Genomic DNA, 55156 nt, shown 5'->3' on the forward strand with positions numbered 1-55156 from the left:
TGCCCGATGACCCGCGAACCACCGCGATCGTTTTGGAACGCGCGGACTCAATCGGAGATGGGCTCGATGACGCCGACGGGCTCGCGCTTCTCCGCCTGGAAGCGATCCTCGGTGCGTCCGAACGCCCAGTAGCCCGAGAGCGACAGCTGCGTGCGCGTGACGCCGCGTTCCTTGAAGACATCGCGGAGCTGCTTCATGGCTCCGCGCTCCCCGTGGGCGAAGACCTGTACGCGACCCTCGGCCCAGTCGTGATCGGCGACGGCGTCGGCGAGCAGGGTCGTCTCCCCCGCGTGCGCGTCGCGGCGCAGCAGCCAGCGCACCTCGACGCCCTCGGGTGCTCGCAGTTCGATGGCGTCCGCCTCGGTGTAGGTCTCGACGAACGCGACACCGCGCGCGGTCGCGGGAAGGGCATCCAGAGCCGACGCGATGGCGGGGAGCGCCGACTCGTCGCCCGCGAACAGGTGCCAGTCGGCCGTGGGATCGGGAGCGTATCCCCCGCCGGGGCCGGAGACGCTGGCCACGTCGCCGGGCTTCGCGGCGGCCGCCCAGGGTCCAGCGAGGCCCTCGTCTCCGTGCACGACGAAGTCGATCGAGATCGTCTTGTCGACCTCGTTCACTTCTCGCACGGTGTAGGTGCGGGTGACCTGGTGACCGTCGACATCGGTGAACAGCATCTTCACGTACTTGTCGGTCTTGTCGTTGCTCACGAACTCGTCGAAGCCAGAGCCTCCGAGAACCACGCGGACGAGATGGGGAGCGAGCCGGTGCGTGCGAACGACCGAGAACGTGATCTGGGTACGCGGCTTTCGGGCTCCGGCGGGGGCGGTGAGGGACATGGCACGACCTAACTTCGAGACGAACTTAGGTAAGCCTAACAAGTACGACAGGCGAGGATGCCCTTCGACAGGCTCAGGGAACGACGGGCTCAGGGAACGACATCCGACCCCTGAGCCCATCGACCCCCTTCGACAGGCTCAGGGAACGGGACCGCTTAGCGCTCGATCTTGTCGAGGTGCAGCATCTTCGCGAGGTTCTTGTCGAGCTCCTCGTCGCTGAAGACCTTCTTCCAGTCCTCCTTGATGATGGCGCCGCGGCCGTAGTCCATGGCGATCAGGCAGGCATCCGAGAAGGGGTTGTCACCCTTGAGCGTGTTCGCCAGGGCGACCTGCGTGTGGCCGAGCAGGATGGCGCGCGCGGCGGGCTCGGGAACGCCCATCGTGTTCACGGCCTCGTCGAGCGACTCCTTGAGCAGCGCGCCGATCATGCAGGCGATCGTCTCCACCAGGGTGGGCTCGAGCTGGGCGAGCTGCTTCACGGTCGTCCAGTGCACGTCCTGCACCGGGGCGAAGATCGCGCGCACGACCTGCTCGACCTGGGCCTTCTTCGACTCGTCGTCGCTCTCGATCGCGGCGATCGCGTCCTGCAGGGCTGCGATTCCGCCGAAGGTGTCGGCGTACTCCTCGGGCGTGTGGCGCTCGACGAAGATCGACGGGTGGCACGGGTGCGTCACGGCCTCGATCACGTCGTCGCGACGGGTCAGCAGACCCGCGTAGGCGGCGGCGGGGTCGAGGGTGAGCACCACGGCGCCGCTCTTCATCTGCGGAACCACGTCGGCCGAGACGGCCTTCAGTGCGAGGTCGGGAACGGCGAGCACGACGACATCGGCGTCCGCAACGGCGGTGGGGGTGTCGGTGAGCACGCGTCCGGTCGCGGTGACGCGCTCCTGCCCTGCGGGCGAGACCTCGCTGTAGTACACGGTGTAGTCGGTCTTGACGAGGTTGTTGGACACGCGCATGCCCATCTTGCCGCCGGCGCCGATGACGGCGATGGTGAGGTTGTCAGTAGACATTCTTGCTCCTTAGATATGCGAGGTTGTGGTCGTTCCAGTCGTTCTCCAGCTGCACCGTCTCGTCGATGGTGTCGGCGAGGGGAAGCCAGTGTTCGATCACCTGGTTGATGCCGCGTTCGTTCGGGCGAACGGTCTCGAGCAGGTAGTCGTAGTCGAGGAGGCCCGTGCCGAGCAGGGCCCCCTCGAGAGTGAAGCCCACCCAGCCGCCGCGCCGGGTGAAGGCGAAGTCCTTCACGTGGATGTTCTTGACGTAGGGCGCGGTGCGGGCGATCACGTCGCGCGGGTTCTCGAGAGCAGCCACGCTGTTCGCCGGATCGAGGCATATGCCGAGCCGGGAATGCGCCACCTGCTCGACGAGCCCGACGAGGTCGGTCGACGAGACCTGCTCGTAGGTCTCGAGGGCCAGGTCGACGCCGGCGTCGTCGTAGGCACCGAGAACCTGTCGCAGCTGCGACTCGGCCTCGGTGAGGGTGGGTCGCGACGTGGGCGAGTAGAGCATGCTGCGCACGGTGGATGCGCCGAGCGCGTTCGCGAGGTCGAGATACTTCTCGAGGTGGTCGGGCGTCACGCCCTTCGTGCCGAGCTCGAGCGTGATCCCCAGCTCGTGGGCCAGATCGGACAGGCGCGCGAGCTCGTCGCGCGTCAGGTCTTCGATGGGTGCGTAGTCGCAGAACTGGAACAGCTCGGCGTTCAGTTCCGCTGTGCGGCGCAGCATGTCGAAGGCGTCGAGTCGGCGCGGCGCGAGCTCGGAATGCTGCCAGAAGAACGCGTAGGAGCCGAGGCCGATCATCGCCGGGCCCCCGCTTCGTCGAGAACGCGCCCCAACGCATCCGTGTCGTGGGCGAACCGACCGAGGAAGATGCCGTCGACCTCGTCGCCGAGCTCGGCCAGCAGGCCGGGGCCGGCGCTGCCGCCGTAGATCACGGCGCTGTCGGGCCGATCTGCCACGGCTGCGTGGAGCAGGGCGCAGACGGCCCGCACATACGCGGGTTCCGCGGGCACCGCCGCACCGATCGCCCAGACGGGCTCGTAGGCCACGATCACGCGACCCGCGGGCGCGCCGTCGAGCGCCGAGTCGAGCTGGCGCAGGCACTCCGCGGCGGCGTCCTTGGCAGAGGTGCGCGTCTTCTCGCCGACGCAGAGCACGGGGGCGAGGCCGTTGCGCAGCGCCGCCGACGTCTTCGCGGCCACGATCTCGTCGGTCTCGCCGAACAGGGCGCGACGCTCCGCGTGGCCCACCTCGACGACCCGTGCGCCGACCTCGGCGAGCTCGACGCCGCTGACCTCGCCGGTGAACGCTCCCGCGTCCTCCGTCGCCAGGTCCTGGGCGCCGACGAGCACGGGGGTGCCCTCGAGAACGCCGACGCTCTGAGCGAGCGACACGAAGCCGGGAATCACGAAGACCTCGACCGAGCCGTTCTGCACCGCGGGGTGGCGGCGCGCGAGGTCGCCGACCTTCGAGATCCAGTCGAGCGTCTGCGCGTGCCCGAAATACATCTTCAGGCTCACGCCGACGAGGGTGGGGGTGGTCATCAGCAGGAGCCCGTGGCCTCGTACTCCGAGAGCACGGCGACCTTCTCGGCGCTGGCACTGGACTCGTCGAAGCGGTACGTCAGCCACTCGCGCACGAGGCGGCGGGCGAGCTCGATGCCGATGACGCGCTGACCCATGGTGAGCACCTGCGCGTTGTTGCTGAGAATCAGTCGCTCGACCGAGAAGCTGTCATGGGCGACGGATGCGCGGATTCCCGCGACCTTGCCGGCGGCCATGGCGACACCGATTCCCGTGCCGCAGAAGAGGAGCGCGCGGTCGGCCTCGCCGGAAGCGACGAGCTCGCCGGCCGCGACGCCGATCTTCGGGTAGGCGGTGTGCCCGTCGGCGTCGACACCGATGTCGGTGACGCTCTCTACGAGGTCGCTCGCCTCGAGGTCCTTCTTCAGGATCTCCTTGTAGTCGAATCCCGCGTCATCGCAGCCGATGACGATACGGAGCTTGTCAGTCATTTCTCTCCTTCAGAGGTGCCGGCCAGGACGGCGGCGATGGATTGCACGATGAGGCCGAACGAGTACGCTCCGGCGTCGGGGGTTCCGAGGCTCTTCTCCGCGTGCGGACGGGCGCGGCCCATGCGGGGCAGCAGATCGGCCGTGGCGGTCGCGGCAGCCGAGGCGGCGTCGGCCGCGCTCTGCCAGGCGACGGCAAGCGAGGCTCCGCCGTCGATTCCGCTCTGGAGGGTGTCGCGGAAGGGCACGAGGGCGTCGACCATCGTCTTGTCGCCCACCTCGGCCTTGCCGAACGACATGATGCCGCCGACCGCGGCCGCGACTCCGGCAGACACGGACTCGGCCGTCGGCCTGCCCTCGTCGCCCAGCGCGTCGCCGACCGCCGACAGGGCGACGCCCCACAGCGCTCCCGACGTTCCGCCGGCCTTGTTGGCCCAGGCGTTCGCCGACAGCTCGAGCAGGGTCTTCGCGCCGGCACCCAGGGCGAGCGCCTCGGATGCCGCAGCCGATGCCGCCCGCGCGCCCCGTTGCATCCCGATGCCGTGGTCGCCGTCGCCGGCGACCGCGTCGATGCGGCCCAGCTCGTCGGCGTTGGCGTCGACGACGCTGGCGATCGCCTCGATCGCCTCAACGACGACAGCCGCCGCCTGTCTCGAATCAACGTCGGCCTCGGGGATCACGACGGCCTGCGCGGCCTCGATCTCGCTGGGATCGAGCTGCTGCACGGCCGCCACCGAACCCTTGCGGTAGGCCGGGGTGTCGGCCGGTGCACGCCAGAAGCGTTCGAGTTCGTCGTCGAGCCAGAACAGCGTGAGGGAGGCCCCCGCCATGTCGAAGCTGGTGACGAGCTCGCCCACCTCGGGGTCGACGACCTCGAGGCCGGCCTCCGCCAGCAGCGCGGCGATGCGTCGGTACACGACGAAGAGCTCCTCGTACTTCACCGAGCCGAGGCCGTTGAGGATCACGCCGACCCGCTGGCCCCGGGCCGACGAGATGCCCTCGGGCAGCTCCGCGAGCAGCGACTCGACGAACAGCTCCGCGAGACCGTCGGCCGTGGGCACGTCGGTCTCGTCGATTCCCGGCTCGCCGTGGATGCCCATTCCCACGGCCATGCGACCGTCGGGAACCGTGAAGAGGGGCGCGTCGGCACCGGGAAGGGTGCAGCCCGAGAAGGCGACGCCGAAGGAACGGGTGCGCTCGTTCGCCAGCTCGGCGACACGAACCACCTCGTCGAGCGAATAGCCCTCCTCGGCCGCGGCCGCGGCCGACTTGAACACCGTGAGGTCGCCCGCGATGCCGCGGCGCTTGTGCTTCTCGGCCGCTGGAGCAGACGAGATGTCGTCGGTCACCGCAACGTGGCGCGTCTGGATGCCTGCGGCGTTCAGCTTCTGCTCGGCCTGGGTGAAGTGCAGCACGTCTCCGGCGTAGTTTCCGAAGCTGAGCAGCACTCCCCCTCCGCGGTTGGCGGCGAGCGCCACAGATTCGACCTGCTGAGCCGAGGGCGACGCGAACAGGTTGCCCATAGCGGCGCCGTGGGCGAGGCCCTGGCCGACTATGCCGCCGAATGCCGGGTAGTGGCCCGAACCGCCGCCGACGACGAGTGCGACGGTTCCTTCGGGTGTGCGGGTGCTGCGCACCACGCCGCCCGCGACCCGGCGCACCTGGTTCGCGTTCGCGGCCACGAAGCCGTCGATCATCTCGTCGGCGAACTCGGTCGGATCATTGAAAAGGCGAGTCATCTGAGATCTCCTGGGGTGTCGAAAGTCGTATCGGCGGTCAGTGGACGATCGCCGGCGCCTTCGCGTCGGGGTTGAAGGAACCGTCCTTCTTGCCCCGGTACGAGAGCACGACCATCAGCACGGCGGAGAGCAGCAGGAAGAAGCCCACGATCGCCATCGGCACGAAGTACTGCGGTTCTCCCGACGAGTCCTTGGTGAGGTCGGCGACGGCGCCCGTGATGTACGGGGCGCCGAATCCGGCAAGGTTTCCGACGGTGTTGATCAGGGCGACACCCGCTGCGGCGGCGACGCCGGTGAGGAACTGGGTGGGCAGCGTCCAGAAGTTCGGCAGCACGGCGAAGATGGCCATGGCGGTGATCGCGATGACGGCGATCGTGGCCACGGGCGACCCGGCGAACAGGGCCAGGGGAATCGTGAGGGCGCCGACGACCGCCGGGCCTGCGATGTGCCACGTCTTCAGTCCGCGCTTCGAGACGTCCTTGGTCCACAGCCAGAGCGCGATGGCGGCCGGGATGTAGGGGACGGCCGTGATGAGACCCTTCTCGAAGACGTTGTACTCGGTACCGTAGAGCTCCTGGAAGCCGTTGATGATCGTCGGCAGGAAGAACGCCAGGGTGTAGAGACCGTAGATGAAGCCGAAGTAGATGAAAGCGAGAATCCAGACGCGACCGCTCGTGAAGGCCTGCATGAAACCGCCGCGCTGCTTGCCCGCGGTGACGGCCTGCATCGATTCGGTCTTGGTCTTCTCGGCGGCGAGCTCCTCGGTGAGCCAGACCTGCTCCTCCTTGGTGAGCCACTTGGCATCGCTGGGCTTGTCCTTGAGGTAGAACCAGGCGACGACGCCGATGATGATGGCCGGCAGTCCGACTCCGAGGAACATGACGCGCCAGCCCTCGAGGCCGAAGAGTCCGTGGGCGCCGATGAGCAGGCCGGCCAGCGGGGCTCCGATGACGGTCGTCAGGGGCTGGGCCAAGTAGAAGAGCGCGAGGATCTTGCCTCGGTGACGCGCGGGCACCCACAGGCTGAGGAACAGGATGGCGCCGGGGAAGAATCCGGCCTCGGCCACACCGAGAACGAAACGCAGGATGGCGAGCTGCTCGAAGTTGCCGACCCAGGTGAAGAGAACCGCGACGATTCCCCACGTGACCATGATGCGCGAGAGCCAGCGGCGCGCACCGAAGCGGGCGAGCGCCAGGTTCGATGGGACCTCGAGCAGGATGTACCCGATGAAGAAGACGCCCGAGGCGAATCCGACCTGGGTGACGGTCAGGGCCAGGTCGTCGTTCATTCCGTTCGGCGCGGCGAAACCGATGGCGGATCGATCGAGGTAGTTGATGAAGAACATAAAGGCCACGAACGGAACGAGCCGCCACGCGACCTTCTTGATGGTCGACTTCTCGATTGCCGAGACGTGCGTCTCGGCGCGGGAGGTTGTCATGGATAACTCCTTTGTCACGTCAACTCCGACTGCGCTCCTGCCCCGGCGGACAGCGAACCCCTAACAACCGGTTGACCAATTTAGAAACCATAACGCCTGCTCGGCATTCGGCGCAAGCCGCTAGGTTATGTGGTGCACCGTTTCGCGGTGGTCACGAGTGGGATCGTCGGGGGCTGTTTCTGTGGTGGAGCTGATCTGCGTCTGGTGCGGCGAGAACGGCACTCGAATCCGTCGGAGCGCCAGGTACTGCTCCATGTCGTGCAAGTGGCAGGCGAAGGAGATGCGGCGCCGAGCGCGCAGTCATCGGGTCAACGGCGAATTCTCTCGTGCCGAGCTCATCCGCCTGTGGAGCGAATTCGGCAGACGGTGCGCCTACTGTTCGACAGCGACGTCGCGCACGGAGATCCAACCCGATCACGTCTATTCGATCAGTCGCGGCGGCCGGAACGACTACGGAAACCTTCTGCCGGCGTGTGGGGAGTGCAACGCCGACAAGCGCGACCTCTCGCTGGAGGAGTGGGCCGCCGATCGTGAACGACGAGGCCTTCCTCCTCGCCGGACCACGCGCTTTCGTGGAGCGAAGTACGGGCACCTCATCCTGCCGCTGGAAGGCACGAGAACGGATCAGTCCGACGACGCCTGACGAGAGAAGTCGACGAGGTAGGCCGCGGCTGCCGTCAGCACCTCGTGATCGTCCTGGAGGAATCCCAGTCCGACGTTGCAGCCGTTGCAGAGGAGCCCGCGCACACGTCCGGTGCGATGGTCGTGGTCGACCACGAGACTCGATTCGGAGCTGTCCTCCTTGCGGCAGATCGCACAGCGGCCCGCCTGGGTTTCCCGGAGTTCGTCGAACTCCTCCGTCGTGAGCTTGTACCGCTCTCTCAAGCGGCGGCGGCGCAATTGCTCATCGCGATTGCCGGCACCGAACTTGTTCGCGTTCCGCACCGTCATGCATTCGGAGCGCCCGTTCTCGCGATACCGGATGCGCGTCTCGCCGCATACCGAGCAGACCGCTTTGCGGTTTTCGGCGTCGATATCCGTCAAGCGATGGCGGACGACCGGCATACTCTCCCCCACGTCTCAGACGATTCAGCCAACCATAACCGTTCTCCGAGGGCCGCCGAGGTTGCACTCAGTGCGTCGTTGCACGTAGTGTAATGACGTGACCACCAAGCCGATCCTTATGGATCGCCGAGCCGAGTTGAAGGCCCGGCACCGTGAAGCCATCCTCGACGCTGCGGACTCGCTGATCCTCGACAGAGGACAGGCCCGCTTCAGTGTCGATGAGCTCGCCGACCGCGCCGATATCGCCCGCCGCACCGTCTTCAACCATTTCTCGTCGCTCGACGACGTGATCATGACCAGTTGCACCCGCACCCTCAATCGTGCGATCGATGATTTTCTCGCCGTCGCGAGCGTCACCCCCTCGAGCCACGGCAGCCGCGCGGCCCTCTTCGCCGAGGTCACCACGGCGATCCAGCACATGGATCTGCCCAGTCTGGTCGCCTACTTCTTCGGGCTCCTCGACGGTGACGACGCCCGCACCCAGAATGCGGACAGCGTGTTCATGCGATCGACCGAGGGCCTCACGGTGGAGCTCGCCCGGCGCAGCGGCGTCGATGAGTTCGAGGTCGCGATCCTCGTGAGCACGCTGATGAACGGCATCTCCGTGGTCGCTCGGCACTGGATGATCGAATCCGGCGGCACGCTCGACGCCGCGTCTCGAAGCGTCTGGGACAGCCTTCTCGACCGCTTCATCGGAATCGTCCGCGACGGATACTCCGCACCGAGCTGAGTTCCGCCCACCCCACTCCCCTCTCTCTTCCCAACGATGCGACGTGAGACTCCTCCCCCGTCACCCGCTCATTTCAGAAAGAAGCTGAGGAACATGGCATCCCTCCTCTACCGCCTCGGTGTGTTTTCCGCGCGCCGCGCCTGGTTGGTCATCGTCGCCTGGATCGTGATCCTCGGCCTCACAGGAGGAGCGTTCGCGTTGTTCGGGGGCACGCTCACCTCCGCGGTGAGCATTCCGGGAACGGCGACCCAGAAGGTCAGCGATGAACTGGCCGAGAAGTTCCCGTCGGCCAGTGGCGGACGCGGAACCGTGGTGTTCACGACCACCGACGACACCGCCTTCACCGATGAGCAGAAGACGGCCATCGGCGCGCTGCTCGAGAAGACGACCGAGCTCGACGACGTGAAGTCGACGACCAACCCCTTCGACACTCAGGCCCAGATCGACGACTCCGCACAGAAGGTCGTCGACGGCCGGCAGCAGATCGCCGACGGCACGACGAAACTCGACGACGGCCAGGCACTGCTCGACAGCGCGAAGAGCCAGGCCGCCGCCGGTCAGCAGCAGCTCGACCAGGCACGCGCCCAGGCGGAAGCAGCGGGCCAGCTGGCCGCCGCCCAGCCTCAACTCGACGCCCAGCAGGCGCAGCTCGACGCGGGCAACGCCGAGCTGGCGACACAGCAGGCGACCATCGACTCCAGCCGCGCCGAGCTCGAGAAGCAGAGCGCCACCCTCGAAGAGGGAGCCAAACTCCTCGACCTGGCCTCGAACATCCGCCAGGTCTCGACAGACGACACGACCGCCGTCGGCACCGTGCAGTTCGACAAGTCCCTCAACCTCGTTCCGTCGGAGGCCAAGGAGGCCGTCGTCGAGGAGCTGAGCAACGCCAAGATCGACGGCGTCACCGCCGAGGTGTCCAACGACATCGCCGCGACCATACCCGAGGTTCTCGGCCCGGGAGAGATCGGCGGCGTGATCTTCGCCGCGATCGTGCTCTTCGTGATGCTCGGCACCCTCATCGGCGCCGCCCTGCCCCTCGTCAACGCGATCATCGGAGTGGGCGTGGGAGTGCTCGCCTCGCTGGCGCTGTCGGGAACCGTGACCATGCTCTCGGTCACGCCCGTGCTCGGCGTGATGCTCGGACTCGCGGTCGGAATCGACTACTCCCTGTTCATCCTCAACAGGCACCGAACCCAACTGCGCTCGGGTCTCGACCTCAAGGAGTCCATCGGCCTCGCCAACGGCACCTCGGGCAACGCCGTGGTCTTCGCCGGATCGACCGTGCTGATCGCCCTGCTCGCCCTCAACCTCACCGGAGTCCCGTTCCTCGGGCTCATGGGAACCGTGGGCGCCGTCTGTGTTTTCGTCGCCATCCTCATCGCGGTCACGCTGACGCCGGCCATGCTCCGCCTCGCCGGCATGCGCATCCTCACCAAGAAGGCCCGCGCCAAGGTCGGCCACACCGACCACCAGGCCCGGGTTCCGAACAAGCCCATGAACACGCTGCGCGCAGCGATCACCGTGGTGGCCGGAATCGCCGTGCTGCTCATCGTGGCCCTGCCCGCGCTCTCGATGCGACTCGGCCTGCCCGCCGGTTCCTCCGAGCCGGTCGACTCGAGCGCCTACAAGGCCTACAAGCTGATCGACGACAAGTTCGGCGCCGGCGTCAACGGCCCGCTGATCGTGGTCGCCGATCTCGACAAGGCGATCACCGACGACGAGCTCGTGAGCGAGCAGGTGCGCATCGGAACACTGCTGAAGGCCGAGAACGACGTCGTGGCCGTGGCCCCGATCGGTGCCAGCGACGATGACCTGCTGCTCGCCTTCCAGGTCGTGCCGAAGGAGGGCCCCACCAGCGAGTCGACCGAGCAGCTCGTGCGCGACCTGCGCGGCCTCGACATCGACGGCGTCGCAGAGCTCGGTGTCGCCGGCAACGCGTCGGGCAACATCGACGTCAGCGAGAAGCTCGCCGAAGCGCTCCCGCTCTACCTGACCGTCGTTGTGGGACTGTCTCTGATCATCCTGATTCTCGTCTTCAGGTCGATCCTCGTGCCGATCACGGCGACGGCCGGATTCGTGCTGTCTCTGTTCGCGGCCTTCGGTGGCATCACCGCGGTGTTCCAGTGGGGCTGGCTGGCCCCCGTCTTCGGAGTGCACGATCCCGGCCCCATCCTGAGCTTCCTTCCGATCCTGGTGGTCGGAGTGCTGTTCGGACTGGCGATGGACTACCAGTTGTTCCTGGTGAGCGGCATGCGCGAGTCGTACGCGCATGGATCGCCGGCCAGGCTCGCGGTTCAGCGCGGCGTCCACGCCGGGCGAACGGTGGTCATCGCCGCCGCACTGATCATGACGAGCGTTTTCGGCGGATTCATCTTCTCGAACTCCGTCATGATCCAGTCGATCGGTCTCGGTCTCGCTCTCGGAGTGCTGCTCGACGCGTTCGTCGTCAGGCTGCTGATCATCCCTGCGGTGATGCATCTGCTCGGCGCGTCGGCCTGGTGGCTGCCGAAGTGGCTCGACCGCATCCTGCCCGATGTCGACGTCGAGGGGGCCTCTCTGCAGCGCAACCACCCGACGGAGACCCACGATGCCGCCGGTCCGAAGCATGCCGAGGCGCACACCTCGTAGTGCTGCGCGAACTCGGCGCCGACACGTTGATAATCTGAGCCTGTGCCCGCATTCCCCGATCGACCCGCAACCGACGAGATCAGCGCGGCCCTGAGCTCCGTGGCCAGCGGCACGGCGGTGTCCGCCGTCGCGAAACGCCTGCTCGACCTCTTCATGGGCGGCGACATCGCGCCGGGCACCCGCCTGCCGCCGGAGCGACAGCTCGCAACGGCCCTCGGAATCGGTCGCTCGGCGGTGCGCGAGGCCCTCGCCGCACTCGAGATCCTGGGTATCGTCGACGTGCGTCCCGGCAGCGGCACGTACCTCCGCGGAACCGCCTCCGAGCTGCTTCCCGAGACACTGAGCTGGGGCCTGATGCTCGGCGAGCCGCGCACCCGCGAACTGATCGAGGTTCGCGGTGCGCTCGAGGTCTTCGCCACAGAGCTTGCAGCCAGCCGCATGTCCGACGACGCGATGAAGCGGCTCAACCAGCACCTCACGGCCATGAAGGAGGCGGGCGACAACCGCACCCGTTTCATCGAGGCCGACCTCAAGTTCCACCTCGAGATCGCACGCGGCGTCGACAACTCGGTTCTCGTCACGCTGCTGCAGAGCATTCGATCGCTGCTGCGCATCTGGGTCGAACGCGGCCTTCACGACACGTCCGACGCCGAGCAGGCCTACGACGAGCACGTTGCGGTGCACGAGGCCCTGCTGTCTCGCGATCCCCAAGCCGCTGCCGACGCGATGCGAGCGCACATGGTGACCGCCACCGAGCGGCTGCTCAGAACGCTTCCGGCCGCCTGATGGCCCGCACGACCTGGCGCTCGATCCTCAAGATCTTCCCGATCGTCATCCTGGTGGTCGACATCCTCATCCGCATCGGCGCGGTCGTCACCGTTCCCCGCAACCGCCGCCCCAGTTCCGCCATGGCCTGGCTGCTCGCCATCTTCATCTCCCCCATCCCCGGCAGCCTCCTCTACGCGCTGCTCGGCAGCTCCCGGCTGCCGAGAGACAGGCGCGACAAGCAACGCGAGGTCAACGCCTTCATCCTCGACGCTGCCGGACCGCTCGACGGCGCCGAGACCACCACGGCCGAACCCGCCTGGTTCGGCTCGGTCGTGCACCTCAACCGCACCCTCGGCGCCATGCCCCTCATCGCGGGCAATACCGCCACCCTGCTGCCCGACTACGAGGCGTCGATCCAGGCGATGACCGACGCCGTCGCATCCGCAACCCTGTACGTGCACGTCGAGTTCTACATCCTCGGCCGCGACGACACCACCCGCGCGTTCTTCGACGCGCTGAAGTCGGCCCACGAGCGGGGCGTCACCGTGCGCGTGCTCTACGACCACTGGGCCACCATGCGCAATCCGCGCGGTCGCTCGACACGCGCCTGGCTGCGGGAGAACGGCATCCGGTTCGAGGAGATGCTGCCGTTCCGTCCATGGCAGGGAAACTGGCGTCGGCCCGATCTGCGCAATCACCGCAAGATCGTCGTCGTCGACGGCCACATCGCGTTCACGGGGTCGCAGAACATGATCGACTCGAGCTACGACAAGCGGGGAAACATCCGCCGGGGCCTGAAGTGGAAAGACCTGATGGTGCGGCTCGAAGGCCCCGCCGCGCTCGGCCTCGATGCCCTCTTCGTCACCGACTGGTACAGCGAGACGGGCGACATCGTCGAGACCGACGACACGCGCGCCACCCCGTCGGACTCCCCCGACAGCATCGAATGCCAGGTCGTTCCGAGCGGTCCCGGGTTCGAGGGCGAGAACAACCTGCGCCTCTTCAACGCGCTGGTCTACGGGGCGCAGGAGCGCCTGATCATCGCCAGCCCGTACTTCGTGCCCGACGACTCCATGCTCTACGCCATCACCACGGCTGCGGAGCGGGGCGTCGACGTTCAGCTCTTCGCCTGCGCCGTGGCCGACCAATACGTGGTCTATCACGCCCAGCGCTCGTACTACGAGACGCTTCTACGCTCAGGCGTGCGCATCTTCCTCTACCAGGAGCCGACGGTGCTGCACTCGAAGCACTTCACGGTCGACGACGACGTGGCCGTCGTCGGGTCGAGCAACATGGATATGCGCTCCTTCAGCCTGAACTTCGAGGTGTCTCTCATGGTGCGCAGCGCCGACTTCGTCGAACGGTTGCGCGCGATCGAAGACGGCTACCGCGAGAAGTCGCGCGAGATCACGCTCGAGCAGTGGCTGGCCCGCCCCGCGGTAGCCCAGGCGCTCGATACCGTCGCGCGCCTCACCGCCGCCGTGCAGTAGCGCGGTCCGGGCCTCGACGGCTCAGTTCAGACCGCCCAGCCGCTCTGCCGCTGCGTCGCGCAGGGCTCCCCGCCGAACGAGGGATGCGACGGCCTCGATCTCGGGCGAGAGGAAGCGGTCGGGTCCCGGCCCGTCGATCTCGGCCCGTACCACCTCGAGCACGGCGCTCGATCCCGCGCCGGGCTCGAGCGGTGCGCGCAGGTCGAGCGCACGGGCGGCTGTCATCACCTCGATTGCGATGACCCTGGTCAGTCCGTCGATGGCGGTGCGGAGCTTGCGTGCGCCGGCCCACCCCATCGACACGTGGTCCTCCTGCATCGCCGACGAGGGAATCGAATCGACCGACGACGGAACGGCGAGCCGCTTGAGCTCGGATACGATCCCCGCAGCCGTGTACTGGGCGATCATGAGGCCGCTGTCGACTCCCGCGTCGTGCGCCAGGAAAGCCGGGAGCCCGTGGCTGCGCGCCGGGTCGAGCATGCGGTCGGTGCGGCGCTCCGACATGCTCGCGACATCGGCCGTCACGATGGCGAGGAAGTCGAGCACGTAGGCCACGGGCGCGCCGTGGAAGTTGCCGTTCGACTCGACGCGCCCGTCGATCGTCACGACGGGGTTGTCGACGGCCGAGGCCAGTTCTCGGCTCGCGACCAGGGCGGCGTGGTCGACGGTGTCTCGAGCAGCACCGTGCACCTGAGGAGCGCAGCGCAGCGAGTAGGCGTCCTGCACGACCGTGTGGCTCGAGGGCCGGTGACTGGCGACGATCGGTGACCCCGCGAGCATCGAACGCAGATTGGACGCGGAGAGGGCCTGCCCCTGCTGAGGCCGCAGCGCCTGCAGGTCGGCGGCGAACACGGCGTCGGTTCCGAGCAGGGCCTCGACGCTCATGCCGGCGGCGATTTCGGCGCTCGTCAGAAGCATCCGCAGGTCGTGAATGGCGAGGCTCAGCTGCCCGAGCATGCCGTCGGTGCCGTTGATCAGGGCAAGTCCCTCCTTCTCGGCCAGCACGACGGGATCGATGCCCGCCGCCGCGAGCGCCTCGGCGGCCGGCATCGCGACTCCCCGGGCGTCGCGCACCTCGCCCTCCCCCATCAGGGCGAGCGCGCAGTGGGCCAGCGGCGCCAGGTCGCCCGAGCAGCCGAGGGAGCCGTATTCGCGCACGATCGGCGTGATCCCCGCATTGAGCATGCCGGCGTAGCTTTCGACCGTCGACAGGCGGATTCCTGTGCGCCCGGTCAGCAGAGTCGAGATGCGCAGGAGCATGAGGCTGCGGACGACCTCGCGCTCGACCTCGGGGCCCGAGCCCGCAGCGTGGGATCGAAGCAGGCTCCGCTGCAGCTGCGTGCGCTGCTCGCTCGCGATAAAGGTCGAGGCGAGGGCCCCGAAGCCGGTGGAAATCCCGTAGTGGGGCGCCGGGTCTGCTGCGAGCGCGTCGACGACCGCCCGACTGGCCACGACTGCGGCACGGGCGTCGGCGTCGATCGCCACGCGTGCGTTGTGACGCGCTACGGCGACCACGTCGTCGAGATCGATCGGGCCGGTGCCGATCGGCACGGTGGTCGAGGAGCGAGGGAGGGTCGTTACGGTCTCGGTCATGACACCCATTCGACCGCAGGCGGGCGGATGCCGGTGGTCCGGATGCGACGAAACCGTCTCGTATGCGAGACAGTTGAGCATGACCATCGAATCGGGAGCGCCCGCCGCGAGCGCGGCGTTGCGCATTCTCAGCCACCTGGCCGGCCAGAGCCGGCCCGTGCCCGCCGCGACTCTGGCATCCGCCCTCTCGCTGCCCCGATCGTCGGTCTACAAACTGCTCGGCGTGCTCGTGGATGCGGGTTTCGTGCTGCACTTCGCCGAGATCAGGCGCTACGGCCTGGGAATCGCGGCGTTCGAGCTCGGTTCCGGATTCGCTCGACAGGAGCCGCTCTCCCGACTCGGCCACCCGGTGCTCGCACTGCTCGTCGACCGCATCGCCGAGAGCGCGCACCTCGCCGTGATGCACGGCCGCGACGTGCTGTATCTCATCGAGGAACGGGCTCCTCGCAGGCCGTCGCTCGTCAGCGATGTGGGCGTACGACTGCCCGCGCACCTCACGGCCAGCGGTATCGCCATGCTCGCCGCGATGCCCGCCGCCCAGGTGCGGGCACTGTTTCCCGACGCCTCGGCCTTCACCCGGCGCGGGGAGCAGACCGGACCGGAGACGTACGGGCGGCTCCGTCGTATCCTCACCGAGACGCGCACCCGCGGCTTCGCCGTCGAAGACCAGACGATCACTCCCGGGCTCGCCTCCATCGCGGTCGCGGTCATCGACCACGTGGGATGGCCGGCCGCGGCGATCGCGGTGACCTTCGAGCGCGACGCGCACGATGAGCAGAGCCGGTCCCGGCTCGCCGAGGAGACCACGCGGCATGCACACGAACTGTCGCGGCGCATCGGCGGAGTCACCTCGACGAGGTGACGGCCTACGACGAGGCGGTGCGCCGCATCCTGTCGAAGGTGTCGCGAAGCAGCGCGGCGAGAGGCTCGTCAGAGGGCGAGCCGAGCCAGCGACCGATCGAGACGCTGAACACGGTGGCCGTGAGGTGCGCCGCGAGCAGCGCGTCGATGGGGTCACTGCCGCGCTTCTCGAAACCCGTGCGCAGCGCCTCGACCAGGGCGGCAGGCATGCGCAGTTGCCTCTCGCGCAAGCCGTCATCGGACTCGATGATGCGGTGGCGGGCGATGTAGTAGCTCTTCTCCCGCGAGAACTGTGCCGCCGCGACGGCGTCGAATCCGTCGACGACGATCTGCAGCGGGCCGAGCGATGCGGGAGCCTCGGCGATGATGCGCGCCGCCTGCTCCGGAACCGCGTGCTCCTCGGCGAAGAGGGCGTCGCGCTTGTCGGCGAAATGCCGAAAGAAGGTGCGCGTCGACAGTCCCGCGCGTTCCGCGATCTGGGGAACCGTCGTGGCCGCGAATCCCTGCTCGACGAACAGTTCGAACGCCGCCCGCTCGAGCCGCCCTCGCGCATCGGGTTGCCAACGTGCCATACCTCCAGTCTAGTGATGACACAGCATGTCATCATGTGTATTCTGATGTCACGCAATGTCATCACTCAACGACCACGCAGAGGACGCCCGCCATGCCCACGAATTCAGCCGCCTACCTCACCGTCCCCTACGCCGATCTGGCCGTCGCCGAGGCTCCCTACACGTCGGCCGCGGCGGGTGAGCTGGTGATCCGTGCACGCGCCGTCGCCGTGAACCCCCTCGACGAGATCAAGCAGTCGACCGGAAACGTGATGTACGGCTGGCTGCCCAGCCCCGCGGTGCTCGGCGAGGATGTCGCCGGCGAGATCGTCGAGGTCGGTGCGGGTGTGTCGGGCTTCTCTGTGGGTGACCGCGTCATCGCCTATGCGGTGGGCATGGAGAAGAACCGCAACCATGCCGCCGAGGGCGCCTTCCAGCTGTTCACCGTCGTGCAGGCGCAGCTGACCGCGCGCATTCCTCTCGAGCTGTCGTTCGAGGACGCCGTCGTGCTGCCCCTCGCCATCTCGACGGCCGCCTCCGCCCTGTTCCAGAGCGACCAGCTCGGCCTCCGGCATCCCACGAGCGGCGCGACCGGTGCAGATGCCGACCCCACCGAGTGGGTGGTTGTCTGGGGAGGATCGACGAGCGTCGGCAGCAATGCCATCCAGCTCGCCGTCGCGGCCGGCTACTCCGTGATCACGACGGCGTCGCCGCACAATCACGACCGGATGCGGGCGCTCGGGGCCCGACACGTCGTCGACTACCGCAGCGGGTCGGCCGTGCACGACGTCGTCGCTCTCGTGGAGAAACGGCCGGTGGCCGGCGTGTTCGCCATCGGAACGGGATCAGCCGAACCGGCCCTGTCTATCGCCGTCGCAACGGGCGCCCGTCGAGTCAGCCTCGCCAGTCCGTCCGTCTCGATGAGCAGCCTCCCTCGCCGCCGAGCACCGCTGGCGCTCGCGGGATTCGGATTGAGGATGCTGTCGCGCACTGTGCCGCTGATGGTCCGCAGCCGCCTTCGGGGAATTCGCACCCGCTTCGTCTGGGGCAGCGCGTTGATGAACACCGAGGTCGGACCCATGCTGTGGGGAGGATTCCTGCCCGACGCGCTCGCCGCGGGCCGCTACGTGACCGCGCCGAGGTCGGAGGTCGTCGGCACCGGCCTCGAGAGCATCCAGCCAGCCCTCGACGCGCTCCGAGCCGGGGCGTCGGCCACGAAGTTCGTGGTCACGCTGTGACGCGGGATCGTCAGGCGTAGCTGTCGAGGGCCGCGAGCAGTCGGGTGACCGAACCGCCGAGGTTCCAGTCCTTCGAGAGCCTCTCGAGCTCGTCGCGTGCGTCGCCGTCGACTGGGGCGAGCCGCGCTCCGACCTCGGCCGGCGACGCCAGGTCGAGGTCGGGCACCACCGTCACGACCGTCGGCGCCACGTCGAGGTAGTCGCCGGCCGCCGCGATCTTCGACCGCACGGACGCGCTCAGGCCGCTGTCGGCATCCTGCGCAGCGCTGCGGATCGACTCGAGCGTGCCGTATTCGGCGAGGAGGGTCGCGGCCGTCTTCTCGCCGATGCCCGCGACCCCGGGCAGCCCGTCGGAGGCGTCGCCCCTGAGAGTGGCGTAGTCGACGTACTGGCTCGGCAGAACCCTGTACTTGCCCACGATCACCTCGTCGGTGACGAGTTCGAGGTTCTTCATGCCGCGAGCGGTGTAGATCACGCGCACCTCGTGCTCATCGTCGACGAGCTGGAACAGGTCGCGATCGCCGGTCACGACATCGACGGCGGATTTCGCGCGAGCGGCGTACGTGCCGATCACATCGTCGGCCTCGTGGTCCTCCGCACCCACGATCGCGACCCCGGCGAGGTCGAGCACCTGGCGGATGAGCGGAATCTGGGCGACCAGCCCCTCGGGCACCTCTTCGACGTCGGGCCCGTTCTTCACGGTCTCGGCGACGCGCTGCGCCTTGTAGCTCGGAAGCAGATCGACCCGCCACTGCGGGCGCCAGTTGTCGTCCCAGCAGGCGATCAGCTGAGTGGCCTCGAACTCCGTCGTGAGCCGCGCGATCATGTCGAGCAGGCCGCGCACCGCGTTGACGGGCGTGCCGTCGTCTCGCCTGATCGTGTCGGGCACACCGTAGAACGCGCGGAAGTAGAGCGAGGCGGTGTCGAGCAGCATCAATCGGTCGGCCATGATCGATCTTGACACGCTCGACCCCGTTCGTGGTGTCGAGACCTTGGATGCGATCAGGCCTTCGCCTGCGTATCTCGCCGTCGCGTGCAGACGACCACGAGCGAGAACGAGACGGCACCGAGAATCGTGCCGCCGAGCATCCCCAGAGAGGCGAGACCTGCGCGGTCGAGATCGCTGTAGGAGGGGACGACCGCGTTAACGATGACGACTCCCATCAGGAGCGGAGTGAGGATCGAGACGAGCGCGCCGATGCACACCGAGAAGGGCGCGGCACGTCGAGCCACCACGGCGGCGAGCACGCTCGCGATCAGGGCCACGACAGCACAGGCCAATTGCACGACAGCGAACACGTCGGTGTCGGTTTCGAGAGATGCGGCCCTTCCCCGTCCCCAGAGGTCGACGACGAACGTGCCTCCGATGGCGGGTGCCATGACGAATGCGAAGACGATGGCTCCGATCAATCCGACAACGGCCCACCCGACTGCGAGCACAGCGATCGCACGGGCGTCCAGGTCTTCGAGGGCCACGGTCCCCCTCGTCCTGCCGGAACGGCGACCCAGGCGCCCGTCGATACTGCGCGGCATTCGAGCCCCTCTCGCCCGCGGGCACAGCCCGACCGGAACCGCTCCGCCTCCAGGACTCGAACCTAGACCTAACAGCTCCAAAGGCTGTCGTGCTGCCATTACACCAAGGCGGATCGCGCACTCCGTGGAGCACGCATTCGCCAATTCTGCCAGACACGAACGGTGCCGACGGCCTCGGCCCCACATAATGGATGCGTGGCAGATGCGACTCCCCGGGATTCCGTCGACGGAATCGTCGACGCGTGGGAGCGCGAGCGACCCGATCTCGACTTCGCTCCGTTGAAGGTCCTCTCCCGGGTCTGGCGGCTGTCGCGGCACCTCGAGCGCACGCGACGAACAGCCTTCGCCACCAGTGAGCTCGAGTCGTGGGAGTTCGACGTGCTCTCGGCCCTGCGCCGCGCCGGCGAGCCGCACCAGCTCAGCCCGAAGGCCCTGCTCGAACAGACTCTCGTCTCATCGGGCACCATGACGAACCGCATCGATCGGATGTCGCGGCGCGGCCTGGTCGAGCGCCGCACCGACCCGCACGACGGCCGGGGAATCCTCGTGTCGATGACCGACGAGGGTCGCGACCGCGTCGACGGCGCGATCACGGCGCTCGTGACGGCCGAGGGCGAGCTGCTCGGCCGCCTCAGCAAGTCCGACCAGGAGCGCATCGCATCGCTCCTGCGCAAACTCAGCGTCGACTTCGACTAGGTGGAGCGTCTTATCCTCCGTCGTTTCGGCGTGCTCACGTCTGCCCTGCTGACCCTGCTGCTTCTGGCGACCGGCGTTCCGGCGAGCCCGGCCAGCGCTGCCGCCGATGCGCGGGCGGATGCCGCATCCATCGCCCCGACACCGGCCACGGTCTTCGCCGACACGGCCGCGCGACTGGTCGAGGCGGCGACTCCCCCGGCGTTCGACCCCGGATTCATCATCACCGACGAGCTCTTCTACGACGGTCACGCCCTCGACGCCGGCGAGGTGCAGGCCTTCCTCGACGAGCAGGTTGCCGCCTGCGCCCCGGGCATCGAGTGCCTCGCCGACTACACGCAGGAGACCGTCACGCGCGCGGCGGATGAGGTGTGCGGGGCCTACAGGGGCCGCGAGTCGGAGACCGGCGCCGAGATCATCGCCAAAGTCGGCCTCGCCTGCGGCATCAGCCAGAAGGCCCTGCTCGTTCTGCTGCAGAAGGAGCAGTCGCTGGTGCGCAACCCCGCCCCGACGGCCGGCGACTTCTCGTTCGCCACCGGCTACGCGTGCCCCGACACGGCGGCCTGCGACGTGGAGTACTCGGGCTTCTACAACCAGGTCTACTGGGCGGCGTGGCAGCTGAAGCGCTACGCGAACCCTCCGGGAACGAGCGAGTTCTTCACGAGCCGGCCCATCGGCGAGCCGAGCCCGATCGCCTACAACCCCGATGCATCCTGCGGCATCGCCGACGTGACCCTGAAGAACATCGCCACGGCCGCGCTGTACTACTACACGCCGTACCAGCCGAACCCGGCCACCGTCGCGGGCAGCCCCGACGACCCGTGCGGCGCCTACGGCAACCTCAACTTCTGGCGTTTCTACTCCGAATGGTTCGGTGATCCGACGCGTGGGTCGATCACCCAGGGTGCACTCGAGAACGTGTCGGTGGTGCGCGGACGCATCGTCGCCGAGGGCTGGGCGCTCGATCCCAGCTCGGTGCGCGCATCCACCGACGTGCGCATCACGGTGACGGATGCGGCCGGCCGCATCTCGACGACGACTCTGCGAGCCGGCGCGACATCCGACGGCGCGCTGTCGGTCAGCCGCTTGTCAGGACGCGACCACGGCTTCAGCGGGGGCACGGCGCTCGAGGCGCAGGGACTCGTCCGCGTGTGCGCGGTGTCTCTGCCCCTCGAGGGCACGTCGTCGAGCCTTCACCCGCTGGGCTGCGCAACGGTGTTCGCGCTCACACCGTGAAGCTAGTCGGTACCCGAGTCGAACGCCGCGCCCTCTGAGGCGAGGTCGGTGGCGCGATCCAGCGCCTCGCCGCCCTCGGACTCCTCGACCGCGTCGAAGATCTCTGCCGACTCGCCCTGTTCGAGCTGACCGACGAGCTCGGCTGTCGCGCCGCCGACAAGACCTGCCGCGGCGTACTGCTCGAGGCGTGCACGCGAATCGGCGATGTCGAGGTTGCGCATGGTGAGCTGGCCGATGCGGTCGTCGGGGCCGAAGGCGGCATCGCCGACGCGCTCCATCGAGAGCTTGTCGGGGTGGTAGCTGAGGCTGGGACCCGTGGTGTCGAGGATTGTGTAGTCGTCGCCGCGGCGCAGGCGAACCGTGACCTCGCCGGTGACGGCCGAGCCGACCCAGCGCACGATGGATTCGCGCAGCATGAGCGACTGCGGGTCGAGCCAGCGGCCCTCGTACATGAGACGGCCGAGGCGGCGGCCCTCGGAGTGGTAGTTCGCGATGGTGTCCTCGTTGTGCACCGCGTTGAGCAGCCGCTCGTAGGCGATGTGCAGCAGGGCCATGCCCGGCGCCTCGTAGATGCCGCGGCTCTTCGCCTCGATGATGCGGTTCTCGATCTGGTCGCTCATGCCGAGCCCGTGGCGACCGCCGATGGCGTTCGCCTCGAGGACGAGGGCGACCGCGTCGGAGTACTCGACGCCGTTGATGGCGACCGGGCGACCGGCCTCGAAGCGCACGGTCACGACCTCGGAGGCGATCTCGACGTCGTCGCGCCAGAAGGCGACGCCCATGATGGGCTCGACGATCTCGATGCCGGCGCTCAGCTCTTCGAGCTTCTTGGCCTCGTGGGTGGCGCCCCAGATGTTGGCGTCGGTGCTGTAGGCCTTCTCGACGGAGTCGCGGTAGGGGAAGCCGCGCGCGACGAGCCATTCGCTCATCTCTTTGCGGCCGCCGAGTTCACCGACGAACTGCGAGTCGAGCCACGGCTTGTAGATGCGCAGGCGCGGGTTGGCGAGCAGGCCGTAGCGGTAGAACCGCTCGATGTCGTTGCCCTTGTAGGTGGAGCCGTCGCCCCAGATGTCGACGCCGTCCTCCTTCATGGCGCGAACGAGCAGCGTGCCCGTGGCGACGCGACCGAGCGGCGTGGTGTTGAAGTAGGTCTTGCCGCCGGAGCGGATGTGGAACGCGCCGCACGCGAGGGCGACGAGGCCCTCCTCGACCAGGGCCGACTTCGCGTCGACGATGCGCGCGACCTCGGCGCCGTACTCGAGAGCCCGTGCAGGCACCTTCTCGATCTCGGGCTCGTCGTACTGCCCGATGTCGGCCGTATAGGTGCACGGAACGGCACCCTTCTCGCGCATCCACGCGACGGCCACGGAGGTATCGAGACCACCGGAGAATGCGATGCCGACTCGTTCGCCGACCGGAAGACTGCTCAAGACTTTAGACACGACGACAATCCTACGAGTGATCAGCCCTCGAGAAGTTCCGTCAGCTCGAGCCAGCGCAGTTCGACGGTGTCCATCTGGTCGCGAAGAGCCTGGACTTTCTGCTGCATCTCGCCCAGACCCGCGTAGTCGCTCTGGTCGTGCTTCGCAAAAGCCACGTCCATCTCGGCGATCTGCGTGCCGAGCTTCTCCATCTTGCGGCCCGCCGCGGCGAGCTCCTTCTGGGCGTTCCGCAGCTCGGCGCCCTGAAGTCCGGTCTTCTTGGCCGGGGCGTCGGCGGAGCCTCCTGCGGCGATGCGCGTCTGCTCCTTCTGGTGGGCGAGGCGCAGTTCGAGGTACTGCTCCACTCCACGCGGAAGGTGGGTGAATCCGCCGTTCATCACGGCGTACTGGTTGTCGGTCACGCGCTCCAGCAGGTACCGGTCGTGGCTCACGACGAGCAGCGTTCCGGCGTAGGAGTCGAGCAGGTCCTCGATGGCCGCGAGCATGTCGGTGTCGAGGTCGTTGGTGGGCTCGTCGAGGATCAGCACGTTCGGCTCATCGAGAATGATGAGCAGCAGCTGCAGTCGGCGCTTCTGTCCACCCGAGAGGTCTTTGACGGGGGTCGAGAGCTGGGCGCTGGTGAAGCCGACGCGCTCGAGCAGCTGCCCCGGCGTCATCTCTTTTCCGCCGGAGACGTACGAGCTCTTCTGCCGGCCGATGACCTCGCTGACCCGGTCGTTCCAGATGTCTTCGAGCTCGAACAGTTGCTGGGTGAGCGTGGCGACGCGAATGGTCTTGCCCCGCTTCACCTTGCCGGATGTCGGCAGCAGGGTTCCCGAGACCAGGCTGAGCAGGGTGCTCTTGCCGGCTCCGTTGACGCCCAGGATTCCGGTGCGCTCGCCGGGCGCGATGCGCCACGTCACGTCCTTCAGAACCTTCTTGCCGTTGTCGTACTCGACGGAGATGTTCTCGAGGTCGACCACGTCTTTGCCGAGGCGCTGCATGGCCATCGCCGCGAGCGTGACCTTGTCGCGCACGGGCGGCTCGTCCTCGATGAGGGCGTTGGCCGCGTCGATGCGGAACTTCGGCTTGGCCGTGCGCGCGGGGGCGCCGCGGCGCAGCCAGGCCAGCTCCTTCTTCATGAGGTTCTGGCGCTTGGCCTCGCTGGTGGCCGCCATGCGGTCGCGCTCGACGCGCTGCAGGATGTAGGCCGCGTAGCCGCCCTCGAAGGGCTCGATCAAGCGGTCGTGCACCTCCCATGTGGCGGTGCAGATCTCGTCGAGGAACCAACGGTCGTGTGTCACGACCATGAGCCCGCCGGAGTTCGTGGCCCAGCGCTTGCGAAGGTGCTGGGCGAGCCAGGCGATGCCCTCCACGTCGAGGTGGTTGGTGGGCTCGTCGAGGAAGATCACGTCGTGGTCGCCGATGAGCAGCTTCGCCAGCGCGATGCGTCGGCGCTGCCCACCCGACAGGCTCGAGACGAGCACGTCCCAGGGGATGTCCGAGGCCAGTCCCGAGATCACGTCGCGGATGATGGGATCGCCGGCCCAGACGTGCTCGTCGATGTCGCCGACGATCGTCTCCTTCACGGTGAGGTCGCCATCGAGGTCGTCCGACTGGTCGAGCATCGCGAGGGTCACCCCGTTGCGGCGCGTCACCCGGCCTCCGTCGGGCTCGATGCGGCCGGCGAGCAGACGCAGAAGGGTCGACTTGCCGTCTCCGTTGCGACCGACGATACCCACGCGATCGCCTTCGTTGAGACCGATGGTCACGGAGTCGAAGATGACACGCGTCGGATATTCGAGATGGAGCGATTCCGCTCCCAGTAGATGGGCCACCTGTCGAGGTTACCCGCCATCTGACGGCCGCCCCGCCGGTCAGCCCAGAAAGCGCCTGACGACGGAGTCGACCGCCCGGGCAGTGAGGGCGATCGATTCGAGGTCGATGTGCTCGTCGTTGCCGTGGATGAGGTGTCGGAACCGACCGTAGTCCCAGCGCTTCGACAGCACCGAGAACCCGTAGGCCCGTCGCCCCTTCGCGCGATAGAAGCGTGCGTCCGACCCGCCGGCCGCGATGATCGGCAGGGGCACGGCCCCGGGATACGCCTCGTCGATCACGGCGGTCAGCACCTCGAACAGCGGAGTGTCCATCGGCGAGACATTGGCGGGGCTGAACGACGCCCCTACGATGTCGACGATCTCGATGTGCCGCATCAGGTCGCCGAGGGCGCTCGTGACGTAGGCGTCGACCTCCTCGGGCGAGATTCCGGGCAGCTGCCTGATGTCGAGGTCGATGCTGGCCTCGCCCGGAATGACGTTGATGGCGTCGCCCGCGCGGATCACGTTGGGCGAGATGGTCGTGTGCGTCGTGGCGTGCGCGTAGCCGGCCAGTTCGCCCAGCTCCGGCAGCGCACCGATGATCTCGGCGACGGAGGTGAGCCGACGTGCGACCTCAGGGTCGAGGTCGAGCGCGTCGACGTAGCGCGGCCAATAGTCGCCGATGACGGCGCGCGGGGCGAAACGCGTCAACCGGGTGACGGCCTCGGCCGCGATGACACCCGCATTCGACGATCCCCAGGGCGCCGAGCCGTGTCCGGGTATTCCCCGGATCAGCAGGCGGCGACGGGCGAGCCCCTTCTCCCCCACCGTGACGGTCACCGAGTGCGGGGCGTCGGAGGATCCGCCCACGGGGATGCCGCCCGACTCCGTGAGCACGTAGTCGGCGTCGATGAGTTCGGGGTGATGCTGCATGAGCCACTCGATGCCGAGGCGGCTGCCGCCCTCCTCGTCGGCGACGGCCACGAAGACCAGGTCGCCCCTCAAGGCACGGCCCTCGGATGCGACGGCGCGGGTCGCGACGGCGTAGGCGGCCGTCAGATAGAGCATGTCGAGTGTTCCGCGTCCCCAGAGCTCGTCGCCGATGATGTCGGCGGCGAACGGGTCGTGGCTCCAGCCTCCGTGCATCACGGGCACCACGTCGGTGTGCCCGACGAGCGCGAGCGACGGGGCTGTCGGATCGGTGCCGGGGATGCGCACGACGAGGGTGGCCCGACCGGGCGCGGATTCGACGACCACGGGATCGACGTCGACGCCCTCGAAGAAGCGACGCAGAACGTCGGTGTTCCTTACCTCTTGGCCGGATGCGTAGGTTCCGTCGTTCACGCACGCGCTGCGGATGAGGTCGCGCAGCAGCGCCAGTGTCTCGTCGCCGAGAGAGGGAGAGTCGGTCATCACTCCAACTTATCGCGCCCGGGTCGCGCGTTTCGTCATGGGGCCGGTCCCGGCGCCGGTAGCGTGATTGCATGCCCGACGAAACAACAGCCGAACTCATCGACGCCCACCTGCTCACCGTGCAGGACTTCCCGAGCGAGGGGATCCTCTTCCGCGACGTCACGTCGGTCTACGCGAACGGTCGGGCATTCTCCTCGGTCGTCGACGCGTTCGCCTCGCACGACTGGGGCCAGGTGGATGCCGTGCTCGGCATCGAGGCGCGCGGGTTCGGCATCGCGGCGGCCATGGCCTACGCCCGCGGAGTGGGCATGGTCTCGGTTCGCAAGGCGGGCAAACTGCCCGGTGATCTGCTGAGCGAGGACTACGCGCTGGAGTACGGCACCGCGACGCTGCAGGTGCAGCCGGACGTGCTGCCGCAGGGTTCGCGCGTCGTGATCCTCGACGACCTTCTCGCTACCGGCGGCACCCTTGCGGCCGTCGTGAAACTCGCCGAACGCGCTGGCTGGATCGTTGCGGGAATCGGCGTGGTCATCGCCCTCGACGACCTCGGCGGTCGCGCCGCTCTGCCCGGTCACGAGGTGCTGGAACTCAGCACCTACCCCGCGTCGTAGCCTGCCCTTCGACAGGCTCAGGGGACGCCGCGCCCGACTGGCCCTTTATGCGACCCTGCGACCGACGGCGAGTTTACGAGCCGGCGTCTTCGTGCGTGCGATCGCCCAGCTGAGCGCGCCGGCTGCCAGAACAAGATGCAGCAGCAGGCCGACGAACCACGACGGCACCGTCTTCGCGTACGTCTCCTCCTGGCTCGGTCCCGGTTCGAACGTCGCCGAGTTGCAGTAGTCGAACTCCGGGCTCAGGTCGGGAGGCACCTGAACCGCGCGAACGAGAGATGCGACCCCGGTGAACAGATCGGTCGGGCTGCCGTACTCGCTGAACTGCGGCGGCGTGGCATCGGCCAGCACGACGTAGGGGTTCGCCGAGAGGATGGGCCAGAAGAGGTCGAATCGGGGCGCGGAGTAGGTGGAGACCGTCGGAGGACCGCAGGTGTAGGAATCGCTGCCGTCTTCGTAGACCGCCTGCACTGTGGTGGCCTTCACCTCCGACTGGATGGCGACCCCTCCCAGGCCGAAGGCGATCAACGTGCCGAGGCTCAACGCGGCCACGGCGAGGTAGCTGACGACGATCGAGAACAGGGGCCGGCCGAGTATTGCCGAGAGCCCGACGCCGATGGCGGCGATCACTCCGAGTTCGACGGCGAGGACCAGCAGCGAGACGAGGACGGTACCGACCGAGAGGCCTCCGAGTGCCGCGGCCACGACGAGGAAGGGCGAGGATGCCACCAGGAATGCCAGGGTTGCGATCCAGGCGGCGAGAAATTTGCCCAGCACGATCTGGGTCGCCGATACGAGGGTGACCTGAATGGTGGCCAGGGTGCCCGCCTCGCGTTCCCCGTTGATGGCGTTGCCGCTGAGCGCCGGGGCGATGAGGGTGCCGAGCATCAACACGAAGTAGATGATGAGCGAGTACAGCCAGCCGCCACTGTCCTCCCCGCCGAAGCTGGTCGTCGCCAATCCGACGAGCACCGTGACGATTCCGATGAGCACGACGAAGACACCCAGCAGCACGTACCATGCCACGCCGCGCACGCGCTGGCGCAGCTCGAGGCCCACGATCACGCCGATCCCCGCCCAGAGCTTCACAGTCGTATCCCGTCGCCGGGCTCGGCCGGTCTCGCTTGGAGGTCGAGGAAGGTGTGCTCGAGGTCGCCCGTCGCAGGGGCGAACGATGTGACGGCGACACCCGACTGCAGCAGCCCTGCCAGAACGACGGCGGCGTGCTCCTCACCGGTCACCGGCACGAGGATGCCCGTGGCGTCGGCGGTGATGGACTCCGCGGCGACTCCTGAGGCGACCAGGGCGGGGGCGATCGATCCGGGGTCGAGGGCTCGGATCCTCCAGGGGCGCGCACGGGTCGCGGCGCTCGCCACCCGCTCGGCGCTCACCGAGGCGCCCCCTTCGATGTAGACCGCGGCATCGGCGAGTTCGTCCAGTTCCGCCAGCACATGGCTCGAGACCAGTACCGTGCGACCTTCCTGGGCGAGACGCCGCACGAGAACGCGCAGCTCGACCCGGGCGGTCGGATCGAGTCCCGACGCAGGCTCGTCGAGCAGCAGCACCGACGGATCATGCACCAGTGCGCGGGCCAGACTCAGGCGCTGCTTCTGGCCTCGGGAGAGCACTCGGGTCGGCCGGTCGGCAAGGTCGTCGAGTCCGATGAGCCGCACGAGTTCGTCTGCGCGGGCTGCCGCGCGCGTGGCGCCCATGCCATACAGCCGCGCCGTGATCTGCAGTGTGGTGCGCACGGTGAGTGACGCCCAGGACCCGAGAACGTCGGGCATCCATCCGATCAGAGCCCGCACCGATACCGGATCTGTCACGGGGTCGTGCCCCGCGATGCGGATGCGGCCCGCGTCCGGCTCGATGAGCGTTGCGAGCATCAACAGCAGTGTGGTCTTGCCCGACCCGTTCGGACCGACGAGGGCCGTCACCGCACCCGGTCGCGCTTCGAAGGTCACGTTCTTGACGGCGTGCACGTCGCCGAACGAACGCCGTACGCCTGAGACGACGATGCCGGCGGTGTCGCTCATCAGTCGCCGACGACTCGGGCGCCGTGCACGGGACCGGTGACGCGCACGACCCGGTGCCGGGCCGCGCTCAGGGCTATCTGCAGCTCGAGCGCGGCGTCGAGGTTCTCGGCGAGGAACGCGACCGTCGGCCCGGAACCCGAGACCAGGCCGGCGAGGGCGCCGTTCGCCTCGCCGAGCTCGAGGATGCCCGTGAGCGCGGGGTTGAGATGCAGCGCCGGGGCCTGCAGGTCGTTGTAGAGGGCGTCGGCCAGCACGAGGGCGTCTCCCGAGCGCAGCGCCTGCAGCACGGCGGTGTCGACGGTGGGCTGCGTCTGCGCCGGAAAGATGTCCTGCGCGTGGCGGTCGCGGTGCCTGTCGAGTTCGCGATAGACCTCGGGAGTGCTCGATCCGAAGTCGGCGAGCACGAGCACCCAGTGAAACGATCCCTTGGCCAGCGCGGGGCTCAACTGGTCTCCGCGGCCGGTGCCGATCGCGGTTCCCCCGGTGAGGGCGAATGGCACATCGGCGCCGAGACGGGATGCCAGGGTGAGCAGCTCGTCGCGTCCGAGGTCGGTGCCCCACAGCGTGTCGCAGGCGACGAGCGTGGCCGCCGCGTCGGCGGAACCTCCGCCCATGCCTCCGGCGATCGGAACGTTCTTCTCGATCTCGAGGTGCACGCCTCCCCGGTAGCCCGCCTTGCGCGCCAGCATGCGCGCGGCCCGGATCGCCAGGTTGGTGCCGTCGACCTCGAGGCCCGAGCAGTCGATGCTGCCGCCGAAGGTCACGGAGAAGTCATCGGCGATGCTCGCCCGCACGTTCTCGTACAGCGAGACGGCCTGGTAAGCCGTGGCGACGTCGTGGTAGCCGTCATCCATGACCGCCCCGACCTTGAGGAAGACGTTGATCTTGCCCGGCGCCCGAACGTGCACTGTGGACAGCGCCCTCTGAGTGACCATGGAAACAACCTATATGCAACCGGAGGCGAGGTCCGACCGCCGCACTCCGAGCGACCGGCTACGCCCGGCCGAGGCCGGCCAGCACAGACACGAAGTCGGCGAGGAACGCCTGTCGGTCGACGTCGAGAACGACCTGCGTGTCGGGGGCGGGCGTCACCGGCCAGCTCACGGGAAGACCCTCATGCGTTCGCAGCAGGTGGGCGCGCGTCGCGAAGCCGTCGGTGGTGATATTGACCGGGCCGCTCAGCGACGACGTGATCCATTCGGGCTGCACGAGCAGCGCCGCGGCCAGTCCGTCGTGGGCCGGTGAGACCCGGCGTCCCCACGAGAACTGGTAGAAGTCCATGTAGGCCTCGAGGATCTCGGCCGAGAAGGTGCCCCACTCCGTGCCCGCGCGGTGCAGAGCCTGCACGGCGACCTCGTCGACGATGGTGCCGGCGGTCACGTTCACGCCCACCATCACGAGGTTCGTGCGCGGCGCGGCGAACACGCGCGCGGCGGCCTCGGCGTCGTTGTGGATGTTGGCATCCACCATCTGCACGGTGCCGAGCGGGGGGAACGGCCCCGAGCCGCCCATGATGACCGTCGAGCGGAACAGGGTCAGCAGCTCCGGCTCGATCTCGAGCGCGAGCCCGACGTTCGTGAGCGGACCGATCGGCAGCAGATCGTAGTAGCCGGGGCGCGAGCGCGCGAGCTCGACCAGCAACTCGGCCGACGACAGGGGGGACAGATTCTTCGGCGCCAGCTTCTCGCTGTACAGGTCGCCGAGGCCGTCGCCTCCGTGCACGTGGCCGGCGATGCGCGGCTCGCCATTGATCGGTCCCGCGGCTCCCCGCGCGACGAGCGTGTCTTCGAGTCCGGCGATCTTCAGCACACGGGCGATGTTCGCGACCGCGTCTTCGACCGGGGTGTTGCCGTAGACGCTCGTGATCGCCGAGATCTCGGCGTCATCGCGGCCCGCCAGGTAGAGCAGCGCGAGGGCGTCGTCGATTCCGGTGTCGGTGTCGACGATGATGTGGCGCACGTCGCTCGGCTCTGCTGCGGTCATACGAGGGTCTCCTTGGGGGTGAGGGCGTGCGTGCGTCGGCGCGTCACCACGACGCGCATGATCACGAGAACGACGAGGGTGATGGCGTAGGGCGCGGCATCGGTGAGCTGCTGCGGGGCGCCGATGCCCTGCAGCCGGAAGCCGAGGGCCTCGGCCGCGCCGAAGCCGAGGCAGGCGACGGGCAGCCAGAAGGCCTTGTTGGCGACGAGGATGACCGCGGCGACCGCGATCCATCCGCGCCCGGCGGTCATGTTCTCGGTGAACAGGGTCACGTTGCCGAGCGACAGCTGGGCTCCGGCCAGGCCGCAGAGTCCACCGCCGAGGATGGTGACCCACGTCTGGTACCGGGCGACGCCGATGCCCAGCGTGGCCGCGGCATCCGGATGCTCGCCCACGCCGCGCAGGCGCAGCCCGCCGGGCGTGAGCCGCAGCCACAGGCCCGCCGCCACGATGAGCACGAACGCCAGCGGCACCAGCACGGACTGCCCGGCGAACACGTCGCCGATCACGGGGATGCCCTTCAGGAAGGGCATGGTGCCGATGCCGTTGAGGCCCTGCGGCGCGAACGATCCGGAGGTGTCGAAGAGAACGCGCAGCAGAAAGCCGGTGAGTCCGAGCGAGAGCAGGTTCGTGCCGATCGCGATGATGATGGGGTCGGCCTTCCACCGCGCAGCCCCCACCGCGAGGATCACGGAGTAGATAGCGGTCGAGAGAACAGCGACGAGCACCCCGGCCCAGGCGTTTCCGGTGTAGTAGCTGCCCGCGACGGCGGCGAACGCGCCCCACAGCATCTGCCCCTCGAGGGCGATGTTGAACACGCCGGCCTGCGCGCACAGGGCGCCGGCCAGCGCGGCGAAGAGGATGGGCGTCGCGCTGGTGAGCACGGCCGCGACGAAGCTCCACTCGAAGATGCTCATCAGCTGTCCTTTCCGGCGCCGGCCCGCCGACGATCGAGAACCACGCGAAGCGCGAGGATCACGATGACCACGCCCTGCAGCACGTCGGAGAGCTGGCGGGGAACCTCGGCCGTGCGCTCCATGCTCGCTCCCCCGACCTGCAGGATGGTGAACAGGATGGCGGTGACGGGAACGAGGGCAGGTCGGCCCCCGGCGAGCAGCGCCGCAGCGAGACCGGCGAAGGTGTACCCGGGCGAGATGAGCGCCCCGTCGATGAAGCGGTAGGGCGATGAGAGCACGATGATCGCACCGACCAGCCCGGCCACGGCACCCGCCGACCCCATCGCGCCGAGCGCGAGTCGCCCGGGTTTGAGGCCCGCGTATTCGCCGAAGCGGCGGTTCGCTCCCGTGACGCGCAGCTCGAAGCCCACGGCCGAGCGCGAGTCGACGACATAGAAGATCACCATGACGGCGATGATGAGCAGCAGCCCGACCGTGGTGTAGCGCAGGTCGCCGAGGCTCCAGATGTGCGCGTCCTCCGGCAGCACGGGTGTCTGGGCGTTGCCCGACCCCTTCTCGGCCAGGGGGAAGCGCACGAGGTACGAGGCCACGGCCACGGCCACCGGCGACAGCAGCAGGGTCGAGATGATGATCGGGATTCCGAAGCGCGTGGCGAGCGGCGCCGAAACGGCCGCGAAGCCGCCGCTCACGAGCATCGCCGCGATCAAGGCGAAGGGCACCGCGACGATTCCGGGCAGACCGAGCTGGCTGGCCACGACGTAGGCGGTGATGCCTCCGAGCACGAGCTGCCCGTTACCGCCCAGGTTGAACTCGCCCATGCGCAACGGGATCGCGGCGACGAGTCCCATGCCGCAGATGAAGCCCCAGACCGAGAACGTGTAGTCGAGGTTGCGCACGTCGAGCGAGCCCTGCAGCACGGCCGCGTAGGCGTCGATCGGGTTGAGCCCGGCCAGCAGAATCACGACCGCGCCGATGAGGATCGCCAGCACGACGGCCCCAATGGGAACGACGGCGGGATGACGGGTGAGTCTCGCGATCATGCTGTCCACTCTTCCCCGGCCGCCGCGGCGGCTCCGGCCATGGCCGCACCGATGCGCTCGGCGCTCGCCTGCGACCGGTCGAACTCGGCCACGATCTCGCCGGCGAACATCACGAGCACCCGGTCTGCCAGGGCCAGCAGCTCCGAGATCTCGTGCGAGACGAGCAGGATGCCCCGGCCCGAGGCCCGATAGTCGAGCAGGCGCCCGTGGATGGCCTCGATGGCCCCCACGTCGACGCCCTGGGTGGGCTGCTCGGCTATCAGCAGCGGGGCGTCGAACGACAGCTCCCGGGCGATGACGACCTTCTGCGCGTTGCCGCCGGAGAGCGATCCGACCGGCTGCTTCTCGCCCGAGGTGCGGATGTCGTACGACGAGATCTGCTCGCTCGCGCGTGTGCGGGCGGCGACCAGAGACATCCAGCCCCTGCCGAAGCCTTTCGGCCGGCCGATCGGCGGCTGCCTGTGGTGGCCGAGCGAGAGGTTCTCTGTGATCGACATGGTGACCGCGCTGCCCTCGCCGCGCCTGTCTTCGGGAATCACCGCGAGGCCGGCGGCTCGACGGGCGGCGACGGTGGCGCCCGTCACGTCGTGGTCGCCGAGCCGGATGCGCCCGGCCGAGACGGGGGCCGTTCCGAGGATGGCGGCCACGAGGTCGTGCTGGCCGTTACCCGAGACGCCGGCGATGCCGACGATCTCGCCGCGGCGAACCGACAGCGAGACGTTCGAGACCCTCTCGACCCGGGCATCCGTAACTGACACGCCCTCGACCTCGAGCACCGCGTCGCCGAGCGTTCCCGTTCCGGGGTTGGCGACGATCTCGACTTCGCGGCCGGTCATGGCGCGCACGAGCTCGGCCGACGTCGTGTCGGCGGTGACGAATCGTCCGGAGACCCGCCCGTCGCGCAGCACGGTGACCTCGGTCGACACGTCGAGCACTTCCTGGATCTTGTGGGTGACGAGCACCACCGTGGTGCCGTCTTCGGCAGCCCGCCGGATCACCGTGAACAGCGAGGTGACCTCGGAGGGGGTGAGCACGGCGGTCGGCTCGTCGAGGATGAGGATGCGGGCGTCGCGGTGCAGGGCCTTGAGGATCTCGACGCGTTGCCGCGCTCCGGCCGACAGGTCTCCGACCCTGGCCTGCGGGTCGGTGTCGAGCCCGTAGCGGTCGGCGAGGCTGCGCACGCGCTCGGCTGCTGCGGCGCGATCGATGCGGCCGCCCCGAGTGGGCTCGGCGCCGAAGACCACGTTCTCGGCCACGGTCATCGAATCGAAGAGCCGGAAGTGCTGGTGCACCATGCCGAGTCCGGCAGCGATGGCATCGAGCGGACTCTGGAAGGAGCGCGTCTCTCCGTCGACCACGATCTCGCCCGAATCCGGGCGCACGAGACCGAACAGGATCGACATCAGGGTCGACTTTCCCGCACCGTTCTCGCCCATCACGGCGTGAACGGTTCCCCGGGCCAGCACGAGGTCGATGCCGTCGTTCGCCACGACGGCATCGAACCTCTTGCTGATCGCTCTCAGCTCTACTGCGGCGGTGCTCATCCGGCGGTGAGGGGATCCTCGACGGTGATCTCACCCGAGATGATCTGGTCGCGGACTTCCGCGACCTTCTCGATCACATCGGGGTGCTCGGCGATGAGGCACTTCGACGACGCGACGTCGTCTTCGAGGCCCGTGACGCCTACCCCGCCCTCGGCGAGGCCGTACGACTTGAAGCCGCCGCCGTTGCCCGCGAAGATGTCCTTCACCGCGTTCTCGACCGCGACGTCGACGCGCTTGATCGAGTTGTCCACGACGTTTCCGGGCGATTCGAGGCACTGGTTGGAGTCGACACCGAAGGCCTTGAAGCTGCCAGCGGCCGCGGCCTCGAACACGCCGAGGTTTCCGGCGGAGGCCGCCGCGTTCACGTAGTCGGCACCCGAGTCGGCGATGATCTGGGCCTGCGCCTTGGCACGGGCCTGGTCACCGAAGGGGTTGTCGCCGCCCACGTACTGCTGGGTCGTCTTGACCTCGGGGTTCACGCTCTTGGCCCCCGCGAAGAAGGGGTCGATCCAGCGGTGGATGAACGGGGTGTCGAGAGCGCCGATCGCACCGATGCTGTTCGTCTGCGTGAGCAGGCCGGCCTCGACGCCGATCAGGTAGTTCGACTCGTACTCCTTGAACACGGCGGCGGTGAGGTTGTCGGTGGGCTCCTCGGCCGAGGTGTCGATCAGCAGGAACTGCTGGTCGGGGTTGTCGGCAGCCGCGGCCGTGACCTGGTCGAGCACGCTGAACGAGACGCCGATGATCACGTCGGGCGCGGCACGCACGGCCTCGTCGATGTTCTGCTGGATCGACGCCGGGTCCTTGCTCTCGTAGATGTCGACCTTGGCGCCGTTCGCCTTGCCGGCGGCCTCTGCACCCTCGACGGCGAGCTTCAAGAAGTTGTTCGAGCCGACAGCGGTCGGCGTGATGAGGATGATCGACTTGTCGAGCGACGCATCGTCGGACGAGCCGGAATCCGACGACGAACAGGCGGAGACGCCCGCGACGAGCGCGGCCGTGAGGGCGACGGCGCCGATGCGCCGAGTGAGAGTGGACATGGGTGTCTCCAGGGTTGCTGTCGGGAGGGGGTGCGATCCAACGCTAGCAAGGGTCGAGGGGGTCGATTCACCCCCTCGTCACAGACGGTAACGGGTGTCAGGCGTCGGCCGAGGCGCGACCGATGCGGTGGAAATCCTCCATCGTCAGTGCTTCTCCACGCATCGTGGGTTCCACTCCGGCCCGCTCGAGCACCGCCTGGGCCTGCTGCGTGTCTCCGAACACCGGGATGAGCGACTGGCGCAGCATCTTGCGGCGCTGCTGGAAGGCGGCATCGACGACCTCGAAGGTGCGCACGCGCACCTCCTCGGTGTCGGGCAGAGTCTCGTGCCGCTGGAACGACACCAGCACCGAGTCGACGTTGGGAACGGGCCAGAACACCTGCCTGCTCACATTGCCGCTCGTCTTCCAGTCGCCGTACCAGGCTGCCTTCACGCTCGGGCTGCCGTAGATCTTCGACCCGGGAACGGCGGCGAGCCGGTGCCCGACCTCGGCCTGCACCATCACCACGCCGGACTGGATCGACGGGAAGTGCTCGAGGAAGTGCAGCAGCACGGGAACCGAGACGTTGTACGGAAGGTTCGCGACCAGGCGAACCGGCGCATCCGGCAGGCTCTGGATGCTCATGGCATCGTCACGCACGACCGTCAGGCGGGCGTCGGGCTGCAGGGCGCGAACGGTGTCGGGAAGCTGCGCGGCGAGACGCTTGTCGATCTCGACGGCCACGACGCTGGCGCCGGTCTCGAGGATGCCGAGGGTCAGCGACCCGAGGCCCGGCCCGACCTCGACGACGGTCTCCCCCGGCTGCACTCCGGCGACGCGCACGATGCGCCGCACCGTGTTGCCGTCGATCACGAAGTTCTGCCCGAGCTTCTTGGTGGGCGTCAGGTCGAGCAGTTCGGCGAGGTCGCGGATCTCGGCGGGGCCGAGAAGCTTCGCTTCGACGGGCCCTTCGACAGGCTCAGGGAGCGGAGCGGTCATTCGGCGATCACCGGCTCGGAATCCCACGTGCCATAGACCAGCTCTGTGTTCGAGGTGATCTGGGCTGCGAGCATCGACACGTCGGTGCCGAGATGAGATGCCATGAAGCGCAGGGTGTGCGGCAGCAGGTAGGGGGCGTTCGGTCGTCCGCGCAGCGGTGTCGGGGTGAGGAACGGCGCATCCGTCTCGACGAGCAGCAGCTGGCGGGGAGCGACCTCGAGCGCGTCGCGCAGCTTCTCGGCGTTCTTGAACGTGACCGTTCCGGCGAACGACATGTACCAGCCGTTGTCTGCGCAGATGCGGGCCATCGCTCCGTCGCCGGAGTAGCAGTGGAAGACGGTGCGCTCGGGCGCGCCCACGCGCAGCAGCGTCTCGATCACGTCGTCGTGCGCGTCGCGATCGTGGATCTGCAGGGCGAGACCGTTCTGCTTCGCGATCTCGATGTGCGCCTCGAAGGAGCGGAACTGCGCAGCCCGCCCCTCTTCGCCCGTTCGGAAGAAGTCGAGCCCGGTCTCGCCGATGGCCCGAACCCGCGGGCGCGTCGCCAGCTCGGCGATCACGGCGAGCGCGTCGTCGAGCTCGCCCGCCGCGTCGTAGCGCGGCGCCTCGTTCGGGTGGATGGCGACGGCCGCCAGCATGCGCGGCTCGCGTGCAGCCTGCTCGGCCGACCAGATGCTCGACTCGACGTCGCCGCCGACCTGCACCACCCCGCGCACCCCGACGCTCGACGCACGGTCGAGCTGCTCGAGGTAGTCGAGCACCTCCCGCTCCCCGTTCCCTGAGCCTGTCGAAGGGGGCGGGTCCAGGTGCGTGTGATTGTCGTACACGCCCACCACGAGCGGCTCGGGCAGCGGAGGATAGCTGTGGTCGGTAGGCACGACTACGTGCCCGACCCGTCGGACTCGCTCGACTCGATGCGCGGGAACAGCGGCTGGAGAGCGGAGACCGTCGTGCCCCCTCCCCACTCGAACGCCGAGCGGATGGGCTGGTCGGAGACCTCGCCCGCACCGTTCAACGCGGTCCACAGCTTCGCCGAGGCCTCGGGAATCACGGGCGAGAGCAGCACGGCGAGCGTGCCGATTCCGCGCACCGCCGTGTTCAGCACGGTTCCGAGTCGTTCGCGGTTCGCCGGGTCCTTCGACAGCGCCCACGGTTCCTGCAGGGTGATGTAGCCGTTGAGCTCGTCGACAAGCTGCCAGATCGAGGCGATGGCCTCGTGGATGGCGAGTCGCGAGATGGCCTCGTCGGCGGCGGCCGTCACCCGCACCTCGGTGTCGCGGATCGCCTGATCCGGCGCATCCAGAACCCCGGCGTCGGGAATCACGCCGTCGAAGTAGCGGGTGACCATGGCGATCACGCGGGAGGCGAGGTTGCCGAAGCCGTTGGCGAGCTCGGCCTGGTAGCGCGCCGACAGGTCCTCCCAGCTGAACGAGCCGTCCTGGCCGAAGTTGATGGCGCGCAGGAAGTAGTAGCGGAAGGCGTCGGAGCCGAACGTGTCGGTGATCTGGTTCGGGGCGATGCCCGTGAGCTTCGACTTCGACATCTTCTCGCCGCCGACCAGCAGCCAGCCGTGGCCGAAGACCTGCTTCGGAACCTCGAGCCCGGCGGCCATCAGCATGGCGGGCCAGATCACGGCGTGGAAGCGGGCGATGTCTTTTCCGACGATGTGCGTTGCGGGCCAGCGGCGGGCGAACGCCTCGTCGTCGTGGCCGTATCCCGCGGCGGTGATGTAGTTGAGCAGGGCGTCGAACCACACGTAGACCACGTGCGATGGATCCCACGGCACCTTGATGCCCCAGTCGAACGTCTGGCGCGAGATCGAGAGGTCGGTGAGGCCGCGGCGCACGAACGACACGATCTCGTTGCGCACACTCTCGGGCTGGATGAAGTTCGGGTTCTCCTCGTAGAGGTCGAGCAGCCGCTGGCTGAACTCGCTCATCTTGAAGAAGTAGTTGCGCTCCTTCAGCAGCTCCACGGGCTTCGAGTGGATCGCGCAGACCTTCTGGCCCTCGTACTCGCCCGTGCCGTCGACGAGGTCGCTGTCGGCCTTGTACTCCTCGCAGCCCACGCAGTAGTAGCCCTCGTACTCGCCGGTGTAGATGTACCCGGCGTCGAAGAGGCGCTGCAGGAAGAGCTGCACGTTGACCTCGTGACGCTCATCGGTGGTGCGGATGAAGTCGTCGTTCGAGATGTCGATGGTCTTGAGCAGAGGCTGCCACGCAGTCTCGACGAGACGGTCGGCCCACTCCTTGGGCGTGACGCCGTTGGCGGTGGCCGTGCGCAGGATCTTCTGGCCGTGCTCGTCGGTTCCGGTGAGGAACCAGGTGTCGTCACCCGCCTGGCGGTGCCAGCGCGCGAGAACGTCGGCGGCCACCTCTGTATAGGCGTGCCCGATGTGGGGCACGTCATTCACATAGAAGATAGGCGTGGTGATATAAAACGAGGAGCCGTCGGACATGCTCCCCATCATAAAGGCGCGCTTCGCCCGCGCCTTCCGTGTTACGGGCTACAGAAGCGGCAGCTGCGCCTGCTCGTTCGCCGGTGTGCGCCCGGTGCGCTGCTCGAGCGCCGCCTCGTACAGGTCGCGCCGCGACAGCCCCGTCGCCTCGGCGATGGCTGCCGATGCATCCTTCAGCCTCGTGCCGTCGGCCACGAGCTCCAGCACCTGCGCCACTCCCGTGGGCAGGTCGACCTCGAGCGGCTGCGCCCCGGCCACCACGATCACGATCTCGCCCTTCACGCCGGCCTCGGCCCACTCGAGCAGCTCGGACGCCGTGCCCCGCTTCACCTGCTCGTACAGTTTCGTGAGCTCCCGCGCCACGGCGACGCGGCGATCGGCGCCGAGAGCACTCACGATGTCGGCCAGCGAGGCGGCGATGCGGTTGGGCGACTCGAAGAAGACCATCGTGCGGGCCTCCCTCGACAGGCCCTTCAGAACCTGCAGCCGCTCGCCCTGCTTGCGGGAAAGAAAGCCCTCGAAGGTGAAGCGGTCGGTGGGCAGGCCCGAGACCGCGAGCGCCATGAGCACCGCCGACGGGCCGGGGATCGCGGTGACCTCGACGCCCGCGGCGACGGCTGCGGCAACGAGGTGGAATCCGGGGTCCGACACGGTCGGCATGCCGGCGTCGCTCATCACGACGAGGTCGGCTGTGCGCGCGAACTCGACGAGCTCCGCCGCCTTCTCCCTCTCGTTGTGATCGTGCAGCGCCACCAGCCGGGGACGGTTCTCGAGGTTCAGCGCGCGCAGCAGCTTGATGGCGACGCGCGTGTCTTCGGCGGCGATGAGTTCGCAGGCCTCGAGCGTCTCGACGAGCCGCACCGACGCATCCTTCAGATTGCCGATGGGCGTGCCCGCGAGGATGATCATGGCCTCAGCGTACCGACTGGCGCATGCGGATCGGCCGGGCACGGGGCGTTCGCGATTGGCCCGTGTCACCGGCGGCACCTACGATTGGCGGGTGACCGATCCCCGACTCCCGAGCGACGTCGATGAGCGCCTCGTCTCAGCCGGGCTCGACGACATCGACCCCCGTGCCGTTGCGCCCGAGCCGACCGGTTCGCGACTCGACGACTGGTGGGGGCGCATGCTCTCGACTCCTCAGAGGCAGCGCCTCTGGGCCTGGGGCGGGCCGATCGCCGTCACCCTGCTGGCGGCCGTCCTGCGACTGGTGAACCTCGGGCATCCGCACTCGCTGGTGTTCGACGAGACGTTCTACGTCAAAGACGCCTACACGACCCTGCGCAACGGCTACGAGTCCACGTGGCCCGCCGATGCCGATGAGGCGTTCAACGCGGGAGACACCGACGGCTTCCTCCAACAGGGGTCGTTCGCCGTCCATCCGCCCCTCGGCAAATGGGTTATCGCTCTCGGGCTCGCCGTCTTCGGCGCCGACTCGAGCGTGGGCTGGCGAATCTCGGTCGCGGTCTGCGGAATCCTTCTGGTGCTGCTGACCACGCTCGTGGCCAAGAAGCTGTTCCGCTCCACCTTCCTCGCCACGGTCGCCGGATTCCTGATGGCCATCGACGGGCACGCCATCGTGATGAGCCGGGTGGCCCTCCTCGACGGCATCTTCGCGCTCATCGCCCTCGCCGGAGTGGGCGCGGTTCTTATGGACAGGGAATGGCACAACCGCCGCCTCGACATGAAGATCATGGCGTCGGAGAAGCGCGGCCGAGTACCCCAGTGGGGCCCTGCCCTGTGGTGGCGCCCGTGGGTGCTGGCCGCGGGCATCCTGTTCGGCCTGGCGTCGAGCGTCAAATGGTCTGGGCTGTACTTTCTCGCGGCCTTCGCCGTGTATCTCGTGGTCGTCGACGCCCTTGCACGGCGTCGCACGGGTCTTCCCCTGTGGGCGGCGGGTGCGATCCTCAAGCAGGGTCCGGTCACGTTCCTGCTCACGGTGCCGATCGCGATCGTCGTCTACCTGTCCACCTGGTCGGGCTGGTTCCTCACCTCGGGCGGAATGTACCGCCAGTGGGTGCAGTCATCTGGTGAGTACTGGACGGGCCCGCTCGCCTGGGTGCCCAACTGGGCGCAGAACTTCTGGCACCTCGAGGCGGCGGTCTACAACTACCACGTCAACGAGCACACGCCGCATCCCTACCAGGCGAACCCGCTCACGTGGCTGTTCCTCATCCGCCCCACCCAGATGTACATCCGCACGATCGAGAACGGCCAGGGCGGCTGCGGCGCCGACACCTGCTACGAGAACATCACGTCGATCGCCAACCCCATCATCTGGTGGGCCGGCACGGCGGCACTGCTCTACCTCGTCTACCGTCTCATCCGCAAGCGCGAGTGGGTCGTCGGCTTCGTCCTCATGGGCATGGCCGCGGGCTACCTGCCGTGGCTTCTGTACATCAACCGCACGATCTACCAGTTCTACACGATCGCTTTCGAGCCCTATCTGATCCTCGGGCTGGTCTTCGTGATCGGACTCGCGTTGGGCAAACGCACCGACCCGCGATGGATGCGTGTGGGCGGCGTGCGTGCGGTCATCGCGTTCCTCTTCATCTGCGCCGCGGTCAGTGCCTTCTTCTACCCGGTCTGGACTGCGCAGTCCGTTCCCGGATGGTTCCTCTCGCTGCACTACTGGCTGCCCTCGTGGCGCTAGGGCGAGCCACGCCCGCCTGGCTGCCCGGCATGGCTGTGGCCGGCGTCGCCGCGCTCGCCGCCTTTCTCATTCACCTCGCGGTTCCCGCCGTTCCGCTGCTGACGGCGGCGGTCGCGCTCGGCATGATCGTCGCTCAGATCCCCGCGCTGCGGTCGCTGCTCGACGGCCCGCTCAAGCCGGGCCTCTCCCTCTCGGCGCGGCGCCTGCTGCGCATCGGAATCGTGCTGCTGGGCCTCAAACTCAGCCTCGTCGACATCGCCGGGCTCGGCGTGGTCACCATCGTCGCGATCGTTCTGGTCGTCGTGCTCACCTTCGGCGTCACGCTGCTTCTCGGCCGCATGGTCGGCCTGCCCGGCCGTCAGCCGCTGCTCATCGCCGCGGGATTCTCGATCTGCGGCGCATCCGCCGTCGGTGCCATGAGCGCAGTGACCCGGGCGAAAGACTCGGAGAGCGCGACTCCGATCGCGCTGGTGACCCTCTGCGGAACACTCGCGATCGTGCTGCTCCCCCTCGCCCGCATCCCGCTCGGCTTCGACGCCTCGGAGTTCGGCACCTGGGTCGGACTCAGCGTGCACGACGTGGGCCAGGTCGTCGCGACGGCCCAGATCGCGGGCCCGGTCGCCCTGTCTGCCGCCGTCGTCGTGAAGCTCACCCGCGTTCTCACGCTCGCTCCGATGGTGGCGATCGTGGGGGCGGTCGAGCGGCGCCGCGCTGTTCATGCAGCAGACGAGCGACCGACCAAGCGCCCGCCGATCGTGCCCCTGTTCGTGCTCGGATTTCTGGCGGCCGTGCTCATGCGCACGCTCGTTCCGCTGCCCGAGGGGCTGCTCGAGATGGCCGATGTTTTGCAGACGGCCCTTCTCGCCACCGCCCTGTTCGCGCTCGGCACGGGCATCCGGTTCGCCGAGCTGGCGCGCACGGGCTGGAAGGCACTGATCGTCGGCCTCGGCTCCTGGGTCTTCATCGCGGCGCTGTCGGTCGTCGCCGTGTGGGTGACGACCGGCCTCTGAGGTCGACGGAGAGATGTGTCCTGACCGTGGACGTTTCGCGGCCGGGCGGGCATGTACCTGGTAACGGCATATCTAGGAGGCGTCATGGTCGATCTATTCGAATCGAAGCTGAACTCTGCGGGCAGAGTTCCTGTCGATGATCCCCGTGTCTCTGACGCTCTTCGCTCCGTCGTGGCAGACCGCGCGGCCGCGGCACGGGCGCCTCGACGCCGCAGAACGATTCCGGCTATTTCCATCGGGGTTGCGTTCGCGCTCCTGGGGGCAGGAGCTGCGGCAGCGTCGCAGTGGGGCCCGTGGACATACGTTCCCGAACCCGACCTGGTGATCTCGCGGGACTGGAGCGATGTTCACGGTAACTTCCTCGGCTCGTGCGAAACGCATTTCGCGGCGAGCACTCTGAGCGGCGAGAAGCGCGATGCAGCGCGCCAGTACCTCGACGGTCTGAACGTGGATTCTCTTGAACCAGACGTCGAAAGAGTTGCTGGCGGTCTCGTGGCAGTGGGTCGCGGGAATGACATCGGCGATCTCGTTCAAGGCGCGAAGCTCTCGGACTTCGATATTCACCACACGGGGGCGCTCTGGGAGGACTGGGGGAACGCGCGAATACTGCAGGACGGTCTGCAGACCACAATCTTCACGAGTCTGAGCGATGAAATGACGCGCGCATATCCAGATCTTGCGGACACACTTGCAGCAACCGCCGAGACTCAGTGCACCACTGACCCCGCTACACCCGTCGCCCCATGAGGCGCCCGCACGTCGAGACGGTTCTCGAAGACGTTGCACCCGCCCTCCTGGGCTACTTCCTTCGGCGCACATCCGACCCGGACGATGCCGCGGACCTCGTCGGCGAGACACTCGCGGAGGTGTGGCGGGTGTCGCGCCGGATGCCTGGAGAACGCGAAGCAGCACGAATGTGGGTGTTCGGCGTTGCTCGAAACACTCTCCGCCACCACATGCGCGGGCGTGTTCGCCGAGACGCCCTGGTGTCGACTCTCGGGTACGCCATCGCCCAGGCCACGGGAGAGGTCAGTGACGACGACCTCGACGTGCGGAACGCGATCGCCGCCTTGCCGGTCGATCTGGCGGAGCTCATCCGGCTCGTTCACTGGGACGGCTTCACGCTCGAACAGACCGCCGCGCACCTCGGTATTCCCGCGTCGACTGCGCGGAGTCGCCACGCGCGCGCCAAAGAACTGCTTCGTGTTGCTCTTGCCTCCGTCGTCGAGTCGTGAAACCAGTCAGTGCAGCACCTTGAGGCCCACGACGCAGGCCACGATCCCGATCACGAGGAGCAGCTTCACAAGCGAGACTCCTTCTCCCCCGAAGAACATCGCGTAGCCCACGGTGAGGGCGGCTCCGATGCCCACCCACACGGCGTACGCGGTGCCGACGGGGATGTCGCGCATCGCGAAGGCGAGTCCGACCATGCTCGCGGCGAGCGCGCCGACGAACACGACACTCGGCCAGAGCCGGGTGAAGCCCTCCGACCTGCCGAGGGCGGTCGCCCACACGGCCTCGAGGATTCCGGAGATGACGAGGATGATCCATGACATGACTGTTCCACTCCTTAGTGGTGGTCAGTCTTGTCGCGTTCCGGGTACTGCGCCCTCGTCCGGTGGCCGTTGTGCAGGGCCATGAGAAGAGACTTTCACGGCATCCTGCGAAACCTGTGTGCAGCGCCGGCGCCACGGCTCAGGCGAACGTCTGGTGACCCACGACCTGCAGCAGGGCGAGCTTCTCTGCCGCCTCGGTTCCTGGCGACGCCGTGAGCACGAGCAGCGTCTGCGACAGGTTCTCGGTGAAGAGCGCCTGGCAGTCGACGTCGATCTCGCCGATCTCCGGGTGCACGAGCGTCTTGTGATCGTCGAAGCGATTGCGCACCTCATGCAGTTCCCAGATCGCAGCGAACTCCTCGCTCGTCGCCAGCAGCTCGGAGACGATCGCCCGGCCCTTCTCGGACTCTCCCGATGCCGACACCGACGCGCGCAGGGCGGCGACCTGGATGCGGCTCTGGTGATCGTGGTCGCGCTCGGGATACCGGCTGCGCGCCCCGGGGTCGGTGAACCAGCGGTACACGGCGCTCGCGGCCAGGCCGGTGAATCGCGTCTCGTCTCCGAGCAGCGCGGTCGCCATCGCGTTCTGCGCGAGCGTCTCCCCCAGGTCGGAGAGCACCAGGGCGGGGGTGTCGTCGAGCCGGTCGAGAACGCGCATGAGGGCGGGCGCCACGTGGTGCGTCGCGAGCGCCCGACGCGGCGCGTTGTGACCGGTCAGCCGGAACAGGTGGTCGCGCTCATCGGGGGTCAGCCGCAGCCCGCGGGCGATCGCGGCCACCATCTGCTCCGACGGCTGCGGTCCGCGCTGCTGCTCGAGCCGCGAGTAGTAGTCGGTGGACATGCCCACGAGCAGGGCGACCTCCTCGCGCTTCAGACCGGGGGTTCGCCGCCGCGATCCGTCGAGCAGCCCGACGTCGCGCGGCTTCAGCGCCTCACGACGGCGCCGGAGGAAGTCTGCGAGAGCGGGTCTGTCCATGTGTCCATCGTGGCGGTGTGCGGCCGCGGCAACAAGGGACTGCGAATCCATGGACAAGCGCTCCCTTCTGCGCCGTGCGCGATGGGTGTTGAGTCGAGCCATGAACATCACCGGAAACACCATCTTCATCCCCGGCGCCACGTCGGGACTCGGACTCGGCCTGGCCCTGCGCTTTCAGGCCGCCGGCAATCACGTGATCGTGGGCGGGCGCCGCACGGAGCTGCTCGACCGCATCGTCGCCGAGCACCCGGGAATCGACGCCGTGCAGATCGACACCGCAGATCCCTCCTCCATCGAGCGCGCCACACAGCAGGTGATCGCCGAGCACCCCGAACTCGACACCGTGATCCTGATGGCCGGAATCATGGAGTTCGAAGACCTGCACTCCCCCGACTTCCTCGAGACCGCCGAGCGCACCATCGCCACGAACCTGCTCGGCCCGATCCGGCTCATCGCGGCGCTCGTGCCTCACCTGTCGAGCCGCCCGTCGGCCACGATCATGACCGTCTCGTCCGGCCTCGCCTTCGTGCCGCTGCCGGCCACGCCCACCTACAGCGCGACCAAGGCCGCCATCCATTCGTTCTCGCAGAGCCTGCGCGTGCAGCTGGCCGACACGAGCATCCAGGTTCTCGAGCTCGCGCCGCCGAAGGTGGCCACGACCTTGCTCGGCCAGCAGGACGACCCCGACGGCATGCCCGTCGAGGAGTTCCTCGACGAGACCATGTCGATCCTCGACGCGAATCCGGATGCCGAGGAGATTCTCGTAGACCGCGTGCGGTTCCTGAGATTCGCCGAGGCCGAGGGCCGCTTCGACGACGTGCTCGCCGTGCTCAGCGGTCACGTATGACGCACCCGACGGGCATCCACCGACCGGCGGTCGATGCAGTGATCCAAGTTGCGCTCCGAGCGAAGGGTCACCTCGAGCTCGAACAGGTCTGATTGGCTGGTCGTATGCGACGAGTGCTGGTGCTGGGCGGAACAGGATGGTTGGGCCGCGAGATCTCCCGAAGGGCAGTTGACCGTGGTTCAGAGGTCTTCTGTCTTGCTCGTGGGCAATCAGGAGACATTGCCGATGGGGCACACCACATCCGCGCGGATCGCACATCCACGGGTGCGTACGACGAGGTGAAGACCGAGTGGGACGACGTCGTCGAGCTGGCCTCTGAGCCATCTCTCGTGGAACCCGCATTGGACGCGCTCGCCGAGCACGCCGCCCACTGGACACTGGTGTCGTCGGTGTCCGTGTACATGAGAAACGACGAACCGGGCGCTGATGAATCCGCCCAGTTGGTGGAACCGCACGACCTCTCCCACTATGCGGATGCGAAGGTCGCTGCGGAGACGAGCAGTGCCCGAGCGCTCGGAGATCGTCTCTTGATCGCCCGCCCGGGGCTGATCGTCGGTCCGGGCGACCCGAGTGACAGGTTCGGATACTGGCTTGCACGTCTGTCGCGACCAGGGCCCGCACTCGTGCCGACCCCCGATCGTCGTTTCGTTCAAGGTATAGACATTGCCGACCTCGCGGCATGGATAGAACGAGCGGGCCGCGAGGGTGTCACCGGCGCGATCAACGCCGTCGGAGACGTTCACCGCATGCAGGACTTCTTTTCCGCGGCCGTTGAAGCGACAGGATACAAGGGAGAACTCGTCCCAGCGGAGGATGAATTCCTGCGCGCTCGCGGCGTCGACTACTGGGCCGGGCCACGCTCGCTGCCCCTGTGGCTCCCGGAGACCGATACCGCCTTCATGCAGCGATCCGGGTCTGCATTTCTCGCTGCAGGCGGCATCCTCACCGACCTCGAGCACACCTTTGCCCGGGTACTCGCAGACGAGACCTCGCGTGGTGTGCTTCGAGAGCGCCGGGCAGGTCTCACCCCTGCCGACGAACTCGCCATTCTCGAAGCCGCCCGCTGAGGGGTCGTCATACGGGCACGACTCCCACCCGCGCTCTGGATCGTCATCCCGTGCTCCGATGCCTGTCCCGAGATACGGCCCCGGATTCGCGATTCTCGTTGACGCTTACGGTTTCTGAGATCTGGCCCTTGAGAAGGAGTACTTTCAGGCGCATGAGGAATGCTTGCTGAGTAGTTGGCTACCTAATGGGGGAATCGATGCGCAGTACGGAATCGCAACCCGAGAATCCCTGGCCGCACGACATGCAGCTCTCCATCGATGAGCCGTACTCTCTCACCTATCTCCTGTTTGTGCGCCAGGCGTGGGAGCTGGGCATTGATGGTGTCCCAGAGTTGGATCCCGTGCCGTCGATAGGTGCGTCAGCCCGGCCAGACTCAGTCGGGTTGGATGCCGCGTACACGCGGTGGCGGGCTGAATGGGGTCGCGCCTGGACGCAGTACGAGCCGATTGACCGCACGACGCGAGGGCCGGACGACGAAACCTTGCGCTTGCTGGAACTGCCCGATGACCAACTCGCCGACGCCGTCTCGAGAATGCCCTCCCCGTTCTGGGACGAGGGGATCGACCGTCCTTCCTATGAGGAATGGAGGCGAAGCCTGCGCGACGATCACTCCCGGCCAATACAAGAGCACCCAGAGCGAGTCTGCCTCGATGCCCTTATTCCGGCTTGGCGAAGTGGATTGCTGACAGTGCTGCAGCTGCCCTACCGCGGCTACTTCGCCGAGCGCATCAACCCGACAACACTCGTCGTGTCACGGACAACCCGCCACAATCCGACGCTTTATCGAAAAGCGCTCGGAACGATCGGCCCTCGACAGTAAGAGTCTTCCAGAAAGTCTCCTATTCGTACCGCGACGCGCATTGTCGCGACTTAACAAAGCGACCGCTGAGGGATCCCTCAGCGGGCACTTTGGCCTGCACCGCCACCCTGCTGCCCGTATGACGACCGCAAGTCGGGCAGCTACTAAGTCCGAGCAGTAGCCTTCTCGATGACAGCGGACACCGCGAATATGAGTGTCTCGCGATGCTCTCTCAGACGCGTCTCTGGATCTTCGCCCATAGATCGAACTACGTCACTGGTCATCGTCCACGCCTGCGCCATCCCAAGGGCAAGCATGAATATATCCATCCCGGTCGACGCATCAACGCCCATCCGACTTGCAAGCGATTCCGCTTTCGAGATGTGCGAATAGGCCTGGAGCCCGGTCGTTTCAGGTCGCTCGAGTGCTTTCCACTGGTGAAGCCGGGCCAACTGGACATGTTGAGCCAAGTGGTCGAACAGCGCTCCTATGTACTCCGCGAAATTGTCCGGAGTGTAGGGAACCTGGTCACCGAGGATCCCGAGACGGTTTTCTAGGACCGCATCGAACAGTCCTTCCTTCGAATCGAAGTAGAGATAAATCGCTTGCTTGTTTGCGCCAGCCGTGGTCGCGATGCTCGCTACCCGGGCGCCGGCAAAGCCTCGCGCCGCGAACTCCGAGTAGGCCGCGTCTAAAAGTCGTGCACGTGTTGCTGATGAGTCATAAGCCATGGCGGCAAGTCTAAACAAAACGTTCGGTTGACTCCACAGCCACGCGGGGTTACATTAAATAAACCATCCAACTGGATTAGGTAAAACACTAGGAGGCAACATGAGCACGTGGCTCATAACCGGTGCTTCATCAGGGATTGGACGCGCGGTCGCAGCCAAGGTGCTGGCGAACGGTGATCGCGTCGCAGCCTTCGTCCGCGACCCGCGGGCACTTGACGAACTTGCCGCCGGCTATCCCAATCACCTCTGGACGGCTCAGGTGGATGTCACTGATACGAACGAGCTGCGCCTGGCCACCGAGCGGGCGTTTGCGGAGCTGGGACATATTGACGTCTTGTTCTCGAACGCTGGATCGGGAGCGTTCGGCGCCGCTGAGGAATTAGACGATGCCGTGATCGAACAGCAGATCGCGCTCAATATGGTGGCTCCGATTCAGCTGATCCGCGCAGCACTCCCGCATCTGCGTGCTCAGGGTGGCGGACGAATCATCCAGATGTCCACCATGGGTGGGCAGCTCGCGACCACCGGCGGCAGTATGTACCACGCATCCAAGTGGGGCATCGAGGGGTTCACGGAATCTCTCATGGGAGAGGTCGCCGCCTTCGGCATTGCCGTGACCTTGATCGAACCCGGGAACGTCCGGACACCTTTCGGAGCAGCACTCAGCGTCGCAGCCCCACTAAGCGCATACGCCGAAACTCCGGTCGGGCAGGTACGCCAGTACATCGAGGCGGCGGGCGGCAACCTCACCGCCAATGCCCCCGGGGACCCAGATCTGATCGCTGACGCGATCATTTCCGTCGCAACTCAGACTCCCGCCCCTCGTCGCCTAGTCCTGGGAAGCGACGCGTTCAATGGGATCCGTGCAGCACTCGTGTCCCGCCTCACCGAACTCGACCAGGCGGCCGCCGTTTCGGCGAGCACAGACTTCCCCGCCGGCGCCTGAATCCACCTCGTCACCACTTCACACAACAAACCGCACTTCCCTACAACACAAGGAGAAACACCATGACCACCACAACGGCTGCAACGATCGCCCGCAATTTCTGGGAGAGCTGGGGGCGCGGGGACCTTGAGCTCACCTGGGCCGAATACGTCCACCCCGACATCATCGTCCACCCCTCCTCCGGCTACGAGTTCACCCGCGCGACCTGGCTCCAGGCCGAGCAAGCGCTTCATGCCGCGTTCACGGACATCAAGGTCAGGGTTCTCGCGCAGATCGAAGACGGAGACATGGTCGCCACTCGCTTTGCGGTCACCGCCCGCCAGACCGGGGAGTTCTTCGGTGTCCCGTCCAGCGGGAAGTCCGCCACCCTTACCGGCACCCTCTTCGACCGCGTCCAGGACGGAAAGCTCGCAGAACACTGGGCCGAAATCGGCGTCGCGCAGTTCCTCCAGCAGCTCTCCGCTTAACCCCCAGTCGACGACAGAAAAGCGCAGGAACAGATAATGACCACATTGCAGACCGACGAACTTGTTGACGAGTCCGATTACACGGCGTTGACCCGTCTCGCACTGGAAGTCGCCTGGAGGGTGGACAGCGGAGAGGCCTCAAGTCTGACCGACCTCTTCACTGAAGACGGATCGATCGCGACCCTCGGAGAGCCCAGCGTCGGACACGATGCGATCCGTGCATGGGGACAGATGATGGACACCAACAGCCCAATTCCCGGGGTCCGCCACGTCCTCACAAACTTCCGATTCGTCGCAGACGGCACCGACCGGGCGGTAGGCACGATGTACATAACCGCGTATCTCGCCACTCCGGAGAAGGAAGACACGACCCCCTTCGCTATGGGCCGCGGAACCGACAACTACCGCCGCACAGCCAGCGGGTGGAAAGTCACGTCCCGCATCTTCGAACCGTACTTCCTGCACAAATAACAGCAGGCGATATGCCATGCCGCAAAGCAACGGCATCAACACGCTGACCCCACTTGGGCAATCGCCCACACAATCGCGATGTCCAACTGCGTGTGTCTCGTTCGAGCTCACGAACGGCCGCGACGGGCGAAAACCCCAAGCCCCAACAACGTCACTCCAAAACGGAGTGCGGGCCGAAACCGGCCAAATACAACAACAGGAGGAATCATGTCAGTCATCACCGTCGGCACGGAAAACAGCACCTCGATCGACCTGTACTACGAAGACCACGGAAGCGGCCAGCCGGTCGTCCTCATCCACGGCTACCCCCTCAGCGGCGCATCGTGGGCACCGCAAACGCGCGCCCTCCTCGATGCCGGCTACCGGGTGATCACCTACGACCGCCGCGGATTCGGCAAATCCAGCCAGCCCAGCGACGGCTACAACTACGACACCTTCGCCTCCGACCTCAACATCGTCCTCAACACGCTCGACCTGATCGACGTGCTCCTCGTCGGCTTCTCGATGGGAACCGGTGAGGTCGGACGCTACACGGCAACATACGGCACCGATCGCCTCGCCAAGATCGCCTTCCTGGCACCGATCGAGCCGTTCCTGCTGAAAACCGATGACAACCCCACGGGCCTCCCCCAGGAGGTCTTCGACGGGATCGTCGCCGGCGCCAAGGAAGACCCGTACGCCTTCTACACGTCGTTCTACAAGGACTTCTACAACCTCGACGAGAACCTCGGCACACGAGTCAGCCCCGAAGTGGTGCAGGCCAGCTGGAACGTGGCCACAGGGGGTTCGCTCATCGCCGCATACGCGGTGGTGCCGGCCTGGCACGAGGACTTCCGCGGCGACATCGAGAAGATCCGCGCGACTGGCATCCGCAGCCTCATCATGCAGGGCACCCTGGACCGCAACCTCCCGATCGACGCCACGGGGCGCCCCTTCCACAAGGCGTTCCCCGAGAGCGAGTACGTGGAAATCGAAGGCGGCCCACACGGCTTCGGCTGGACCCACGCCGACGAGGTCAACGAGAACCTCCTGCGCTTCCTGAAGGGCTAGCTAACAGTGCGGTGTCCCGCCGTAGTGGCAACGGCGGGACACAGTGCAAGTCAAGGTCTTCAAACAAAGTCGCCGTGGGAGTGCCCGCTGATGGGTCCTTGAACGGGCACTTTGTTCCATACGGTCCCGCTGGTGCCCGTTAGACCACCGGCATACGGGCACCTCACGGCGCGCCCTGAGCGAAAGTGAGAAATTATTCACGACATGATGACGGTATGAAAAAGACCCCGATCGAGCGATCGTTTAGTTTTGATAGCTCCCTGCCGGCTGTGGACGCCGCCAGGAGAATAAAGAGTTACTTTGCGCAGATTGCGAAATCAGTTCCAGATGATGCTGGTTTGACCGGCGAGGTGCGTATCGGGTCTCGATTTGCCTATCGGGTGTGGGGCGCGACTGCGATCGGTGTTCGTCGTGTGCCCGCTGAAGTCACTTGGGCGATCGAGCCGGCTTCGGATGGAAGCGTGCTTTCGATCCGCATGGAAAGCGACGAGGGAAAATACGCCTTCAGGACTAGCTATCACGTTCTGGCGTACGAGCAGCGATTTGACGAACTCTCAGAAAAGATACGCGAGCAACTGGCGTAGTCGTGCCGCTTCTTTGGTACCCACGGGCTTTCGCGGCGAACTGTGAGAGTTGGCACCGGTTTCGGGTCGTCCGATATGCACGTAAGCCGATCCCCTAACGGGCAACGGCATATCAACGGATGGGTGGACGTCAGGGCGCTATTCAATCCCCACAACGGAACCTGCAACAACTTTCCATTGCCCATCGACGATTTGCCATTCGCGGTGCCAGAGCAAGCGCATCTGAATCGGTGCACCATCTATACGTAGCACTGCGATTGCTTCCGTGTCAGTAGTGCCGCGTCCACCCGCCGTGACAGAGCGCCGTTCCGTTTCATCGATCCGTTCAAAGTTGGTCGTTCCCGTGCGATGTGATTCCAGGTCGGCCTCTTTGGTAATGGCGTGCCCTTGAGGCCCAACAAAAATCAGGTCATCAGAGATCAACTTGTCCAACGCGACAAGGTCGCTCGAACGCATGGCAGCCAACAGCTCGTCTTCGGCAGCATCTAGAGTCTGGCCAGCATCATCGAGAGAAGTCATTTCACGACCGTACCGTTGAAGGCAAGGCGCCCGTTAGCCGATCCCCCAACGGGCGCTTGATGGGCCGTTTCGGCGGTTCAGGCTGCTGCTGCAGCGTTGACTGCGTCAACTATGTCCCGAGGGCTGTCGACGGTGAGCACCAACCGCGTGAAGTGCTCGTCGGTGAGCTCGATGACGACCGTTTCGCCCGAGGTGCTGACGTTCCAGAAGGCTCTGTCGCCGTCTCGGTGAAACGTGCCGGCCCACTTGCCGGGGACGGCGAGCCCCGGTGCTCGGAGGCCCTTGGGCTCATTGTTCGCGCCAGGATCGAAAGTCGCGCCTCGAACGTGCGTGAGAGGAATCACGAGCTTCCGAGTCAAGGACCAAAGCTTGTCTAGGCCTCGGGGCTCTACTTCGAGGACTGAGTCAGAGATGGTGACGGTGTTCATGGCTTGTCCTTTGCTGGGGTGTGGTTGGGTATCTTCAGGTCGGCGCGGTTCAGTAGCCGTGCACCCAATGACGTCGCAGTGTGCCGCGGTTGGGCGTACGACAAGATTCTCGAGACAATCGCACTTATCTCCGCGTCGCGGGGAGCAAGTTCCATGAGGGCGACGAGCAGCAAGTCGGTGGAGTCGTCGTCGTCACTCTCGCTGTCCGCGATCTGACCCAGCGCCTGAACGAAGAGTCCTCGTTTGCTACCAAACGCTTTGTAAAGACTGCCCCTGTGAAGTCCGGAGGCCTCTACCAGGTCATCTACTGAAGTGCCTTCATATCCGTTCGACCGGAACGCGGACGCGCATTTGGCGATCACATCTGCCTCATCGAATGTCCGATTCCTACCCATAGCCCGACTGTACCGATTAGTGAACGATCAGTCAAGAATGATCGTTCAACTATGTTGCTGTCGAATGGATTTAAGGAGCATGACCGCCCGTAAGACGGTCGACCAACGGGCACTGTCGGCGTAGTCAATGATCTTCCGCCGCGCCATTGCTGGGATGCCCGTTTACCCCGCCCGACTTAATTGCCCGCACGGGTGCCTTATCTGCAGCACGAATTAGCGTCTGGACTCCTGCCACCCAGATCGCTCGCGATCTGGGCATGTCTCGGGCCACCTTCTAACAGCGGTCGCGAACCATCCGCAAAAACGCCGTTTTTTCGAATACAGACGATAGGAAGCGCTCACAGAACACCGCCAAGGACTGATGAAACCACCGCCAACTACTGCTCCAGCCCACAGAGCAGGAGACTGCAGGTCAGCTGCTGAGGGGCCAGAGCCATTCGGCTTCGAGATCGCCGTCGACGAGGTCGGCGATCTTGCCGAAGTAGTCCTGCATGTGGGGCTGCTGCACGTGGCGGGCGATGTCGGCTCCCGACGACCACCGTTCGTAGAATGCGAACGCCCCCGGCTGCTCCTTCGAGGTGTGCACCGAGTACTGCTCGTAGCCTTCTTCGGTTCGAACGATGGGGATGATCTGCCGGATCGCTGCTTCCAGCTCCGCCGCCTTGCCGGCCTTGGCTCGCGCGTAGCCATAGACGGCCACGGGTGTGGTCGAGGCCAGGACATCGGCGGGCATCAGGCCGTCGGGGACGGTGTCTTCGGTCTTGCTCATGGTGACTTCTTCTTTCGTATCTGCTCAGTCCGGGGCGTGCGCTCCGGACGATGTCAACGATAGGTTCGGCAACTGGCCTGCTCAATGCTTCAAACCGTCAAATAAATACCCGATAAGACCAACGGTGCCCCGACTCTGGTCATTCAGGTCAGGTGGCCGTAATTTTGAAAGATGGATGTTCTCTCAGAGGTGCTCGACGTCTCCGGTGTGCGAGGCAGTTCCGGCGCGAGGATCGCTGCGGCCGGCGACTGGGGCGTCGAATGGGTCCGTGATCGGGACGCGATCGTCTACGCGGTCACCGCCGGAATGGCCTACCTGAGCATCGAGGGCGACGCCCCTCGGCTCCTGATGACCGGAGACGTGGTGATCCTCGCCACAGGCGCTGCCCATGCGCTCTCGAGCGCGCCGGATTCAGACATCCACTCGTGCGACGTGGCGGCCGCCGACGAGGCACGACGTCACGGCGACGTCCTACACCTCGGTGATGGCGACGTGCACACCCAGATTCTCGGCGCCTCGTACTCCCACGATCCGGCAGGGTCCACCCCCGTTTTCGCCCTTCTCCCTTCAGTGATCCATTTCCGTGCGCACCAGCTCGGGGAGAATCTGACCGACATCGTTCGAATCCTGGGAAGAGAACTCGCTCGTCCCGGCGTGGCGACCCATCTGGTCCTCGATCGGCTCGTCGATATTCTCCTCGTTGAGATCCTGCGCACGTGGCTGGCGACAGCCCCGCAGGCCGACGTCTCCTGGTGGGGCGTGCTCCGTGATCCGCTCCTTATGCAGGCCGTCACCCGCATCCACGAAGCCCCCGAGCACCCGTGGACGACGGAGGCGCTCGCTCGGGAGGTCGCCACATCGAAGCAGACACTCGTGCGCCGCTTCTCGACCTTCGCCGGGACCACTCCCGGCGAATACCTCACCCGCTGGCGCATGAATCTCGCAGCCCACCGGCTCCGCGATACCAACGACACCCTCGAGGACATTGCGGCCGACGTCGGGTACACCTCCGTCTACGCCTTCAGTCGGGCCTTCCGTCGCGAACGCTCCCTGCCGCCCGGGCAGTACCGCACGGCCTCGCGCGCAAGCGAGAGGGTGTGACGGGCCTAGTCGTTCTTGACGGCCGACAGCGGATTCGTGATGGTCTCGAGCGACTTGCGCTCGGCATCCACCCCGAAGATCAGCGCGATCAGGCCACCCACGAACATGATCGCGG

At 67.0% G+C, this 55156-nt stretch carries 58 protein-coding genes, 1 tRNA gene and 1 riboswitch (1 of these 60 running past the window's edge); of the genes, 23 read left to right on the forward strand and 36 right to left on the reverse strand.

Annotation, left to right across the window (positions count from 1 at the left end; all coding sequences use genetic code 11):
• Positions 1-47 precede the first annotated feature (47 nt).
• The 7 genes from ASF51_RS13115 to ASF51_RS13145 form a co-directional block, all read right to left on the reverse strand.
• On the reverse strand, positions 48-836 hold the full coding sequence (locus ASF51_RS13115) for a siderophore-interacting protein (protein WP_055930335.1): 789 nt from the start codon (positions 834-836) through the stop codon (positions 48-50).
• A 155-nt stretch (positions 837-991) separates the two neighbouring features.
• On the reverse strand, positions 992-1849 hold the full coding sequence (locus ASF51_RS13120) for a phosphogluconate dehydrogenase C-terminal domain-containing protein (protein WP_055930338.1): 858 nt from the start codon (positions 1847-1849) through the stop codon (positions 992-994).
• Positions 1839-2639: a sugar phosphate isomerase/epimerase gene (locus ASF51_RS13125; RefSeq protein WP_055930341.1), complete on the reverse strand. Its 801-nt coding sequence runs from the start codon at positions 2637-2639 to the stop codon at positions 1839-1841. The genes ASF51_RS13120 and ASF51_RS13125 overlap by 11 nt, the downstream gene beginning before the upstream one ends.
• Positions 2636-3382: a triose-phosphate isomerase family protein gene (locus tag ASF51_RS13130; RefSeq protein WP_055930344.1), complete on the reverse strand. Its 747-nt coding sequence runs from the start codon at positions 3380-3382 to the stop codon at positions 2636-2638. Before ASF51_RS13130 ends, ASF51_RS13125 begins: the two co-directional genes overlap by 4 nt.
• Positions 3382-3852: a ribose-5-phosphate isomerase gene (locus ASF51_RS13135; protein WP_055930347.1), complete on the reverse strand. Its 471-nt coding sequence runs from the start codon at positions 3850-3852 to the stop codon at positions 3382-3384. Before ASF51_RS13135 ends, ASF51_RS13130 begins: the two co-directional genes overlap by 1 nt.
• Positions 3849-5588 carry a dihydroxyacetone kinase family protein gene (locus tag ASF51_RS13140; RefSeq protein ID WP_055930350.1) on the reverse strand — a complete coding sequence of 580 codons (1740 nt, stop codon included), beginning with the start codon at positions 5586-5588 and terminating at the stop codon, positions 3849-3851. Before ASF51_RS13140 ends, ASF51_RS13135 begins: the two co-directional genes overlap by 4 nt.
• A 37-nt stretch (positions 5589-5625) precedes the next feature.
• The gene (locus ASF51_RS13145; protein WP_055930353.1) at positions 5626-7026 is read right to left on the reverse strand and encodes an MFS transporter; all 1401 of its coding nucleotides are present in this window, start codon (positions 7024-7026) and stop codon (positions 5626-5628) included.
• A gap of 280 nt (positions 7027-7306) precedes the next feature.
• Between ASF51_RS13145 and ASF51_RS19710 the strand changes: the two genes are divergently transcribed.
• Positions 7307-7669, forward strand: coding sequence for an HNH endonuclease (locus tag ASF51_RS19710; RefSeq protein ID WP_369797317.1), 363 nt, complete (start codon positions 7307-7309; stop codon positions 7667-7669).
• On the opposite strand, the gene ASF51_RS13155 is transcribed toward ASF51_RS19710, so the two are convergent.
• Positions 7651-8091: an endonuclease VII domain-containing protein gene (locus ASF51_RS13155; RefSeq protein ID WP_082479876.1), complete on the reverse strand. Its 441-nt coding sequence runs from the start codon at positions 8089-8091 to the stop codon at positions 7651-7653. The genes ASF51_RS19710 and ASF51_RS13155 overlap by 19 nt on opposite strands.
• Positions 8092-8188: 97 nt before the next feature.
• Between ASF51_RS13155 and ASF51_RS13160 the strand changes: the two genes are divergently transcribed.
• The 4 genes from ASF51_RS13160 to cls all read left to right on the forward strand — a co-directional run bounded on the left by ASF51_RS13160 (position 8189) and on the right by cls (position 13707).
• Positions 8189-8821: a TetR/AcrR family transcriptional regulator gene (locus ASF51_RS13160; protein WP_157412140.1), complete on the forward strand. Its 633-nt coding sequence runs from the start codon at positions 8189-8191 to the stop codon at positions 8819-8821.
• A gap of 93 nt (positions 8822-8914) precedes the next feature.
• Positions 8915-11449 (forward strand): MMPL family transporter, encoded by a 2535-nt coding sequence (locus ASF51_RS13165; RefSeq protein ID WP_055930366.1) that lies wholly within the window; start codon positions 8915-8917, stop codon positions 11447-11449.
• Positions 11450-11491: 42 nt separating this feature from the next.
• Positions 11492-12235, forward strand: a complete 744-nt coding sequence (locus ASF51_RS13170) for a FadR/GntR family transcriptional regulator (RefSeq protein WP_055930369.1) — start codon at positions 11492-11494, stop codon at positions 12233-12235.
• Positions 12235-13707, forward strand: a complete 1473-nt coding sequence (gene cls, locus ASF51_RS13175) for a cardiolipin synthase (RefSeq protein WP_055930372.1) — start codon at positions 12235-12237, stop codon at positions 13705-13707. Before ASF51_RS13170 ends, cls begins: the two co-directional genes overlap by 1 nt.
• Before the next feature lie 21 nt (positions 13708-13728).
• On the opposite strand, the gene hutH is transcribed toward cls, so the two are convergent.
• Entirely contained in the window at positions 13729-15300 is a 1572-nt protein-coding gene (hutH, locus tag ASF51_RS13180) for a histidine ammonia-lyase (RefSeq protein ID WP_055930374.1), read from the reverse strand.
• Positions 15301-15379: 79 nt separating this feature from the next.
• Between hutH and ASF51_RS13185 the strand changes: the two genes are divergently transcribed.
• Positions 15380-16162 (forward strand): IclR family transcriptional regulator, encoded by a 783-nt coding sequence (locus tag ASF51_RS13185; protein WP_055930377.1) that lies wholly within the window; start codon positions 15380-15382, stop codon positions 16160-16162.
• 4 nt (positions 16163-16166) lie between these two features.
• On the opposite strand, the gene ASF51_RS13190 is transcribed toward ASF51_RS13185, so the two are convergent.
• A complete protein-coding gene (locus ASF51_RS13190; RefSeq protein ID WP_055930380.1) occupies positions 16167-16733 on the reverse strand; it encodes a TetR/AcrR family transcriptional regulator in 567 nt (188 codons plus the stop codon).
• Positions 16734-16825: 92 nt separating this feature from the next.
• Here ASF51_RS13190 and ASF51_RS13195 point away from each other — a divergent pair, with 92 nt between their 5' ends.
• On the forward strand, positions 16826-17950 hold the full coding sequence (locus ASF51_RS13195; RefSeq protein WP_055930383.1) for a zinc-binding alcohol dehydrogenase family protein: 1125 nt from the start codon (positions 16826-16828) through the stop codon (positions 17948-17950).
• A gap of 10 nt (positions 17951-17960) precedes the next feature.
• Here ASF51_RS13195 and ASF51_RS13200 read toward each other — a convergent pair whose 3' ends face one another.
• From ASF51_RS13200 to ASF51_RS13210, 3 genes are all read right to left on the reverse strand, one after another.
• On the reverse strand, positions 17961-18899 hold the full coding sequence (locus tag ASF51_RS13200; protein WP_200926135.1) for a 5'-3' exonuclease: 939 nt from the start codon (positions 18897-18899) through the stop codon (positions 17961-17963).
• A gap of 53 nt (positions 18900-18952) precedes the next feature.
• Positions 18953-19426: a hypothetical protein gene (locus tag ASF51_RS13205; RefSeq protein ID WP_055930388.1), complete on the reverse strand. Its 474-nt coding sequence runs from the start codon at positions 19424-19426 to the stop codon at positions 18953-18955.
• A 98-nt stretch (positions 19427-19524) separates the two neighbouring features.
• Positions 19525-19596, reverse strand: a tRNA-Gln gene (locus ASF51_RS13210).
• Between the two features lie 82 nt (positions 19597-19678).
• Between ASF51_RS13210 and ASF51_RS13215 the strand changes: the two genes are divergently transcribed.
• On the forward strand, positions 19679-20179 hold the full coding sequence (locus tag ASF51_RS13215) for a MarR family winged helix-turn-helix transcriptional regulator (protein WP_055930391.1): 501 nt from the start codon (positions 19679-19681) through the stop codon (positions 20177-20179).
• Positions 20180-21412: a hypothetical protein gene (locus ASF51_RS13220; RefSeq protein ID WP_055930393.1), complete on the forward strand. Its 1233-nt coding sequence runs from the start codon at positions 20180-20182 to the stop codon at positions 21410-21412.
• 2 nt (positions 21413-21414) lie between these two features.
• On the opposite strand, the gene argG is transcribed toward ASF51_RS13220, so the two are convergent.
• From argG to ASF51_RS13235, 3 genes are read right to left on the reverse strand one after another with little or no spacing between them, the layout of a single operon-like run.
• A complete protein-coding gene (gene argG, locus ASF51_RS13225; RefSeq protein ID WP_055930397.1) occupies positions 21415-22854 on the reverse strand; it encodes an argininosuccinate synthase in 1440 nt (479 codons plus the stop codon).
• 20 nt (positions 22855-22874) lie between these two features.
• Positions 22875-24671, reverse strand: coding sequence for an ABC-F family ATP-binding cassette domain-containing protein (locus ASF51_RS13230; protein WP_055930399.1), 1797 nt, complete (start codon positions 24669-24671; stop codon positions 22875-22877).
• A 39-nt stretch (positions 24672-24710) separates the two neighbouring features.
• Positions 24711-26063: a M20/M25/M40 family metallo-hydrolase gene (locus ASF51_RS13235; protein WP_055930402.1), complete on the reverse strand. Its 1353-nt coding sequence runs from the start codon at positions 26061-26063 to the stop codon at positions 24711-24713.
• Between the two features lie 71 nt (positions 26064-26134).
• Between ASF51_RS13235 and ASF51_RS13240 the strand changes: the two genes are divergently transcribed.
• Positions 26135-26674 carry an adenine phosphoribosyltransferase gene (locus ASF51_RS13240; RefSeq protein ID WP_055930406.1) on the forward strand — a complete coding sequence of 180 codons (540 nt, stop codon included), beginning with the start codon at positions 26135-26137 and terminating at the stop codon, positions 26672-26674.
• A gap of 45 nt (positions 26675-26719) precedes the next feature.
• On the opposite strand, the gene ASF51_RS13245 is transcribed toward ASF51_RS13240, so the two are convergent.
• The 12 genes from ASF51_RS13245 to rsmI form a co-directional block, all read right to left on the reverse strand.
• Positions 26720-27763 carry an ABC transporter permease gene (locus ASF51_RS13245; protein ID WP_055930409.1) on the reverse strand — a complete coding sequence of 348 codons (1044 nt, stop codon included), beginning with the start codon at positions 27761-27763 and terminating at the stop codon, positions 26720-26722.
• Positions 27760-28710 (reverse strand): ABC transporter ATP-binding protein, encoded by a 951-nt coding sequence (locus ASF51_RS13250; RefSeq protein ID WP_055930411.1) that lies wholly within the window; start codon positions 28708-28710, stop codon positions 27760-27762. The genes ASF51_RS13245 and ASF51_RS13250 overlap by 4 nt, the downstream gene beginning before the upstream one ends.
• Positions 28710-29645: a 4-(cytidine 5'-diphospho)-2-C-methyl-D-erythritol kinase gene (locus ASF51_RS13255; RefSeq protein WP_055930414.1), complete on the reverse strand. Its 936-nt coding sequence runs from the start codon at positions 29643-29645 to the stop codon at positions 28710-28712. Before ASF51_RS13255 ends, ASF51_RS13250 begins: the two co-directional genes overlap by 1 nt.
• A gap of 58 nt (positions 29646-29703) precedes the next feature.
• Complete coding sequence (locus ASF51_RS13260; protein WP_055930416.1) at positions 29704-30693, reverse strand: nucleoside hydrolase; 990 nt, start codon at positions 30691-30693, stop codon at positions 29704-29706.
• Positions 30690-31610: an ABC transporter permease gene (locus tag ASF51_RS13265; protein ID WP_055930419.1), complete on the reverse strand. Its 921-nt coding sequence runs from the start codon at positions 31608-31610 to the stop codon at positions 30690-30692. The genes ASF51_RS13260 and ASF51_RS13265 overlap by 4 nt, the downstream gene beginning before the upstream one ends.
• A complete protein-coding gene (locus tag ASF51_RS13270; RefSeq protein ID WP_055930422.1) occupies positions 31610-32650 on the reverse strand; it encodes an ABC transporter permease in 1041 nt (346 codons plus the stop codon). The genes ASF51_RS13265 and ASF51_RS13270 overlap by 1 nt, the downstream gene beginning before the upstream one ends.
• Positions 32647-34194, reverse strand: coding sequence for an ABC transporter ATP-binding protein (locus ASF51_RS13275; protein ID WP_055930425.1), 1548 nt, complete (start codon positions 34192-34194; stop codon positions 32647-32649). Before ASF51_RS13275 ends, ASF51_RS13270 begins: the two co-directional genes overlap by 4 nt.
• Entirely contained in the window at positions 34191-35234 is a 1044-nt protein-coding gene (locus ASF51_RS13280) for a BMP family ABC transporter substrate-binding protein (protein WP_055930429.1), read from the reverse strand. The genes ASF51_RS13275 and ASF51_RS13280 overlap by 4 nt, the downstream gene beginning before the upstream one ends.
• A gap of 97 nt (positions 35235-35331) precedes the next feature.
• On the reverse strand, positions 35332-36213 hold the full coding sequence (gene rsmA, locus ASF51_RS13285; RefSeq protein ID WP_055930432.1) for a 16S rRNA (adenine(1518)-N(6)/adenine(1519)-N(6))-dimethyltransferase RsmA: 882 nt from the start codon (positions 36211-36213) through the stop codon (positions 35332-35334).
• Positions 36210-37091 (reverse strand): TatD family hydrolase, encoded by an 882-nt coding sequence (locus tag ASF51_RS13290; protein WP_055930434.1) that lies wholly within the window; start codon positions 37089-37091, stop codon positions 36210-36212. The genes rsmA and ASF51_RS13290 overlap by 4 nt, the downstream gene beginning before the upstream one ends.
• A gap of 2 nt (positions 37092-37093) precedes the next feature.
• Positions 37094-38671, reverse strand: coding sequence for a methionine--tRNA ligase (metG, locus tag ASF51_RS13295; protein ID WP_055930437.1), 1578 nt, complete (start codon positions 38669-38671; stop codon positions 37094-37096).
• A 48-nt stretch (positions 38672-38719) separates the two neighbouring features.
• Entirely contained in the window at positions 38720-39580 is an 861-nt protein-coding gene (gene rsmI, locus ASF51_RS13300; protein ID WP_055930440.1) for a 16S rRNA (cytidine(1402)-2'-O)-methyltransferase, read from the reverse strand.
• Positions 39581-39671: 91 nt separating this feature from the next.
• Between rsmI and ASF51_RS13305 the strand changes: the two genes are divergently transcribed.
• The 4 genes from ASF51_RS13305 to ASF51_RS13320 all read left to right on the forward strand — a co-directional run bounded on the left by ASF51_RS13305 (position 39672) and on the right by ASF51_RS13320 (position 43569).
• The gene (locus tag ASF51_RS13305) at positions 39672-41324 is read left to right on the forward strand and encodes a dolichyl-phosphate-mannose--protein mannosyltransferase (RefSeq protein ID WP_235497237.1); all 1653 of its coding nucleotides are present in this window, start codon (positions 39672-39674) and stop codon (positions 41322-41324) included.
• A gap of 29 nt (positions 41325-41353) precedes the next feature.
• The gene (locus ASF51_RS13310) at positions 41354-42334 is read left to right on the forward strand and encodes a YeiH family protein (RefSeq protein WP_235497259.1); all 981 of its coding nucleotides are present in this window, start codon (positions 41354-41356) and stop codon (positions 42332-42334) included.
• Positions 42335-42418: 84 nt separating this feature from the next.
• Positions 42419-43081 (forward strand): hypothetical protein, encoded by a 663-nt coding sequence (locus ASF51_RS19160; RefSeq protein ID WP_157412141.1) that lies wholly within the window; start codon positions 42419-42421, stop codon positions 43079-43081.
• A complete protein-coding gene (locus ASF51_RS13320) occupies positions 43078-43569 on the forward strand; it encodes an RNA polymerase sigma factor (protein ID WP_055930448.1) in 492 nt (163 codons plus the stop codon). The genes ASF51_RS19160 and ASF51_RS13320 overlap by 4 nt, the downstream gene beginning before the upstream one ends.
• Positions 43570-43575: 6 nt before the next feature.
• On the opposite strand, the gene ASF51_RS13325 is transcribed toward ASF51_RS13320, so the two are convergent.
• Together ASF51_RS13325 and ASF51_RS13330 are read right to left on the reverse strand one after the other, a co-directional pair.
• On the reverse strand, positions 43576-43890 hold the full coding sequence (locus ASF51_RS13325; RefSeq protein WP_055930451.1) for a multidrug efflux SMR transporter: 315 nt from the start codon (positions 43888-43890) through the stop codon (positions 43576-43578).
• A gap of 19 nt (positions 43891-43909) precedes the next feature.
• A riboswitch (guanidine-III (ykkC-III) riboswitch) is annotated at positions 43910-43975 on the reverse strand.
• Positions 43976-44029: 54 nt separating this feature from the next.
• Entirely contained in the window at positions 44030-44866 is an 837-nt protein-coding gene (locus ASF51_RS13330) for a helix-turn-helix transcriptional regulator (protein WP_055930454.1), read from the reverse strand.
• A gap of 100 nt (positions 44867-44966) precedes the next feature.
• Here ASF51_RS13330 and ASF51_RS13335 point away from each other — a divergent pair, with 100 nt between their 5' ends.
• The 3 genes from ASF51_RS13335 to ASF51_RS13345 all read left to right on the forward strand — a co-directional run bounded on the left by ASF51_RS13335 (position 44967) and on the right by ASF51_RS13345 (position 47601).
• Positions 44967-45713 (forward strand): SDR family oxidoreductase, encoded by a 747-nt coding sequence (locus ASF51_RS13335; RefSeq protein ID WP_055930457.1) that lies wholly within the window; start codon positions 44967-44969, stop codon positions 45711-45713.
• 104 nt (positions 45714-45817) lie between these two features.
• Entirely contained in the window at positions 45818-46780 is a 963-nt protein-coding gene (locus ASF51_RS13340) for an NAD-dependent epimerase/dehydratase family protein (protein WP_055930460.1), read from the forward strand.
• A 242-nt stretch (positions 46781-47022) separates the two neighbouring features.
• Positions 47023-47601 (forward strand): hypothetical protein, encoded by a 579-nt coding sequence (locus ASF51_RS13345; RefSeq protein ID WP_157412142.1) that lies wholly within the window; start codon positions 47023-47025, stop codon positions 47599-47601.
• 143 nt (positions 47602-47744) lie between these two features.
• Here ASF51_RS13345 and ASF51_RS13350 read toward each other — a convergent pair whose 3' ends face one another.
• On the reverse strand, positions 47745-48311 hold the full coding sequence (locus ASF51_RS13350) for a TetR/AcrR family transcriptional regulator (RefSeq protein WP_055930465.1): 567 nt from the start codon (positions 48309-48311) through the stop codon (positions 47745-47747).
• Positions 48312-48411: 100 nt separating this feature from the next.
• Between ASF51_RS13350 and ASF51_RS13355 the strand changes: the two genes are divergently transcribed.
• From ASF51_RS13355 to ASF51_RS19165, 5 genes are all read left to right on the forward strand, one after another.
• Entirely contained in the window at positions 48412-49257 is an 846-nt protein-coding gene (locus ASF51_RS13355; RefSeq protein ID WP_055930468.1) for an SDR family oxidoreductase, read from the forward strand.
• A 62-nt stretch (positions 49258-49319) separates the two neighbouring features.
• Positions 49320-49724 carry an ester cyclase gene (locus tag ASF51_RS13360; protein ID WP_055930471.1) on the forward strand — a complete coding sequence of 135 codons (405 nt, stop codon included), beginning with the start codon at positions 49320-49322 and terminating at the stop codon, positions 49722-49724.
• A 36-nt stretch (positions 49725-49760) separates the two neighbouring features.
• Complete coding sequence (locus tag ASF51_RS13365; RefSeq protein ID WP_055930474.1) at positions 49761-50195, forward strand: nuclear transport factor 2 family protein; 435 nt, start codon at positions 49761-49763, stop codon at positions 50193-50195.
• A 207-nt stretch (positions 50196-50402) separates the two neighbouring features.
• Positions 50403-51245, forward strand: coding sequence for an alpha/beta fold hydrolase (locus tag ASF51_RS13370; protein WP_055930478.1), 843 nt, complete (start codon positions 50403-50405; stop codon positions 51243-51245).
• Between the two features lie 215 nt (positions 51246-51460).
• Positions 51461-51829, forward strand: a complete 369-nt coding sequence (locus ASF51_RS19165; protein WP_157412143.1) for a hypothetical protein — start codon at positions 51461-51463, stop codon at positions 51827-51829.
• Positions 51830-51967: 138 nt separating this feature from the next.
• Here the strand turns inward: ASF51_RS19165 and ASF51_RS18795 are convergent, their stop codons facing one another.
• From ASF51_RS18795 to ASF51_RS13385, 4 genes are all read right to left on the reverse strand, one after another.
• Entirely contained in the window at positions 51968-52348 is a 381-nt protein-coding gene (locus tag ASF51_RS18795) for a nuclear transport factor 2 family protein (protein WP_082479880.1), read from the reverse strand.
• A gap of 77 nt (positions 52349-52425) precedes the next feature.
• Complete coding sequence (locus tag ASF51_RS13375) at positions 52426-52776, reverse strand: hypothetical protein (RefSeq protein WP_055930481.1); 351 nt, start codon at positions 52774-52776, stop codon at positions 52426-52428.
• Positions 52773-53171, reverse strand: a complete 399-nt coding sequence (locus ASF51_RS19715) for a TetR/AcrR family transcriptional regulator (protein WP_055930485.1) — start codon at positions 53169-53171, stop codon at positions 52773-52775. The genes ASF51_RS13375 and ASF51_RS19715 overlap by 4 nt, the downstream gene beginning before the upstream one ends.
• Positions 53172-53583: 412 nt before the next feature.
• Complete coding sequence (locus ASF51_RS13385; protein WP_055930488.1) at positions 53584-53940, reverse strand: putative quinol monooxygenase; 357 nt, start codon at positions 53938-53940, stop codon at positions 53584-53586.
• 171 nt (positions 53941-54111) lie between these two features.
• Between ASF51_RS13385 and ASF51_RS13390 the strand changes: the two genes are divergently transcribed.
• Positions 54112-55041 (forward strand): AraC family transcriptional regulator, encoded by a 930-nt coding sequence (locus ASF51_RS13390; RefSeq protein ID WP_055930491.1) that lies wholly within the window; start codon positions 54112-54114, stop codon positions 55039-55041.
• Between the two features lie 5 nt (positions 55042-55046).
• Here the strand turns inward: ASF51_RS13390 and ASF51_RS13395 are convergent, their stop codons facing one another.
• Positions 55047-55156 carry the final stretch of an MFS transporter gene (locus ASF51_RS13395; RefSeq protein ID WP_055930494.1) on the reverse strand. It continues 1279 nt past the right edge of the window, so the window shows 110 of its 1389 coding nt (coding positions 1280-1389); its start codon lies off the right edge, out of view — the gene reads right to left on this strand; its stop codon occupies positions 55047-55049.

It is taken from the genome of Agreia sp. Leaf283 (assembly GCF_001422485.1).
Lineage (GTDB): Bacteria > Actinomycetota > Actinomycetes > Actinomycetales > Microbacteriaceae > Agreia.

What these genes read in the sequence shown, in the direction of transcription:
- ASF51_RS13250 (WP_055930411.1), bottom strand. Translation starts at nt 28,710, where the DNA reads ATGAGCGACACCGCCGGCATCGTCGTCTCAGGCGTACGGCGTTCGTTC.
- rsmA (WP_055930432.1), bottom strand. Translation starts at nt 36,213, where the DNA reads ATGACCGCTCCGCTCCCTGAGCCTGTCGAAGGGCCCGTCGAAGCGAAG.
- ASF51_RS13275 (WP_055930425.1), bottom strand. Translation starts at nt 34,194, where the DNA reads ATGAGCACCGCCGCAGTAGAGCTGAGAGCGATCAGCAAGAGGTTCGAT.
- ASF51_RS13270 (WP_055930422.1), bottom strand. Translation starts at nt 32,650, where the DNA reads ATGATCGCGAGACTCACCCGTCATCCCGCCGTCGTTCCCATTGGGGCC.
- ASF51_RS13235 (WP_055930402.1), bottom strand. Translation starts at nt 26,063, where the DNA reads ATGACCGACTCTCCCTCTCTCGGCGACGAGACACTGGCGCTGCTGCGC.
- ASF51_RS13325 (WP_055930451.1), bottom strand. Translation starts at nt 43,890, where the DNA reads ATGTCATGGATCATCCTCGTCATCTCCGGAATCCTCGAGGCCGTGTGG.
- hutH (WP_055930374.1), bottom strand. Translation starts at nt 15,300, where the DNA reads ATGACCGAGACCGTAACGACCCTCCCTCGCTCCTCGACCACCGTGCCG.
- ASF51_RS13135 (WP_055930347.1), bottom strand. Translation starts at nt 3,852, where the DNA reads ATGACTGACAAGCTCCGTATCGTCATCGGCTGCGATGACGCGGGATTC.
- ASF51_RS13340 (WP_055930460.1), top strand. Translation starts at nt 45,818, where the DNA reads ATGCGACGAGTGCTGGTGCTGGGCGGAACAGGATGGTTGGGCCGCGAG.
- ASF51_RS13140 (WP_055930350.1), bottom strand. Translation starts at nt 5,588, where the DNA reads ATGACTCGCCTTTTCAATGATCCGACCGAGTTCGCCGACGAGATGATC.
- ASF51_RS13320 (WP_055930448.1), top strand. Translation starts at nt 43,078, where the DNA reads ATGAGGCGCCCGCACGTCGAGACGGTTCTCGAAGACGTTGCACCCGCC.
- ASF51_RS13280 (WP_055930429.1), bottom strand. Translation starts at nt 35,234, where the DNA reads ATGTCCACTCTCACTCGGCGCATCGGCGCCGTCGCCCTCACGGCCGCG.
- ASF51_RS13190 (WP_055930380.1), bottom strand. Translation starts at nt 16,733, where the DNA reads ATGGCACGTTGGCAACCCGATGCGCGAGGGCGGCTCGAGCGGGCGGCG.
- rsmI (WP_055930440.1), bottom strand. Translation starts at nt 39,580, where the DNA reads ATGATCATCCTCGCGGGCACGCCCATCGGCAATCTGAAGGATGCGTCG.
- metG (WP_055930437.1), bottom strand. Translation starts at nt 38,671, where the DNA reads ATGTCCGACGGCTCCTCGTTTTATATCACCACGCCTATCTTCTATGTG.
- ASF51_RS19160 (WP_157412141.1), top strand. Translation starts at nt 42,419, where the DNA reads ATGGTCGATCTATTCGAATCGAAGCTGAACTCTGCGGGCAGAGTTCCT.
- cls (WP_055930372.1), top strand. Translation starts at nt 12,235, where the DNA reads ATGGCCCGCACGACCTGGCGCTCGATCCTCAAGATCTTCCCGATCGTC.
- ASF51_RS13130 (WP_055930344.1), bottom strand. Translation starts at nt 3,382, where the DNA reads ATGACCACCCCCACCCTCGTCGGCGTGAGCCTGAAGATGTATTTCGGG.
- ASF51_RS13185 (WP_055930377.1), top strand. Translation starts at nt 15,380, where the DNA reads ATGACCATCGAATCGGGAGCGCCCGCCGCGAGCGCGGCGTTGCGCATT.
- ASF51_RS13240 (WP_055930406.1), top strand. Translation starts at nt 26,135, where the DNA reads ATGCCCGACGAAACAACAGCCGAACTCATCGACGCCCACCTGCTCACC.
- ASF51_RS13265 (WP_055930419.1), bottom strand. Translation starts at nt 31,610, where the DNA reads ATGAGCATCTTCGAGTGGAGCTTCGTCGCGGCCGTGCTCACCAGCGCG.
- ASF51_RS19715 (WP_055930485.1), bottom strand. Translation starts at nt 53,171, where the DNA reads ATGGGTAGGAATCGGACATTCGATGAGGCAGATGTGATCGCCAAATGC.
- ASF51_RS13390 (WP_055930491.1), top strand. Translation starts at nt 54,112, where the DNA reads ATGGATGTTCTCTCAGAGGTGCTCGACGTCTCCGGTGTGCGAGGCAGT.
- ASF51_RS19710 (WP_369797317.1), top strand. Translation starts at nt 7,307, where the DNA reads ATGCGGCGCCGAGCGCGCAGTCATCGGGTCAACGGCGAATTCTCTCGT.
- ASF51_RS18795 (WP_082479880.1), bottom strand. Translation starts at nt 52,348, where the DNA reads ATGACTTCTCTCGATGATGCTGGCCAGACTCTAGATGCTGCCGAAGAC.
- ASF51_RS13385 (WP_055930488.1), bottom strand. Translation starts at nt 53,940, where the DNA reads ATGAGCAAGACCGAAGACACCGTCCCCGACGGCCTGATGCCCGCCGAT.
- ASF51_RS13115 (WP_055930335.1), bottom strand. Translation starts at nt 836, where the DNA reads ATGTCCCTCACCGCCCCCGCCGGAGCCCGAAAGCCGCGTACCCAGATC.
- ASF51_RS13330 (WP_055930454.1), bottom strand. Translation starts at nt 44,866, where the DNA reads ATGGACAGACCCGCTCTCGCAGACTTCCTCCGGCGCCGTCGTGAGGCG.
- ASF51_RS13120 (WP_055930338.1), bottom strand. Translation starts at nt 1,849, where the DNA reads ATGTCTACTGACAACCTCACCATCGCCGTCATCGGCGCCGGCGGCAAG.
- ASF51_RS13355 (WP_055930468.1), top strand. Translation starts at nt 48,412, where the DNA reads ATGAGCACGTGGCTCATAACCGGTGCTTCATCAGGGATTGGACGCGCG.
- ASF51_RS13360 (WP_055930471.1), top strand. Translation starts at nt 49,320, where the DNA reads ATGACCACCACAACGGCTGCAACGATCGCCCGCAATTTCTGGGAGAGC.
- ASF51_RS13155 (WP_082479876.1), bottom strand. Translation starts at nt 8,091, where the DNA reads ATGCCGGTCGTCCGCCATCGCTTGACGGATATCGACGCCGAAAACCGC.
- ASF51_RS13125 (WP_055930341.1), bottom strand. Translation starts at nt 2,639, where the DNA reads ATGATCGGCCTCGGCTCCTACGCGTTCTTCTGGCAGCATTCCGAGCTC.
- ASF51_RS13345 (WP_157412142.1), top strand. Translation starts at nt 47,023, where the DNA reads ATGCAGCTCTCCATCGATGAGCCGTACTCTCTCACCTATCTCCTGTTT.
- ASF51_RS13165 (WP_055930366.1), top strand. Translation starts at nt 8,915, where the DNA reads ATGGCATCCCTCCTCTACCGCCTCGGTGTGTTTTCCGCGCGCCGCGCC.
- ASF51_RS13255 (WP_055930414.1), bottom strand. Translation starts at nt 29,645, where the DNA reads ATGGTCACTCAGAGGGCGCTGTCCACAGTGCACGTTCGGGCGCCGGGC.
- ASF51_RS13310 (WP_235497259.1), top strand. Translation starts at nt 41,354, where the DNA reads ATGGCTGTGGCCGGCGTCGCCGCGCTCGCCGCCTTTCTCATTCACCTC.
- ASF51_RS19165 (WP_157412143.1), top strand. Translation starts at nt 51,461, where the DNA reads ATGAAAAAGACCCCGATCGAGCGATCGTTTAGTTTTGATAGCTCCCTG.
- ASF51_RS13195 (WP_055930383.1), top strand. Translation starts at nt 16,826, where the DNA reads ATGCCCACGAATTCAGCCGCCTACCTCACCGTCCCCTACGCCGATCTG.
- ASF51_RS13370 (WP_055930478.1), top strand. Translation starts at nt 50,403, where the DNA reads ATGTCAGTCATCACCGTCGGCACGGAAAACAGCACCTCGATCGACCTG.
- ASF51_RS13145 (WP_055930353.1), bottom strand. Translation starts at nt 7,026, where the DNA reads ATGACAACCTCCCGCGCCGAGACGCACGTCTCGGCAATCGAGAAGTCG.
- ASF51_RS13365 (WP_055930474.1), top strand. Translation starts at nt 49,761, where the DNA reads ATGACCACATTGCAGACCGACGAACTTGTTGACGAGTCCGATTACACG.
- ASF51_RS13350 (WP_055930465.1), bottom strand. Translation starts at nt 48,311, where the DNA reads ATGGCTTATGACTCATCAGCAACACGTGCACGACTTTTAGACGCGGCC.
- ASF51_RS13335 (WP_055930457.1), top strand. Translation starts at nt 44,967, where the DNA reads ATGAACATCACCGGAAACACCATCTTCATCCCCGGCGCCACGTCGGGA.
- ASF51_RS13260 (WP_055930416.1), bottom strand. Translation starts at nt 30,693, where the DNA reads ATGACCGCAGCAGAGCCGAGCGACGTGCGCCACATCATCGTCGACACC.
- ASF51_RS13200 (WP_200926135.1), bottom strand. Translation starts at nt 18,899, where the DNA reads ATGGCCGACCGATTGATGCTGCTCGACACCGCCTCGCTCTACTTCCGC.
- ASF51_RS13375 (WP_055930481.1), bottom strand. Translation starts at nt 52,776, where the DNA reads ATGAACACCGTCACCATCTCTGACTCAGTCCTCGAAGTAGAGCCCCGA.